Genomic DNA, 57,294 nt, shown 5'->3' with positions numbered 1-57,294 from the left:
GGTTTTCACGCCGACCTTCTGCTGGATGCGCCCGCGATGAATTTCTACCGTGCGGGGGCTGATACCCAAGGCAGTTGCGATCTCCTTGCTCGACGTGCGCGCGGGGTGGGTCAGAATGTGTTGCAGGACCTGCTCCTCGCGGTCGGTCAAAAGTCTGCGCTTATCCGCAAGCATCTGACGTCGCGATTTCTCGGCGCGCAGACGGTCGCCTATTTCAAACGCGGCCTGTATCCGTTCGATCAGCACCTGCAGGTCAAAGGGTTTTTCCAGAAAATCAATTGCACCCGCCTTGGTGGCCCGCACGGATTCCGGAATGCCGCCATGACCCGAGATGAAAATGACCGGTATGGTCGACTCGCGCCGGTTCAGATGTTCCTGCAATTCCAGCCCGTCCATGCCGGGCATGCCATAGTCCAGGATCAGGCAACCTTTTGCGTCCTCATGCACCTGATTCAGAAATGTCTGCGCATCGGCAAAATGCTCGACCCGTAGTCCGCGTTTGCTGAGCGACCGAGATAAGGCGACGCGCACATCTTCATCGTCATCGACGATATAGACGACCAGCGGCTCAAAGGTCATGCGTGATCCTCCTTGGGCTGATCGCGGCGCTGCAGGGTGAAACAGAAGCGCGCCCCGGACGTCTCAGTAGGCTCGTACCAAATGGCTCCGTCATTGGCTTTGACGATGGTCCGACAAATGGACAGGCCCAGCCCCATCCCGTCGGTCTTCTGGGTGTCAAACGAGTTGAACAAGGTGACACCATCGCTAATCCCGGGCCCGTTATCCTCAACCCGCACCTCGACCAGTTCATCGCTGGTCTTTGTAGTGATGGTGATTTTACCCTTGCCATCCGGATCCAGGGCCAAGGCGTCGATCGCGTTGCGCAACAGGTTAACCAGAACCTGAGCGATCTGCGTCCGGTTTCCGATGACAAGAGGAAGGTCGGTTTCTTCATAAAGCAGCTTGATCTCGTGTAACTTCGCCTCGGCGTCCATCAGGCTGACGGTTTGCCGGATCAGCCCGTTCAGTTCAAACGGAGTCTGACGTCCGCGATCCTTACGCACCACATCACGCAGGGCGCGGATGATGTCGCCCGCACGGCGCGACTGGCGGTCGATATCCGAAAGGATTTCTATAACCTCAGGATCGGGATCGCCGATTTCATCCAGCGTGATCTTCGCGGCGTCGACATTATAGGAAATCGCGCTTAGCGGTTGGTTCAGCTCATGCGCCAGCCCCGAGGCCATCTCGCCCATCAGGTTGACCCGTGCCACATGGGACAGATCGCGGCTGAGGCGGCTTACTTCATCCTCGGCCTGCTTTCGATCGCTGACGTTGTCGATAATGGCAACCGCATGATCAGGGGTACCGCTTTCATCGCGGATGAGGATGGCATTGACCCGCAACCAGATGGGGGATCCGTCTTTTCGAATAAACTGGTTCTCGGCGATGAACTCGGAATCCTGCAGAAGGGTTTCGCGAAACTTGACCGCGATCTGCTGTTCATCTTCCGGCAGGATGTCGGCCAGCGTCATCTTCTCCAATTCATCCGGCTGATATCCCATGATATCGCACAGCTGTTCGTTGGTCCGCAGAAACCGCCCCGTTTCGGGCGAGATCTGCGCCATCCCGCGCGAGGCCAGATCGAAGGTGCGGCCATAGGCGGTTTCGAACCGTTGCCGTTGCCGAACTTCCTGAGTCAGAGCCGCACCGGTATCTTCCAGCTCGCGATAGGGGCTGTGCAGGCCTTCTTCGGTGGTGATCTCTCCGCTGCGCAATTGCTGGCTCTGGCTGGCGAAGGTGCGCACAGGGGCATAGATCCGGTCGGCCATGGCCAAACCAATTGCGCCCGTCAGAATGGCAATGGCAAGCGCGATCCAGACGCCTTGCGTCCGGTTCTTCTTGATCTCGCCAATAAAGTTGTCCTCGGCCGCATAAAGCCCGATCAACCAACGCAGCCCCGGCTCGGACACCTCGATCAGCATCGCCACATAGTCCTGACCGTTCAGCTGGAAATCGGTATGAACCGGTCCTTCCGTGTCGCTCAGACCGGTTTGCACGACATCTCCGAACGCCTTTTGCGCGATGGGGTCTGCGATTTGGTCCACACGCGTCAGCTCGGGCGCTTCCATATGTGCTTCCTGCCGGATCAGCACCAGCGTTGGATGCGCCAGCACCGCGCCATTTTCGTTCAGAACCAGCGCGGCACCGCGTCGTTCCGACCAGATGTCCAGCAGGAACCCCGACAGGGCGTCGATCTGGATATCGACACCCAAAATGGCACGGATAGCTCCGGTATCGTCCAATATGGGGACACTATAAGTGATTCCCGGCTGGCGCGTGGTGAAGAAGATATAAGGCTCTGTCCAGATCGGTGCTTTGGCTTCGGTCACCATTCTGAACCAGGGCCGGGTGCGCGCCTCATAGGTGTCAGTCTGGGTAGTGGCCGTTTCCAGCAATGTGAACTGATCGTTGCGCCATTGGAAATCGGCGGGATGTTCCGCGGTGCCGGGCAGGAATGGCGGAACGAACTTGGTGCGATAACGTCCGGGCTCTTCCGCGCGCATGACATAGACAAACCTGCCCGTCGCATCGGCCAGATACATCCCTGCGAGTTGAGGCGCGACCTGTAGCTGCTGAAAAAAATGGCTTTCCAATACGCCAGGATCGCTGATATCCAGTACGTCATTTTCAGCAAGTCGCCGAGTTGCATCCAAGGCCTGCCGGGCGGGGTTCAGAAAACTTTTGACTTGGCCGATGACATTGACACTGACTTCGTTCAGCGATGTTCGGGATTGCCGCAACAGCGCGTTCTCCGAGCTGACAAAGGTCGACAGGATCACCGAAAGGATGGCGATGAACTGCAGCCCGCCCAAACACAGCGCAAGCGTGGCGCGCAGCGATCTTCGCCTGCGGGCTGGCTCAGTGTGGTCCTGGCGTATTTCTTGTTGCCCTGCGTAGTTCAATTCTTGTCCAAACGACCTTCTGCCCGGGTCGGTATCACAGTCACAGAATGTGATCAGTTACCCTCTTTCCCCTATATCTGAATCCAAGCCTATACGTAATCTACCTTATAGACACCTGCTGTTTGGTTTCGCTTTCCTCTTTATCATCGGGGGGCCTGATTCCAGTGCGATTTTTTCTGTTGTGTTCTGAAAGGTTTCAGGCACCCCACAGATCAAAAAAGACTGACAACAGGAGTGTCAAAGTGTTCAAGAAAACCTCAATCACCGCATTTGCCGCGGCGGCCCTGATGGCACCAGCGGCATATGCTGAAGAATTTATCACGATCGGAACTGGCGGCGTTACGGGTGTCTATTACCCGACGGGTGGCGCGATCTGCCGTCTGGTCAACAAGGGCCGGAAAGAGCACGGGGTCCGGTGTTCGGTGGAGTCGACTGGGGGGTCGGTTTACAACATCAACACCATTCGCGAAGGCGAGCTTGAGTTTGGGGTGGCACAGTCGGACTGGCAGTACCACGCATTCAACGGCAGCTCGAAATTCGAAGAAGCCGGCCCGTTTGAGAACCTGCGTGCCGTGTTCTCGGTACACCCAGAGCCGTTCACGGTTGTGGCGCGTGCCGACGCGGGTATCTCGAATTTCGAAGACCTGAAGGGCAAGCGCGTCAATATCGGCAACCCCGGTTCCGGTCAGCGTGGCACCATGGAAGTGCTGCTGGGCGAAATGGGTTGGACCACAGACGATTTCGAACTGGCGACCGAGCTGAAGGCGGCTGAACAGTCGGCTGCCCTGTGCGACAACCAGATCGACGCGATGGTTTACACCGTTGGTCACCCCTCGGGTTCGATCCAGGAAGCCACCACCGCGTGCGACTCGGTTCTGGTGAATGTCAGTGGTGACGCGGTTGACAAGCTGGTGGGCGACAACTCGTTCTACCGTACCGCGACCATCCCCGGTGGCATGTACCGCGGTTCGGATGGTGACACATCGACCTTTGGTGTGGGCGCGACCTTCGTGACTTCGGCAGATGTGTCGGAAGACGCGGTTTATGCGGTTGTCAGCTCGGTCTTCGAGAACTTCGATGACTTCAAAAAGCTGCACCCGGCATTTGCCAACCTGAAACCAGAAGAGATGATTGCGGACGGCCTGTCGGCACCGCTGCATCCGGGCGCTGAGAAGTACTACAAAGAAAAAGGCTGGATTCAGTAACCAGACCTGACACGGGGCGCCTTTCGGGGCGCCCCGATTCATATCCGGGCTAAACCGGAGACAAGACGGCCGCAAAAACCAAGGCCGAAGGACAGGGAGATACCAACATGAGTTCCGACACACAGGGCAATCGCCCTCTTTCCGAAGAAGAGCTTCAGGAACTGGTTGCCTCATCAGACGCAGGCGCGCGTGATCCGGCGGGTAATGTCGGGCTGTTTCTGGCGATCGTTGCGGTCTTGTGGTCGGTGTTTCAGGTCGTTCTGGCCTCTCCCCTATCGAATTATCTGCTGCCGGGCAGTGTAGTGAACAACTCACGCCAGATTCATCTGGCCTTTGCGATGTTCCTGGCCTTTTCGGCCTATCCGGCGCTGAAATCCAGCCCGCGGAACTACATCCCGATTCAGGATTGGATCATGGGGATCGTGGGCGCATTTCTGGCCCTCTATGGTTATTTCTTCTACCAAAAGATCGTCGATGCGGGCGGTCTCGCAGACGATACGGACAAGTGGTTTGCCCTTGTTGGCCTGCTGCTGTTGTTCGAGGCCGCGCGTCGCGCGCTTGGCCCGGCAATGGCGATCATCGCCACGATCTTTCTGGCCTACGTCTTCTTTGGTTCCTCCGAGTGGGTGCCCGAGGTGATCCGCTGGAAAGGTGCCAGCCTGCAAAAGGCGATGAGCCATATGTGGATCACGTCCGAAGGCGTCTTTGGCATCGCGCTGGGCGTTTCAACCAAGTTCGTCTTCCTCTTCGTGCTGTTCGGCGCGCTTTTGGATAAGGCGGGCGCGGGCAATTACTTCATCAAGATGGCCTTTGGCGCGCTGGGGCACCTGCGCGGTGGCCCGGCCAAAGCGGCTGTTGTTGGTTCTGCGGCGACCGGCCTGATCTCGGGCTCGTCCATTGCGAACGTTGTCACGACCGGCACCTTCACTATCCCACTGATGAAGCGTGTGGGCTTTTCCAGCGAACAAGCGGGCTCGGTTGAGGTCGCCTCATCCGTGAACGGCCAGATCATGCCACCGGTGATGGGCGCTGCTGCCTTCCTGATGGTGGAATATGTGGGCATCTCATACGTTGAGGTGATCACCCACGCCTTCCTGCCCGCTGCGATTTCTTACATCGCGCTCGTCTACATTGTACACCTTGAAGCGGTGAAGCGGAACATGCCGACGCTGGGCGACCGCGTCGTTTCGATGGGGCGCACAATCGGTGGAATGGCGCTGTTCTTCGTGGGCTTTGCCGGGCTGTGCTATGGCATCCAGTACCCGATCAAAGCGATTGTCGCGCTCATGCCCGACGCGTCGGGTCTGGTCCTGTCGGCGCTGATCGTTTTGGCCTATCTGATCCTGCTTTGGCTGGCTTCCGGAGTAGAGGACTTGGTGCCTGACGATCCTAATGCCAAAGAGGTTGAACTGCCGGTAATTGCCGAAATCTACAAGGCCGGTCTGCATTACCTGCTACCGATCATCGTGCTGGTCTATTTCCTGATGATCGAACAGAAATCACCGGGCCTATCAGCCTTCTGGGCGACTTCGCTGTTGTTCGTGATCCTGCTGACGCAGAAACCGCTCAAGTCGATCTTCCGGGGTGAAAGTGACACAGCGAATGCCTTCAAGGCCGGTGTTGTTGATCTGTGGAATGGTCTGATCGACGGCGCGCGCAACATGATTGGTATCGCGCTGGCGACCGCCACCGCGGGTGTGATCGTGGGCACAGTAACGCTGACCGGTGTGGGTCAGGTGATGGCTGACCTGGTCGAGTTCCTGTCGGGTGGCAACCTGATCGCCATGCTGGCGCTGGTCGGTCTTCTCAGCCTGATCCTCGGAATGGGCCTGCCGACCACGGCTAACTACATCGTCGTCAGCTCGCTGATGGCGGGTGTGGTTGTCGAACTGGGCGCGCAGGATGGGCTGATCGTGCCGCTGATCGCGGTGCACTTGTTCGTGTTCTACTTCGGCATCATGGCTGATGTGACACCGCCGGTTGGTCTGGCGAGCTTTGCGGCCGCCGCCGTTTCTGGTGGGGATGCGATTAAGACCGGTTTCACCGCCTTCTTCTACAGCTTGCGCACCGTGGCACTGCCTTTCGTGTTCATCTTCAACACCGATCTGTTGCTAATCGATGTGGGCTGGGTACAGGGCATCTTGGTGGCCGTCTCTGCGACCATCGCGATCCTGATCTTCACCGCAGGTACCATGGGCTGGTTCCTGACCAAGAACCGCATCTATGAAAGCGTGGCGCTGATTCTGATCGCCTTTGCGCTGTTCCGTCCGGATTTCTTCATGAACCGCATCGCACCGCCCTTTGCGCAGATCGAACCGGCACAGCTGACACAGGCCGTGGGTGAGGCCGCACCCGGCAGCACCATGCGGATTGAGGTCGCAGGTCCGGACTTTGACACTGGCAATATGACCGAAACCACCGTTGTTCTGGACATTCCGGAAGGAGCCGACGGTACAGCACGCGTTGACGCTTTGGGCCTGATGACGCTGGAAGAGGATGGTCTGGTCAAGCTTGACGAGCCGATGTTCGGAACGCCGGTCGCGGATGAGCTGGATATGTTCGACTATTATGCTGACGATGCCGTTCGCATCACCAGCATTCAGGCCCCGCAAAGCCAGCCCGCGAAAGAGCTGATCTTTATCCCGGCGCTGATCCTGTTGGGTCTTGTCGCCTTCCTCCAGCGCGGCCGTGCCGCAAAACAGGGAGAACCCGCATGACCCAGGCAATTCTGTGCGCCGTGGATATCAGCAATGGCGATCTTGATGTTTCTGTCCTTGAACGCGCCGCAGCGCTGGCCGAAATGGATGGCGCGCGGCTGGATGTCGTGACCGTGACACCCGACTATGGCGAAGGTTTCGTCAGCAGTTTCTTCGAGCCCCACCACCACGAAAAGGTGATTGAAGAGGCTCATGAAAAGCTGGTCGCCCTCTGCGCCGCCACGCTGGGGGAAGAGCGCAACGCCAAGGTCCGTCATGTGGTGGCAACTGGCAGCGCCTATCAGGAGATCCTCAAAACCGCGGAAGGCGCGGGCTCGGACTTGATCGTGATCGGCGCGCATAAGCCTGACTTGAAGGACTATTTGCTCGGTCCGAATGCGGCGCGGGTCGTGAGGCATTCGCACACGTCAGTATATGTTGTGCGGTAAATCGATCGGATTTAAGCTGAGAATCTGCCATTTGAAGTTTGTTACTCAGTAGCCAATCTCGCAGATCCTTACCGGGAGATTTCTATGATGAAGACATTCATGAAAACCGGCGCCGTACTGGCGTTGGGTGTTGTCGCTTGCGCGGCCAATGCGCAGGACCCTGCGCCGGAATATGGCTATGGTTGGGAGGACAAAAACTCGGTGACTGGCACCGAGTTCATGGTCTCGGCCGCCAATCCCATTGCTGCCAAAGCCGGATATGATGTGCTGGCCGCAGGTGGCACAGCGGCAGATGCGATGATTGCCGTGCAGCTGATGCTGAATCTGGTTGAACCGCAATCATCGGGCATCGGCGGTGGTGCGTTCATGCTGTATTGGGACGCGTCGGCCAAGACACTGACCACCTTTGATGCGCGCGAAAAGGCCCCCGCGAAAGCCACGCCTGAACGGTTCCTGTTGCCGGACGGGGAAAAGATGCCGTGGCCCGAAGCTGTTGTAGGCGGACAATCTGTTGGCGTTCCGGGCATTCTGCGCCTGATGGAAGTGACCCATAACCTCTATGGCAAGAAAGACTGGGCCTCGCTGTTCCAGTCTACCATCGATCAGGCCGAGCAGGGGTTTGAGGTTTCGCCCCGTATGGCAAACTCGATCCAAAGCACGATTGAACGTGAACGCTCAGTCGGTGTGTTCCCGGCGGGCAAAGCGTATTTCTTCAACGAAGATGACACGCCGCTGCAGGCTGGAACCTTGCTACGGAACCCCGAGTTTGCCGAAACCCTGCGCATTCTTGCCGATCAGGGTGCAGGCGCCTTCTATAGCGGCCCCATCGCCGAGGATATCGTGGCTGCAGTGGATGCCACATCCAAGGTGGAGAACAACATCACGCTTGAAGATCTGGCCGACTACCGCGTCAAAATCCGCCCTGCCGTCTGCGCCGACTATCGCGGATATGACGTTTGCGGAATGGGCCCGCCCACCTCGGGTGGTCTGACCGTGGGGCAGATTCTGGGGATACTCAGCAACTTCGACCTCGAAGGCACCGGTTGGAATGCCGAGATGGCCCATCTATATGCCGAGGCCGCCAAGCTGGCCTATGCCGACCGCGCGCTTTACATGGCCGACAGTGATTTCATCGATGTGCCGGTCAAGGGCCTGCTGGACAGGGATTACCTAAAACTACGCTCGGAGATGGTCGACCCGGCTGCGGCCAGTGAAAAGCGTCAGGCAGGTGAGCCGCCGCGTGATCACACAGCCCTGTTTGCACCGTCACAAAACCCGGGTCGCCCCGGCACCAGCCATATCGTGATCCGGGATCTGTACGGCAACGCGCTGTCGATGACGACCACCATCGAGACCGCCTTTGGCAGCCGGGTTTTCGTGCGGGGTTTCCTGCTGAACAACGAACTCACCGACTTTGACCGCGCGCCGATGGACGGAGATCGCCTAGTCGCCAACCGTGTCGAAGGCGGCAAACGCCCTCGCAGCTCGATGTCGCCAACCATCGTGATGAAGGATGGCGCGCCCTATCTGCTGATCGGTTCCCCCGGTGGCAGCCGCATCATCAACTATGTGGCCAAAACGATCATCGCGATCGTGGACTGGGAGATGGACCCGCAGGATGCCATCGAAACGGGGCATTTCGTGCACCGCAACGGGTCTTCAATGGATCTGGAGCAGGGAACATCCGCTGCCGAGTTCGCAGATGCTCTGACCGCCAAAGGGCATGAGGTGAAAGAAGTCGATCTCAACAGCGGGTTGCATGCCATCCTGATCAAGGACGGGCAGCTGATCGGCGCCGCTGATCCGCGTCGCGAAGGCGTGGCTTTGGGCCAATAATCATGAACTGGAAAAGGGCTGCTGGACAATTGTACCACGCAGCCCTTTTCCCTTGCTTTATCAGCGTACTCGTCCGATAGGGCGATATGTTCAAAAGCCGCGCCATAACCTTCATTCTGATCACACTGATGATCGATGCCATCGGTATTGGCATCGTGTTCCCGATCATGCCCGATCTGATGGAACGCGTTGGGGCGGGTGATACCGGGCAAGGCGCCTTTTGGGGCGGTCTGCTGATGGCTGCTTATGCCGGGGCGCTGTTCCTGTGCGGGCCTATCGTGGGCAGCATTTCGGATGCGGTTGGCCGCAGACCGATCCTGATCGCGGCGCTGACCATGTTGGCACTGGACTATGTGATCATGGCGCTGGCCGAAACGTTCTGGCTGCTTCTTCTGGGGCGAACGCTCGCGGGGCTTGCGGGGGCGACCTATATCACCGCAACGGCTTACATCGCTGACATATCCTCACCGACTGAGAAGGCGGCGAATTTCGGTCTGATCGGGGCGGCCTTCGGGATCGGCTTTGTCCTTGGCCCGGCCATCGGCGGCATTGCTGCCGGGATCAGCATCACTGCGCCGTTCTGGATTGCCGCGGTTTTGTCCGCCGCCAACGCCCTGTTCGGCGTATTCGTCCTGCCCGAAAGCCTGAAACCAGAAAAGCGCCGCCCCTTTGGCAAGCGTGATCTGAACCCGTTCAAATCGATCTTTGACGCCTTCCGTTTTCCGGGTCTGGCGGTGCCGCTGCTGTGTATTTTCATCTTTGAATTTGCCAACATGGTCTACCCCACCCTCTGGGCCTTCTGGATACGAGAGGTGTTTGGCTGGTCCACGCTCTATATCGGCCTGTCTCTGGCCGCATACGGCGTGCTGTTGGCCTTCGTCCAAGCCGGATTGATGCCGGTCTTCATTCGCTGGATCGGCGATTACCGGACCCTGCTGCTGGGGATGGTATCGGCATTGGTCGGAATGATCGGCTTTGGGTTTACCGTAACGGTTACGGCCCTTGTCATCTTTATTCTGCTGGCCGCGCTGTCCGACCTCGTGCCTGCCTTGATCACGGCTATGGCCTCGAACCAGGCGGACGAAGACCGGCAGGGCGTGGTGCAGGGGGTCATCGCGTCACTGTCTTCTGTCGCTGCGGTTCTGTCGCCTTTGGTGATGACCGGCATCTTTCAGGCGTCGGTCGATGGCGATGGCACTTATCTGCCCGGCGCACCCTTCTTTTTCTCGGCGGCTCTGGTCCTGGTGATGATGCCTTTGGTGTTCCGTCTGCGTGGGCACGCATCGGTCTGAAACGAAAAACGCACCCGCAGCGGACTGCGAGTGCGTTGAATTTTCAAGGCATGAGGCGCTTACTGGATTTCACCCATGCAGAGATATTTGATCTCAAGGAAATCCTCAGTCCCGTATTTCGAACCTTCACGGCCCAGACCGGACTGCTTGACGCCACCGAACGGAGCGACCTCGGTCGAGATCAGGCCGGTATTGACGCCAACCATGCCCGATTCCAGCGCCTCGGCGACACGCCAGACGCGCGCCAGATCACGGCTGTAGAAATACGAGGCCAGGCCGAACTCGCTATCATTGGCCATGGCAACCACGTCGTCTTCCTCTTCGAACTTGAACAGGGGCGCAACAGGGCCAAATGTTTCGTCCTTTGCTACAACCATGTCGCGGGTCACGCCGGTCAGAACGGTGGGTTCAAAGAATGTCCCGCCCAGAGCCGAACGTTTACCGCCCAATGTGACCGTTGCACCTTTGGATACCGCGTCCGAGATGTGTTCCTCGACCTTGGCGACCGCCGCGTCGTTGATCAGCGGGCCTGTGGTGACACCATCGCCAAAACCGTCGCCAATGTTCAGCGTTTTGGTCTTTTCGGCCAGCTTGGCAGCGAATTCATCATAGACGCCCGCCTGAACATAGATGCGGTTAGCGCAGACGCAGGTCTGACCGTTGTTGCGGAACTTGGCGATCATCGCGCCATCTACGGCAGCATCCACATCGGCGTCGTCGAAGACTATGAACGGCGCATTACCACCCAACTCCAACGACATCTTCTTGATGGTACCTGCGGCTTGACGCATCAGGATCTGACCCACCCGAGTCGATCCGGTAAAGGTGATCTTGGCAACCTTGTCGTTGGTGCAAAGCTCATTACCCACGCCCGAGCTATCTGTGCCCGGGATCACGTTGAACACGCCCGCCGGTATACCCGCACGTTCACCCAATACCGCCATCGCCGTCGCCGACAGCGGCGTCAGCGTCGCTGGGCGCGCCACAAAGGTACAGCCCACGGCCAGCGCTGGGCCAACTTTGCGCGCGATCATTGCGTTCGGGAAATTCCAAGGCGTGATTGATCCCACTACGCCCACGGGCTGCTTCAGCACCACGATGCGCTTGTCGCGCTGGTGGCCGGGGATGACGTCGCCGTATACACGCTTGGCCTCTTCCGAGAACCACTCGATAAAGGACGCGCCATATAGGATTTCACCGCGCGCCTCGGGCCAGGGTTTACCCATCTCGGCGGTCAGGATGGTTGCCAGATCGTCTGCGTTTTCGACCATCAGGTCGAACCATTTGCGCAGAATGGCGGCGCGTTCCTTGCCAGTCTGAGCAGCCCATTCCTTCTTCGCAGCGTAAGCTGCATCGATGGTCTGTGTTGTGCCTTCGATGCTGACATCTGTCACATTGGCGATCAGATCACCAGTCGCGGGGTTGTAGACAGGGAACGTTGCCTCACCTTCGACCCATTCACCGTTGATATAGGCGCGGGGTTCCAGAAGGCTGGGATCTTTCAGCTCCAGCTTGGTCACTTTGGTATCCAGCATGTTCAGGCTCCTTTGGCAGCGTCGATCGAGGCTTCGAGGATATCCATGGCCTCGGCGAAGATTTCGTCCTGCACCGTCAACGGCGCGAGGAAACGAATTACGTTCCCATATACGCCACATGTCAGCAGGATCAATCCACGCTTCAATGCCTCGACCCGTATGGCGTTTGCCATATCGGGATTCGGGGCGCTGCCGTCGGTCGTGTTGAACTCGGCCGCAACCATAAGGCCCGGACCACGAATATCTACGATCTCGGGCGTGCGGGAACGGATCGATTCCAGACGCTGTTTCAAGCGCGAGCCCAGCTCATTGGCGCGCGTGCACAGGTCTTCTTCCTCGATCACATCCATCACAGCATGGGCGGCGGCGATCCCCAGCGGGTTGCCGCCATAGGTTCCGCCCAAACCGCCCGGGTGCGCGGCGTCCATCAGCTCGGCACGACCGGTGACGGCGGCCAGCGGCAGACCACCGGCCAGACCTTTGGCCATGGTGGTGATATCAGCAGAGACGTCATAAGCGTCCATCGCGAACAGGTTGCCGGTGCGGGCAAAGCCGGTCTGTACCTCATCGGCAATCAGAACGATGCCATGTTCGTCGCAAAGCGCGCGCAGACCACGCATCAACTCAGCCGGAGCGGGGTAGAAGCCACCTTCGCCCTGAACCGGTTCGATGATGATCGCGGCCACCCGGCCCGGATCAAGGTCGGCCTTGAACAGTTTAGTCAAAGCACCCAGCGAATCTTCGGTCGAGGTGCCATGCAGATCGATCGGGAACGGGACGTGATAGGTATCGGGCATCATCGCGCCGAAGCCCGCTTTATATGGCTGAACCTTGCCGGTCAGTGACATGCCCATGAACGTACGGCCGTGAAAAGCGCCGCCAAAGGCCACTACAGCCGGGCGGCCAGTGGCAGCACGCGCGATCTTGACGGCATTCTCGACCGCCTCGGCACCTGTAGTGACAAAGACGGTTTTCTTAGTGAAGTCGCCGGGCACCTTCTCGTTCAGGCGCTCGGCCAGACGGATGTAATTCTCATAAGGCAGAACCTGATGGCAGGTATGGGTGAAGTTTGCGGCCTGTTTCTGAACAGCCTCCATCACCTTGGGGTGGCAATGCCCGGTGTTCACAACGGCGATGCCTGCGGCGAAATCGATATAGCGTTTGCCTTCGACATCCCAGACTTCGGAATTCACGGCACGGTCCACATAGACTTGCGTTTGCATCCCCACGCCCTGCGCGATCGAGGTATTCCGGCGTTCAGCAATCTGAGCGTTCAGCATCTTGCGTCCTTTCCCGTTTCCGGGCGCGGTGCCCGTATGTTTGACTGCGCGACTGTAGTATCTGCGCCTGCAAGCGAAAGCCTGTTTCTTGTGATTCATAAGCCATTGATTTACCGTCCCGGCAGGATCAAGTGTTGCGGATACTGAACATGAAGAACACCAGCCAAGAGGATTTGACCCTCGGACTGCGCCTGCGAACCTTGCGAGAGCGTGCAGGCTTATCTCAGCGGGCGCTGGCCAAGAAGTCGGATGTGCCGAACTCAACCATCTCGCTGATCGAGTCGGGCAAGATGAATCCATCGGTTGGTGCGTTACGGCGTATTCTGCAAGGCATACCGATTGGCATGTCCGATTTCTTTTCCTTCGAAATCGAACCTGAGCAGACCGTGTTTTATGCCTCAGAAGAACTTACTGAGATCGGAAAGGGTGGGCTGTCTCTGCGGCAGGTAGGATCAAACCTGCATGGTCGCGCGATGATGATCTTGCAGGAAACTTACGAGTTAGGGGCTGACACCGGTCGCGTGATGTACGGGCATGAGGCGGAAGAGGGCGGTATTGTCATCTCGGGTCGGGTGGAGGTGACCGTGGGCGATAAGCGCAAGGTACTGGGACCAGGCGATGCTTATTATTTCGACAGTCGCACCCCGCACCGGTTCAGGCAGGTCGGCCCCGAAGTTTGCCGGGTCATCAGCGCCTGTACTCCGCCTACATTCTAAGCATTACGGCAGAAATTTCAGCACTATGCATCATAGTGTTGCAGTATCTCCTGGTTTGATCCACAGTATGATGCATAGTGCGGGAAAATCCTGCAGATAATCCAGGGTGTCCGCCGCCCAATTCAGAGAGTACCGGAATGAAAAAGAAACCTGCCACTCTGCCACGTGGCTATCGCACCTGCACCGCATCGCTTGCCGTCGCCGACGTCGATGCCGCGCTAACTTTCTACGAAAGTGCCTTTGATGCGAAGATACAGGCCTATGACGCGGATGAGGCCCCCGGCTTTGCCTCGATCAAGATCGGCAACTCGATGCTGTTTGTCACCGCCGGATGGGGTGCGCACGGCCCCGCCATTCCGGGCACAGTCACTCCGATTGGGCATCATATGTATGTCGAAGATGTGGACACTGCCCTTGCAGTCGCGTTGGAAAGCGGTGCCAGCCTGATCGCTGAGGCGGCGGACACCTATTGGGGCGAACGCTGCGCCACGATTGCCGATCCGTTCGGTCATGTCTGGACGTTGGCGACCCGCGTCGAAAACCTGAAGCCAGCGGATATCAGTGAACGGCGCAAAGCGCTGCTGGACGCGGCGCAGATCGAGGCTGCATGAACGACGCCCCCCTTCCCACATTCACAATCCGTCAAAACGATCTGGCCATTCTCGCGGCTGAGGGTCGCATCGGCGACTATCCGGTCGCCGTTCGCACGGCGCGTGAGGTGATCAGCGGTGGCTTTGCCAACCACTCGGCGCATCCCAATACCTGGACTGTATACTTTCTGGTCGATGGCCAATGGGCGCTGGTCGAATCCACGCGCGGACTGCGGCGGGAGTGGTCCAGCCTTGATCGGCTTGAGAAATGGCTGCGCAGTTGCGGATTCCGGTTCTTCTGGGTTCGCAACGACATCGATTTTGTGGAACCGCAGGCAGAAGATACCGCCGAGGAAGCCGCAGTATGAGGGCAGTCGCCTCGGAAAACCATAGCCTGAGGACAGCAGGCTTGCGTGACCACACGGTTTTATGTTCCGATGAAGAACGCCGGATCAAATCGGCGGTCGCAATCGGCAAGAAAATGAGAAGAAACGAAATATGACCCCTTTTGCGATAACCGGAATCCAGATGCATGTCGGTGCGTTGCAGTCGAATGTCGACGCGATGCTGCACCGGATCGACATTATGATGGCGCGGTTCCCTTGGACCCAGATGGCCCTGTTCAGCGAACTGGCGCCTTATGGTCCGCTCGACCGGTTTGCCCAGCCCTTTCCCAATGACGACCTGTCGCGCTTTCAGGATGCCGCTCGGCGTTATGGGATCTGGCTGATCCCCGGTTCGATGTTCGAAAAGCACGAAGATGGACGGATCTTCAACACCTCGGTGGTGATCAATCCCGAAGGTGAGATCGTCTCAAAATACTCCAAGATGTTCCCGTTCAAACCTTATGAACAGAACATCGCATCGGGTACCGAATTCTGCATCTTTGATGTGCCGGATGTGGGCCGGTTTGGCCTGTCGATCTGCTACGACATCTGGTTCCCCGAAACCACCCGCCACCTGACCAGCCAAGGGGTCGAGGTTCTTCTGCACCCGGTTCTGACCGGCACAACCGACCGCGAGGCCGAGCTGTCGATCGCCAAGGCGACCGCTGCGCAGTTCCAATGCTATGTGTTTGACGTGAACGGGCTGGCCGCCGGGGGCGTGGGCCGCTCACTGGTCGTTGATCCCTCGGCCACCGTGCTGCACCAGTCGGCGGGACAGGAGGATATCTTCCCTATCGAGATCGATCTTGATCAGGTCCGTCGCCAACGCGAGGTCGGACTGAAAGGTCTGGGGCAGGTTCTCAAAAGCTTCCGCGACCGCGAGGCGGAGTTCCCGGTCTATGACCGTACCAGCGGGGCGGATGCCTATCTGCACACGCTCGGCCCGCTGCGCATTCCGCAGAAAGGCGACGTTGCGGGCGTCGCTGCATCCGACCCCAGAACGGCGCTGGGATATACTGAAGACGCCGCGACCAAGCCCGACAATCTGTATCTCTACAAAGGGCGCTCTGGCACAGACTGATACCGGCCCAGCTTTTCGGTATCGGCAGAAAGGAAAAATTTCATGCACGGCATTTCCGATAGCGAAAAGCTCCACACCATCTCGGACTACTACAGCGCCTCGCAACTGAGGGCAGACCGATGGAGCGCGCTGCGGGAAACGGCCGAGTCTCTGGATCAGGGCGGTAACGAAAAAGATCGGGACCGGGCACGGCAGTTGCTGCAGGCGCTGGCCCCGATCGAGATGTATTTCGCTTTTCCGGGCGGATCGGCGTTCGACTATCTGCGTCGTTTGCTGGACCATGGAAACTTTGGCGATTTCTCAACCGCCGTGCGCCGGGTGTCGCGGGCGCTGACCTCAGGGGCCTATCGTCGCCGCTCGATCCCGCTGATCGCGGATGAGACCGAGGTTGATGAGTTCGAGGACGAGTCCACCCAAAGCCATGAAGCCCGCGCGCTGGGCCGACCTTATTTCGAAGTGATGATCGTTGACAAGGTCAACGAACATCAGGAACGGTTCCTGCAAACCAGCCTGCAACGGATGCGCCGCAGCGAAGATCCGTTTATTTATGAAACCGTTGTCGTTCCCAGTGTCGAGGATGCGCTGATCGGGGTTCTGTTCAACCAGAATGTACAGGCGGTCATTGTTCGCCCGGGCCTTAGCCTGAAGTCCAAGAACGAAACCAATGTTTTGGGCCGCTATATCAGTCTCTATGGCGAGGGCGCCGATCTTGATGCGCTGTCACCCTCGGAATACGGACCAGAAACCTGCCGCCGGATCGGCATGCTGCGCCCCGAGCTGGACGCTTATCTAATCACCGACCGTTCGGCGGAAGATATTGCCGGTCTCGATCTGGGCCTGTGCCGGCGGGTCTTCTACAATCAGGAAGACTTTCTGGAATTGCACCTGAACATCCTGCGCGGGGTGCAGCGGCGCTATAAGACGCCGTTCTTCACGGCGCTCAAGGAATACTCAAAACAGCCCACGGGCGTGTTCCACGCGATGCCGATCAGCCGGGGTAAATCGATTAGTCGCAGCCACTGGATTCAGGACATGGGGGCGTTCTACGGATCAAATATCTTCATGGCGGAAACTTCGGCCACCTCGGGCGGGCTGGATTCTCTGCTGGAACCCAAAGGTCCGATAAAAGAGGCGCAGGAGGCTGCCGCACGCGCATTCGGCTCTAAACAGACGTTTTTTGCCACGAATGGCACCTCGACCTGCAACAAGATCGTGGTGCAAGCTCTGGTCCGGCCCGGAGATATCGTGCTGATCGACCGCGATTGCCACAAATCGCACCACTACGGCATGGTGCTGGCCGGGGCGAGCGTCGTCTATATGGACAGCTATCCGCTGCACGATTACTCGATGTATGGCGCGGTGCCAATCCGAGAGATCAAGCACAAACTGTTGGCCCTACGCGCTGCTGGGAAGCTTGATCGTGTGCGGATGGTGCTGCTGACCAACTGTACATTCGATGGCATCGTCTACAATGTGCAGCGGGTGATGCAGGAATGTCTCGCGATCAAGAAAGACCTGGTTTTCCTGTGGGATGAGGCGTGGTTCGCCTATGCAAGGTTTGCGCCCAATTCTCGTGTGCGCACGGCAATGCGGTCGGCCAATATCCTGCGCGAACAGTTCCGTTCGACGGAACATGCCGAGGCCTACGAGGCCCAACAGGCGGCTCTCGAAGGTGCAGATGACGAAACATTGCTAAACGCCCGCCTGATCGCGCCGCCTGACGCGCGGGTCCGGGTCTATGCGACGCAATCAACCCACAAGACGCTGACCTCATTGCGGCAGGGTTCGATGATCCATGTCAACGACCAGCAGTTCAAAGGCGCGGTGGAAGAAGCCTTTCACGAGGCCTATATGACCCACACCTCGACCTCGCCCAACTATCAGATCATCGCCTCATTGGATGTGGGCCGCAGGCAGGTCGAGATCGAAGGGTACGAGTTCGTCCAGCGGCAGGTCGAAAGCGCGATGGCGATCCGCCGGGCCGTGACGACCCATCCGCTGCTCAGGAAGTATTTCAAGCTGGTCACAGCGGGTGACATGATCCCCGAGCAATATCGCGAAAGCGGCATGACCAGCTATTTCGATCCCGATCAGGGCTGGGCCGATGTCTGGGATTGCTGGGCGCGGGACGAATTTGTTCTGGATGCCACACGTATCACGCTGCATGTGGGCGCGACCGGTTGGGATGGCGATACCTTCAAGACCAAGATCCTGATGGATAAATACGGCATCCAGATCAACAAAACCTCGCGTAATACCGTGTTGTTCATGACCAATATCGGCACCACGCGCAGTTCGGTCGCCTATCTGATCGAGGTGCTGGTCGAGATCGCCAAGGAACTCGACGATCTGATGGACGATGCGTCCAAGATGGAGAAGCTGGCCTTCGAAAAGCGCGTCAGCAACCTGAGCGAACACGTCCCACCTCTGCCCGATTTTAGTCGGTTCCACGATGCGTTCCGCTGTGAGGCAGGTACCGAAGCCGGTGACATCCGTACGGCGTTTTTCCTGTCCTATGACGAAGACAATTGCGACTATGTCGAACCCGACAAGGAGATGTTGGAACGGCTCGAAGCCGGGGAAGAGATGGTCTCGGCCACCTTCGTGATTCCCTATCCGCCGGGCTTTCCCATTTTGGTACCGGGGCAGGTGATCAGCCCCGAAATCCTCAAATTCATGCAGGAACTGGACGTCTCGGAAATCCACGGATTCCGTGCCGATCTGGGCCTGCGCATTTTTACCGAAGACGCTTTGAAGTCAGTAAAGAACCCCTAAGGGGTCAGGGAGGACAACAATCATGCCAAAGAAGGTGCTGAAAAACATCTCGGAAATCCGCCGGTATTTCCATACCAACAAGGACCCGATCTATTTCGTATCGGCAACCAATTTCAACCTGTTGGGGCTGGATGAATGGGTGATGAACTTCACCTATATCTGCTACATGGATTGCTTTGACGGGCGACATCCGAACGTGTTTGTGCCTTCGGAAATGCCGCATGATGAGTTTCAGTCCATCGAAGACATCAACAATTATCTGCTGCAGCACAAAGAGGTCATCGACCTGGTCAAGCGGCGTGGTGGAAAGCCCAAGTTTGTCTTCCTGATGTTTGACGAGACGACCGAGAAGCTGGTCAAGGAGCTGGGCGGTCAGCTGTGGTTCCCCAAAGCCAAGCTGCGCACCAAATGTGACAACAAGATCGAAACTGTCCGTATCGGCAATAAGGCGGGTGTGCCTTCGGTGCCCAACACGCTGAGCGTTGTCAAAAGCTATGATCACCTGAAAAAGATCTGCGAAAAGGCCGGATTGGGGAATGATCTGGTGCTACAATCCGCCTTCGGCGACAGTGGCCATACGACGTTTTTCATCAAGTCCGAGGCCGATTTCAACAAGCACAAAGACGAGATCATCGGCGAAGGCGAGATCAAGATCATGAAGCGGATCGATTGCCGCGGGGCGGCGATCGAGGCCTGTGCGACCTCAGAAGGCACGATTGTTGGCCCGCTGATGACTGAGCTTGTGGGCTTCAAGGAACTTACCCCCTATCGCGGCGGCTGGTGCGGGAATGAGATTTTCTCGACCGCTTTCCCACCTAAGGCCCGCGAACAGGCCCGGCAGCTGACGTTCCAGTTCGGTGAAGAACTGCGGAAATCCGGCTATCGCGGCTATTTCGAACTCGACTTCCTGATCGATAAGAAAACCGACGAACTGTGGTTGGGCGAATTGAACCCCCGTATCACTGGCGCCAGCTCGATGACCAACCACGCGGCCTTTGCGCACGCTGATGCGCCACTGTTTCTGTTCCATCTACTTGAGTTTTCAAAGAAGCCCTTCGAGCTGGATGTCGAGGAACTGAATGCCCGCTGGGCGGATCCGGACATGATCGACAGCTGGTCGCAAATGGTAATCAAACACACCGATGACAGTGTCGACCGGATCACGCAGGCCCCACAGTCGGGCATCTACAAGATGCTGGAAGATGGCCGCGTCGTGTTCGACCGCTTCGACTATCACCGCCGCGCGGTGGGCGAGAACGAAGCGTTCTTCCTGCGTATCTCGAATGTCGGTGATTACCGCTATGAGGGCGCTGATCTGGGTATCCTCGTGACTCGCGGGCGGTCGATGACCAAGGGCTTCAAACTGACAGACAAATCGAAGAAGTGGATTCATGGGATCACTTCGGCTTATACGGCTGAACCGCTGCCCGCCGCACAACCGATGGAAGACCCCGCCTTCAAAATCATGTAGAAAGCCCCATGGCGCTTGTTTTTCGCTCAATTGACGAAGCGCAGCCCGGTCCCAAGCTGGCCGGGCTGTTTGCCGAATACTGGCCCGCCTACCGCAAATGGTGGGCGCAAGAGGGGTATTCGGCCCGCCCCACCTATCGCGAATGCCTGCGCGCGTTGCAAAAACACATGCCCGAGATCCTGCCGCTTTATGAAGAGATCGTCGAACTGGTCGGCGGCAGCGACAGCCAGGCACGGTTTCTCAGCTTTTACTGCCCGCCGAAATATCTTTCGGGCTGCAGCCAGGCGATTTGGCGTGGCAAGACACCGTTTCTGGTGCGCAATTACGACTACCATCCAAAAACCTTTGACGCCGCTCTGCTGAAAACCCGCTGGGACGGGCGCGGGATCATCGGGATGAGCGACGGCGTTCTGGGTCTGCTTGATGGCATCAACGATGCCGGTCTGACGGTCTCGCTCACCTTTGGCGGGCGGCGCGAGGTCGGCGACGGCTTTGGCGTGCCGCTGATCCTGCGCTATGTCCTTCAAACCTGCGAGACAACGGCCGAGGCGGTCGACTGCCTGTGCCGCATCCCCTGCCACATGAGCTATAACGTCACCGTTCTGGATGCCAAGTATAACCACAGCACGGTTTATCTAGCCCCAGACCGGCACCCGCAAATCTCGGACCAGCCGGTCGCGACCAACCATCAGGGCCATGTCGAATGGTCCACGCATGCGCGCTTTACGGCCACCGTGGAACGCGAAAGGTTCTTGCTCAACCGTCTCAACCAGCACCCGGAAAGCGAGAAGCGGTTTATCGATGCGTTCCTGCGTCCGCCGCTTTATTCAACGGCTTTCAGATCAGGTTTCGGCACGCTCTATACTGCGGTCTATCGGCCTGCGAAGAAGCAGTTGCAACTGCTTTGGCCCGGTGCCAGCTGGGACTTGTCCTTCGATGGCTTCAAAGAGGGTGAGCTGAGCCTGATTTTGCCCGACGAGGCCGAGCCTGCAGTCTGACAAGCGCGGTCGCCTTTCTAAACTTCTTGCTCTTGGACGGGCGACGCAATAATGGGAGCGCGACGCGCGGCAGTTTCAAACAAGGCCCGGCGGGATCAACACCACATATTTCTATGACGCGATAGGACCACGGAAAGCATGACCGGTACCTCCCCAAATTGGCTAAGATTGCTTCCTTACTTCGCCACCGCATTGGTGATGGTCCTGGTCTGGTCCTGGTATCTGACTGATCTGGGTGTTGGGAACATCTATCACTACGATGAATTCTACACTTATGACCGCAGTACAGGCTTTGCGCGCAATGGGGACTGGCTGGCGGTTTATTCCAACAACGAACCCAGCCTGAAAAAACCGCCCATGCAGTATTGGATGTCTGCGCTGCTGATGGAGTTTGGCGTATCTGATATTCTGGCCTTGCGCCTGCCGTCGATGATCTTTGCGCTGGGCGCGCTGATGGCAACGGCCGTACTGGCGCGGGTGATGATCCCGGGCAGCCCCTGGGCCATGCTGCCTTCGGTCCTGCTGGTGGCCACGTCGCTTCAGTTCTGGCAACACGCCACATCCGCGATGCTTGATACCGGTGCGGTTTTCTTTTCGACCCTTGGAATTGCAGCCCTGTTGGCAGCGTTGGAAAAGCCGAAATACTGGCCTTATTTCGGCGCAACTCTGGTGTTGGCCGCCTTGCAGAAAAGCCCAACCCCGCTGGCCTTTCTAGCGCTGGCACTACTGACGCTGAAGTTGACCAACAGATGGCAGACGGAACCGTTCAGCGAGATCTGGCAGAACAGAACGTTTCGCCTAACGCTCAAAATTGCGATCCCGCTGGCCTTCGCCTGGCCGATCCTGCAAGAGCTTCGGTTCCTCTTTGGCGACTCGCTGGATGGCAACATCAAAGGCGAGATGCTGGATCGTTTTCGCCCATCGCTCAGCGATCGCGGCTTCGGGAAACTCTATGATCTGATCATCGCGGGCGAGCCGTGGTTGCGGCTGCTGGGTTTTGTCGGCATCTGCGCTCTGCCATTTCTGCAAAAGCGGCCCAGACTTCTTGCTGCAACAGGGATAGCAGCGTTCTTCGTTATCATGATGTGGGCCGCAGCCGGCAAGGTCTATGCACGCTACACCCTGCTGATCCTGCCGATGCTGATGGTCGCGGCAACCGGTTTGTTGTTTTCGGTCAAGCGCCTGCGCTGGGCCGGGATGGTGGCCGCGCTGGGTCTGGTCTTTGTTGCAGGCGGCCTGTTCTATGACCGCGATGCCACCGATCTGGGCAAGGGCCGCGTGCGCTTGGGCGTGCCCGAGGCCGAGATTTTGACCCCTTTGGGTGCAATGCTGCAGCCGGATGAAACCCTGCTGCTCTGCGCCTATGACCGCAAGTTGCGCGTACCGCCCGGGGCCGCATCGGTCTTTGCTTCCAACGGTAGGCGCTTTGTCTATCTAAGACGGCTGGAGCTGCACAAATACCTCGACAGGTTCGGCTATACCACCGGCCCGCTGCGAGGGCTCTGTTCGGAGGGTGAGTTGTCTGAGCTGGCACCTGACCTAATCGGGCTCGAGACGCAGCCAACTGCGGTTGAGGGTTTGGTCTATTGGTCGGCAACCGGTGTCACGCCCGCCCCTGAATAGGAGACACGGTGCAATCCGCCCCATCGCTGAACAATGCCCCAACAAGTTGCGCAGATGTTGGCCTGCGATGCGGTGGCCACTTGAATTTTCGCCGTTGATCCCGCAAAAGCCCTGAGACTGAAACAAGTAAAGCTATCCACCATGCATGCTGATCATGATGCCAACGCTGACAATCGACCCACTGTGTCGATCGTGATTCCCATGCATAACGAACAGGGGGCTGTTCCTGGTCTTATCCAGGGCATCTGCACTGCTGCGACCGAATTGCCCGCGTTCGAGATTGTCGCGGTTGATGATGGATCGACCGATGGCACTTTTGCGGCGCTGCAACAGATGCAGAAAGACTGTCCGCAACTGCGCATCCTGCAGCACCAAACGGCCGGTGGCCAAAGTGCTGCCGTGCATTCCGGCGTCAAGGAAGCACGCGCGGATATCTGCTGTACGCTGGATGGCGACGGACAGAACCCGCCGGAAGAGCTGCCAAAGATTTGGGCGCCGCTGGTGTCGGGTGGTGATACCTCGATCGGCCTGGTGGCGGGGCAACGGGTTGGCCGACAAGACACTGCGTCAAAGAAGCTTGCCTCGCGCTTTGCCAATGCACTGCGGGGCTGGATGCTGAAAGACGGCACACGTGACACCGGCTGCGGTTTCAAGGCGTTCCGACGGCAGGCTTTCCTCGATCTGCCCTTTTTCAATCATATGCACCGTTATCTGCCCGCCCTGTTTAAGGCCTATGGCTGGAATATCGCGCTGGTGGATGTGGCGCATCAGCAGCGTTTGTCGGGCGAATCCAAATACACCAATTTCGGGCGGGCCATGGTCGGCATCTGGGATCTGTTCGGCGTCGTCTGGCTGACCCGCCGCGCCAAATCCGTTTCCGCGACCGAGGCGTCCCGGTCATGAAAGAAACCATTCTGGAAATCCTGCACGTCGACAGCCCGACCGAGGCGCTCTGGGTCTTTATCGGTCTGGCCGGTCAGCTGATGTTCAGCGCCCGGTTTATCGTGCAATGGATCACGTCAGAGCGCGCCAAGAAATCCGTCATCCCGATGGCGTTCTGGTACCTTTCGATCGGCGGCGGGCTTATCCTGCTGAGCTATGCGATCTATCGCCGTGACCCGGTCTTTATTCTGGGTCAGTCGATGGGCCTGTCCATCTACCTGCGCAACATCTTCCTCATTCGCGCTGAAAACCGCTGATTGATCGTAACGCTTCTTTACGACCTGCCACCCATTACAAGTTTGTCGGTTGCACCCGTTCAGCGGGTAGCGGCCTACGGCTGCGTTGTGTGAACAACCTCTTATTGTTTCTGAAATTTTCGTGCTAGTATCCCGCGAATAGATTTTCAGAATTGTACTCGGAGGATATTTTCTCTTGCCCGATAGCTCACCCCGGTTGTTCAGATTGCGTCCTTTGGAAAAGGCGGATCTGGGAACAGTTGCGCGCTGGTTTCAGGATATCCATGACCTGGCCCTGTTCGACCGTACGTCGCGCATACCGCAGAACCTGGTACAGACCGAGCAATATTGGGAAGACGCGATAAACGCCTCAAAGGACTGCTGCAAATGCTGGTTCGCTATCGAATCTGACAGTGGTGATCTGGTGGGGATGACCGGGCTTGAAGCAATTTCCAGCGTCAACAGGGATGCGGTGGTTCCGGTATTTGTCGACAAATCCATCCGTCGACATGGCGTGGCGGTGCGTTCGGTTGCGCTGATGCTGGATTTCGCATTCCGGCAATTGGGGCTGAACCGTATCACCTCGTATTACCGGGCCGACAATCACAGCAGCCGCGATCTGATCCAGCGAATCGGCTGCGAGATCGAGGGCACGATGCGTCAGGCCTGGTTCGCGGATGGGCAGTTCCATGACATGGTTGTCGTGGGGATGTTGCAGCAGGACTGGCTCGCGCGTCGAGAGGTGCTCGCGCAGGAGTTAGGCGCCCAAACAGTGGTCAGTTTTGATGCCTCTGGGTGGTCTTGGCCCCCCGATTCCGGTGCAGATACCTAAAATGTTACGTATTCTGAGTCATTTTTTGCTAAAACAGTCCTGTCGGATTCGACATGACAACACAATTGAGTATTGCCAGTGAACACGACCGGTTCGGACGCATCAATAAAACAGAAACTAGGCGCGGTGCTTTTTGCCGACGTTGTCGGCTATTCCCGCCTGATGAGCGAGAACGAGATGGATACGTATAACGCGTTGAAGTCTTTGCTTTCGCAGCTTGAATCGGCTTGCTCAAAGTATCAGGGCAAAATCATCGAAGTGCGCGGTGACGGCATCCTTGCCTTATTCGACACGGCGACCAGTGCGGTAGAGTTCAGCATCGAACTGCATCGGATCGCTGCGGAACATAATCAGGCGCGCGATTATGAGCACAACATCAAATTCCGCGCTGGAGTTCACATGGGCGAAGTTCTGATGGACGAACGCGGCATCCATGGTGACAACGTCAATATCGCTGCCCGCCTGCAGGAGATTGCCGAGCCAGAACGGGTTTATGTCAGCGCAGCCGTCTATGAACAGATCCGTAACCGCCTGCGCTATGGCTATGAATTCCTCGGTCCCAAGCAGCTCAAGAACATTATGTCTCCGGTCGCGACCTACTGTGTCCGAACCGAGGTCGAGGGTGCAACAATGGCCGCAACCCTACGTCCTGAGATGCAGCTGGAAGTGCTTGAAAGGCCCGATAACCCGTCGGTTGCGGTGCTGCCCTTTACTAGCCAAGGCGGGGATGAAGATGAAAGCTGGGTCGCCGAAGGGCTGACCGACGACATCATCATGAACCTGTCCAAGTTCCGGAACCTGTTCATCATTGCCCGGAATTCCTCGTTCTTCTTCAAGACCCAGTCGATGTCGCCGCAAGAGGCCGCTCGGCGCCTGAACGTGCGCTACATCGCGCGCGGCAGTGTGCGCCGCTCGTCCAGTCGTATCCGGATCACGGCCGAGCTGATTGACGCCAACACCGAACGCACCATCTGGGGTGAACGGTTCGACCGTAAGCTCGATGATATCTTCGACATCCTGGATGAGGTGACCGAGTGCATCGTTGCCGCCACTGCAGTCATGATCGAGTCGCATGAAAAGCTGCGCATGGTGCAGGCAATCCCGTCAGACCTGCGGGCTTATGGTTCGGTTCTGCAGGGGCAGCACCATATTTTCAAATACACCCGCAACGACAACCGCAAGGCGCAGCATTGCTACGAATCCGCGCTTGAGCGCGACGGCGGCTATGCTCGGGCTGCAGCAGCCCTGTCACGCACGCTCAACATCGATTGGCGCTATTCATGGACCGAAGACCCAAACAGCGCGCTGGACAAGGCGCTGTCGCTGGCTCAGCGTGCGGTGGAGCTTGACCCCACAGACGCGCGCGGGTTTGGAGAGCTGGGCTATGTGCAGCTTTATCGTAAAGAGCATGACTCGGCGATCGAATCCTACAAACGCGCCCTACAGCTTAACCCCAACGATGCGGACATGCATTCGGACTACGCCGATGCGCTGGCCCATTGGGGCGACAACGAAACCGCCATCAAACATCTGCAGCAGGCGATGCGCCTGAACCCCTATTTCCCCGATCAGTACCTGTGGCATCTGGGCGGGGCCTATTACAATCTCAAACGCTATGACGACGTGATCTCATGCGTGAACAAGATGAACAACCCGACCGAGGGGCAGCGCGTGCTGGCCGCCAGCTATGCCCATAAGGGCGAGCTGGAAATGGCCCGCCAGATCGCCGACAAACACCGCGCAGCGCATCCCAATTTCTCATTGTCGCGCTGGGCCAAGGTTCAGCCAGACCGCCTGTCCGACGACACGCAGCATTTTGTCGAGGGGCTCAAAAAGGCCGGGTTCTGAGCTTCTGCCCGATCTCGCCTATAAAAATCAACTCGCCTGTTCGCGGTCGAACTGCATGCGTAGTCGCCTGACTTCATCCATTTGTTCGTGCGACCAGAAGACGAGCGGTTTCAGCATTTCAAGCAAGCTTCTGCCCAAAGGCGTCAATTCATAGGACACTGCCACTGGCGGTCCGGGATCGACGGTGCGGGTCAAATAACCATCACGTTGCAACCCGCGCAGGTTTTCGGTCAACACACTTTGTGTGATGTCTCCGATACAGCGCTTGAGATCGCCAAAGCGTTTCGGCTCATCCTCCAGCGCAAGGATGATGATCATCCGCCATTTGCCCGTCACATTGGACAGTACGGAACGGATTGAGCAGTTGGAAGCTTCTGCCTTGTTGGCAACACCAATTGGTAGCATCTCAGTCTCTGGTATTGTTTCGAAACTTAATCGCACAATAGCGTCACCTTAGCTTCGGTACAACTCCCTGAAAATTCAGGCAGTAGCCTCAAGCATACCAGGTCATTTTAAAGTACGTAATTTAAATGTAGTATGGATTTGCTACCACGTATCCAGTAGATACGAATCACAGGAAATCAACATGTCCCCCAAAGAACTTGTAATCGCACTTTTTACGGCTGCCTTTGCTGAACATGACCCGCAAGCTGCGCTACAGCTCGTTACCCCGGACTATATTCAGCACAACCCGCAAGTCCCGGCCGGAGCCGAAGGCCTGGCCGGCCTGATCCCTTTGGTCGAACAATCCGGGATGACTGCAACTACCCACCGGGTCATCACCGAAGGCGATATGGTTGTATTGCACAGCACGTTCGACAACGCGGACGCTTTTGGTGCACCGACCCTCGCCGCCTTTGACATATTCCGCGTCGAGAATGGCAAAGTTGCTGAACATTGGGACAATTTGCAGCCCGTTCCCGAAACAACAGTGTCGGGCCGTGGCATGACAGATGGGCCGACCGAGATCACCGATCTTGAGAAAACAGAAGAAAACAAGGCGCTGGTTCTGGGGTTTGTGCGTGACGTTCTGGGCGGTGCCGCGCCCGAGAAAGCTCCGATGTATTCCGAGGTCTATATGCAGCACAATCCAATGCTTGCCGATGGGATCGATGGCCTGATCGAGGGCACCAAAGCCTGGGCAGAGCAGGGGAATGTGATCACCAAATTCGAGCCGCAGATTGTGGTGGCCGAAGGCAACTTTGTCTTTGTCGCCTCAGATGCCACCGTCAGCGGGAACCCTTGGGCCTTCTTCGACCTATGGCGCGTCGAAGATGGAAAGATCGTTGAACATTGGGACGTCGTTTCGCCTACGCCAGCCGAAATGGCGCACGAAAACGGCAAGTTCTGATCTTCGAAAGGGATGGCGGGTCAGGCATAAATGGCCCGCCAACCCAAAGCAGACGTTGGAATAAAACCAAACGTCAATCGGTCAGGATCATTTCAGCCTTCCTATTCACCACGTGCCTTTGCGCCGCTGACTTTGGCACCTGACACCTTAGCACCGGACACCTTGGCCCCGCTGACCTTCGCGCCCGAGACCTTGGCCCCGCTCACCTTGGCGCCCGAGACCTTGGCTCCGGACATCATCGGTGCGTCATATTCAAAATAGACGTCCAGCAGCACGTCTTCGATCTGACCGGCTGCGATATCCATGCGGATGGTGTAATCGGCCTGATCGTAGTTCCAGACGCGGATGTCATTGGCCATCTGGTAATCCGCTGCCGCGACGCCCGAAACCGAGGGGTTCATCGGCGCGCGTGCGGCCTGTTGCGTGGTGTCCGGCGCGTTAGCGTCATTGCTGGTCTGCAGCTTGAAGCCATGGGGCAGGTTGCCACCCGTCGCGCTCTCGCCTTCGCCATGCACCAGAAAGATCGTGGGTTCCGGCATCTCGTAATAGGTGCCGTCATAGGCGAAGCCGTAAATCCGGGCCAGCCGTGCATCGCCTCCGAACTGGTCCCCGATGAAATTATTGACGCCACGACCCCTCCGGCGGCCATCCTGTTCGATGAACAGCTGTTCCGAGTGCCGGTTCGCGATCTGCTGCCAGTGGGTATGCTTGAACTGACGTCCGCGGCGTATATAGACAAACGAGTCGTGCGGAACCTTCTTCCGCTTGTCGAACTTGAACTTGTCGCCGTCCTTGATGACCTTGTAGATGCCGGACTTTTCGTTTGCCGCATCCCCGACCTGGACCAGAACACGATCGTCTTCCCGGACATGTACGCCGTCGATTTTGGTGAATTTCTTACTGAAGTCGTAGTCTTCCTCAACCTCTTCGGCCAACCGGACCGAGCGTTGTTTCAGTTTTAAATCACTTAACTCTCGCCCAAACAGTAATACCTCGGAAAAACTGAGTAAGGACTCAGACATATCACTTTCTCCCTATCGGGGGTCGACGCTGCCGATTGCCTCGCCTGTCCCGGTTTGCGCATTCAGTGCGCGTTGAATGTCACTATTATCACCCCGTGCGCGTAACCTGCCACAATAGCGGGGGAAAAACAAAGACTTTAAGGTTCATTCACCTCGGGTGACAGTGTACGAACCGACGCGGCATGGCTCGTCCCGTCGGGCTTGGTCAAACGGGGGCCGGGCGCTGTCAATCCGATGTGGCGCATGCGGAAATTACCTTCGATAATCTGCCGGAATGCGCCGCCGGTGACCTCGTGATCGACCATGACCAAGGCGCGTTCAACGCCGAAGTAGCTCAGCATATCGGGGTCCAATTTCTCCCACGCATCTGCAAGGTAGGAACCCAGCAGGTCCCGCGCTTCGATCAGGGCGACCCGAAAGCCTTCGGGGTCGGCTGCGTAATGTTCGTCGAACAGGTCCTGCATGATCGCATTGTATTCGTCGGTCCCTTCCAACTCGTCCGAGAGCTCCTCCATCTCCGGGTCGATCACGTCATGTGCTACCAGTCGTTCGTGGTAGATATCGACCAGAATATCGAACATCGCCCCGGTCAGTGGTTCCGACAGGGCGTGTTCGCTGGACCATCCATGCGAGAATTCAGAAAGCGTCCGGTCATTGGCGGCGATCCGAATTTGCGAGTTCTGCGACAGCTCGGCAAAGCGGCTCAGCCGGTTATAAGTATAAAGGTTGCCGCGTGTGTTTTTCAGCAATTCATCCACGACCGAGCCGAAATGCAGCGACGCCAACAGCGCCACCATATCGGCCGCCGATTCATGGAACCCATAATATTCGCCGGTCGCATCCTCTTCGGATGGCATGCCGACCACGCTGTAGATGATGGCATGGCCGATCTCATGCGCGACCACATCGAAGTTCAGGCTGTAGGGGCGGTATTCGTCACCGATATCGCGAGTGCCACCGGTTTCCAGAAATCCCCAACCGATATGCGCGTTATCTAGACTTGGCAGCAACGATAGCTCAAGCCGCTCGAAATCACGCGCGAAATGCCAGGGGATCGGGCGATTAAAATAGCCCTCCCACACATCCATGGTGAAATGGGCCGCTCCGAACAGATGGGCGGCTTCAAAGGCCGGGTCCTCGGGATCGATATGGATGAAATTGCCAAACTCATCGGGCTCGGGCGGCGGCAGGATATAGCCGTCCCATGCGGGCAGATACATCTCGGGGCCGTCTTCACCCTCGATCATCGCGCCATAGGGGGTCGTTTTGTCGACCGGGTACATCGCATACATGCGGGGGCCCGATGGGCCTGGGCCTATGGTCCCTTGCGGGGCCGATATTTCGACCAGTTCGGGCTTGGAATTCGGCTCTAAAAAGGGCGATTGCGGATATAGTAAGAACCGCGTGCCGGGGGGGTCATTCTCTGAATAGTCGGGCCAGATTGCCATTTTTCCCTCCCGTTATCCGCCTGCGCGCAGACCTGTTGCCAAGCCTGGCTCTTGATCAACCTGATCGCCGCTGGTGTGGCAAAACAGGAACTCGGCTTCAATCAGATCGACCAAGGCATCGCGCCCCTCAAGGCCAAGCCCGATCGCGTAGGAGTCAAGATCATCCGGCACCCTCTGGTCAAGACGTGTTTCAAAATACCAGACCAAGGCACGCGTTCGAATTGCGGCGTTGCTCGGGTCCAGCGGCAGCGCCGCTTTGCGCTGGGCCCGGTCGCGCAACGCGCTGTAGTCGCCCGAGCGTCGAAGCTCGGCTAGCAAAGCGGCATCCATTGTCTCGGCCAGCGTTTGGATTGCGATATCGACACGGGATTTGTCGGCCAGCATCGCCTCGTACTGCACAAGGGTCAGGTCATTTTCTTCCAGCCATTCAAGCAAATCCGCATGGCGGGGTAGCCGGGCCTCCAGCCGATGTTCGGTCATCTGCTTGACCACGGCGTCTTTATCCGGGTCCAACCCCTGTCGGCGGGTCTCGTACTTAGACAGCAAGCCTAACGCTGCGCGATCACGCAGATGCGCGTAGAGAACCGGATCAAGCCGCAGCTCATCCACTAGCGCCCGCGCCTCGCTATCCTGTTGTGCGGCTTCCCCATCCACACGAGCGCAGAGGTCACGCCAGACCAGCGTCCGTTCGGTGCGATGTGAGTCTGACACATTCGTTCCAGCGTTCAGAAAGCGGGCCATCTCAGCCAGCATCGCGCGGGCGTCATCCCCTTTCGCATCCACCTGCCCCTCGGGCAACCATCGTTGAAAGGGTTGCGGGTCCGAAGCGCCCTCAAGGATGCGATCCCAAACCCGGTCACGGTAGTGCAGGTCTTTCGCCTTTTGCTGCAACGCGTCGCCCGTCTCAGACGACAACACACCCGCTGTCTTGGCTTGCGCAATGGTGGCGCGGATCGAGACCATAGGCTCGCTCAGCGGTGGAAAGCCAAGCTCGGCAGGGCCGTGCAGCACCGCTACCTCGTCATCATCTTCGATGGCACCATTCAGGTAACCCTCAAAAATCTGGCCGATCCCGATCATCCCGAAATCCGCCAGCTCTGCCGCGCGCAGCGCACCCATGCTGGCACTGCCAAAGACCGGTATACCTTGCTCCAAGGCCCACAGGATTTCCTTGTGCCAGACCGAGGGCACCCCGTCGAAATACCCGTCTATAATCCCGATCGCACGCGGCTTTTCCCGCACTGCCCGATACACATCGCCCTGCTGAACCGGGGGTAGAATAGTGGCGTTCAGATGTTCGCGCACGGCTTCGGCCCGTAGCGTCGGCCCGACAAAGACAACCACACTCATGACATCACCGCTCGCGCACGGGGGCCTGCGACAAAGTCGGGATCGTCATGGGGCGCTTCCAAGCCCGGTATCACCGCGCGCACCACTGCGATGTCAATTTCGGGTCGCGACAGATCAACAGTGACCACCTGATCAATGCCTGCCTCGGACAGGCGCGCCAGCAACAAAGACAGGTCATCCGTGAACGATCCGGTCACGTAAGTTGGGCATTCGGTGAAATCACCGATGGGCGCCGAGCCATCGATCAGTTCGCGGATGTATCCGCTGCGCCAGTTCCGGGCAGTGTCTGAGAACTCTTCCGGGTCCAGATCATCCCGCGCCCCTGAGATATAGGTCAACCGTGTTTGCGCCGCTTCGGTCAGCGCCCGCAGTAGGGCAATGGCGCGATCCGGGTGGCAGCCGTCGCCGATGCCGATATGGCCCGTGGTGCCTCCGTCCTCACATATCGCGCAGCGAAAGCTGGCGATGCCTATGTCCGAGGTCGTGTCCCAGATTCCCAAATCAAGCCCCGCCGCAGAAATCTGTTCCATCGCCTCAAGGCAACGCGGGTCGTCCACTGTACGGGGATTAACACGCGGGGTTGCGCCCTGATGGTGCCACAGCGTTGTGGCGTCACGCTCGATCAACTCGCAGATCGCGTGGCAACTGGCTTCGGTCAGGTTGTTGCCGGACGCCAGCCCGTTTGTCGTTCGCGGAAACGCCCGCTGCCCAGCCACGGGCGAGGTGGTATAATCGGTGTCCACCATCTCATACGGCACCCAGCAGGGCTGGCCCGAGGGCAGATCGCGCCCCAGCACCCACAGTATCGCCTGATGAGGGTCGAACTGCCCGCCGGTGACGCTGGGCAGACGGTCGGCATCGACCACATACTCCACCGCCAGATCAGCAAAGCTGGACAGCCGTAGCGGCAGTTCGATCCGCTCTGCGTGCCAGGATTCAATCGCTTCCATCACGCCCGAAGCCCGGGCTGCGTTCAGCGACAGCCCCTTGCCCAGCGACACCGCGACCGAGCGCGAGTTTGGCCGCGTCACCATCACTGTCGGCAATCCAACCCGGTCCAGTCCCGTCAGGTTGGCGATCCGGGTTATGCCCATCTGCTTGAGGAATGGTTTGACGATGGCCAGGGTCTCTTCCGGGTCGCGCAGCCGGTGGGTGTCTAGAACATAAGACTTCTGCGAATTCCCGGACATCCAAATGACCTTGCCAAATATCTGATAAACCACCGTAACCCGCCGGGCGGATCATGTTGGCGTCAGGATGCGGGATGAATGCGTAGTGGTCAACCGCGCAACGGCCCGGCAATCCACGCTTGCATGACCCGCGCGCTGCCGTTAAACGAGCTTCCGCATCGCCTCAATAGCTCAGCTGGTAGAGCAGGTCCTTCGTAAGGACAAGGTCGGGGGTTCGAGTCCCTCTTGAGGCACCATCCCCTTACGACAAGCTTTACCCGCGCTCAGATACTCATCTCGACACGCGCGCCCGGAAAACGCGATATCAGCGCGTTTGCTTTGGCACGCGGGGTCAGGCATAGGGCGGTTGAGAGCCCGTCTGCCAATGCTGCCTGCGAGGCTGAGATTGATACAGCCCGATAGGGCGCACCCAACCCTTTCGGGTTCAGGATATGCCCCTGATCGCCCTGCAGCATGGTGCCTTCGGGGGCCGAGGTTGCGACGGCGCGGTCCTGCAGTGTGATCCGTTTAGCGACAGCACCGTCGGGCTTGGCCAGCCCGACGCGCCACGGCTCGCCATTGCTCCGCTGGCCAAGGGTGGCGACCTCGCCCATATCCACCAGCACATCGCGCAGATCGAAGGATCGCATCAAAGCGGCAATCCGGTCAGTGATCGCACCTTGAGCAATCCCGTTCAGAGTAATCGCCGAGCGTCCGGGATGCGGCAGGCGGATCTCACCGGCGCTTACGTGAACCTTGTCCCAACCAATCGTCTGGCGCGCACGTTCCACTTGCGACCCCGCCGCGCCACTGGCGAGCGCTAGCCACAGGGGCTGGATCGTCGGATCAAACACCCCGCCCGAAGCGTCGTGAAGCGTGGAACACAGGCTCAGCACCTCCAGCAGCTCAGGCGCCGGGGTGACCAGGTGGCCGATCCGGTTAAGCTGACTGATCTGCGAGTGCGTCCGGTAGAGGCTGAATATATCCTCCAGCCGATTCAGCTCTGCCTCGACCGCAGCAAAGATCGGCGCGGCCTGTGCGTCCGTCGAGCCTTCCAGCCTCAGGCTGGCGGGTGCGCCCAGCGCGATACCGCGCCATTGGGCGACGTTGCCAGCAGCGGCGGGTACGGCGGCGCAGGCGGCTGAGATGGCCAGGAAACGGCGGCGGGTCAGAATGGTCATGCGGGGGTCTCCAGCGCGAGGTCCAGATCGACGGGGCCCAGCACTTCGGCATCGGGAATATCAGACAGTGGCAGGGCGGCGCCGCCATATTCGGCAATGAACGCCTCTGCCGCAGCGGGGTCGCCAAAGGGCACGACTTCTCGCGCACCCATGCCACCGGCCACATCGGCGCCGACGACAAAGGTCGCACCATCGGCTGCGATCCAGTTGGAAATCCCCGGTTGCCGCCAGCTGGGCGCGACGCTCATGTCACTGACATAGGCAGCGGTGATCTTGGCGTCACGTTCGGGGCTTTTCAGATAGGCCAGCATGTCGCGCACCTGCGCAAAGAACAAAGGCGCGGGATAGCCTTCCAGATGGATCTGCCCTTTGGGCCCGCCGTGTTCCGCGATGTTCATCTGGCAGAAATAACTCAGCGCATCCGGGGTGAGATCAACCGGGTCGGGAGCCTCGGCCACCTCTTCTTTGCAGGCCGTCAACGCGACCAGAGCGATCAGGGCTAGGTATCTCATGGCTCAACTCTCCGAAATGCGAGACGCGCAAGGGCAAAGCCCAGCACCGGCCAGATCAGCAGCGAGGCGGGCGCGGCCCAGACCGGCAGGGCCTGCGCCGCCCCGGTCATGCCCGAGGCTATCGCGACGCCCTCGGTTGCGGCGATGTTCCACAAACGGAATGCGTCGGCCGGGTTGGCCACCATCACCCATGGAAAGACGGATTGGGTGAAAGCGCCGCCCTTGTCCATGACGACGGCCCCCAACAGGCCCAAATCATAGAGGACGACAAAAACCAGCCAGAGCCCGGCCGACAAACCTGCCGCCGCCGTGGCCCCCTTTGCCAGGGCGGACAGCAAGTATCCAAGCGCCAGAAAGACAGCGCCCAGCAGGATAGATGTGAGGATCAGGCGGACCAGAGCCATCAGGCTTTCCGGACCCGCGCCGCCAAAGAAGGCGGCCACTGCGCCAGCGGTGCCGAAACCGATGGTCATGGCAAAGGCCAGCGCGGCCAGATGGGCGGTGAATTTGCCCAACAGGATTTCTCCGCGCCCCGCCGGGTAGGACAGCAGCAGTGACAGGCTGCCGCGATCCACGTCGCCCGCGATGGCGTCAAAGGCGATCATCAGCGCCAAGAGCGGTGCAAGATAGACCGAAAGCGTGGTCATCGAGGCCACCGAGACGGTCAGCATGTCGACTCCCAACGTGCCGGTTGGTGCGCTGCCCGCAAAGGTCAGCGCCAAAGCGAACAGCACCATGATCAATGTGGCGACCAGCAGCCAGCGGTTGCGGCGCAGGATCAGCATTTCTGTGCGGGTGATGGCGAGGAAGCGGGTCATTGCAAATCCTCCTGTGCGTAGTGGCGATAGAGGTCTTCCAGCTTGGGCGGGGTCATTTCCACATCCGCCACAGCGTCGCCCAATCCGGCGATCCGGCGCAGCGCCTCCATCTTGTCTTCGGGTGCGCAGAGCAATTCAACGGATGCCCCATTGATCCGGTTGCCACCCAGTTCAGCGGCCAGCACATCAGGATTGGCGCTGGCGCGTACTTTCAAGCGGATCGGCAGACCGGCCAGAGCCGACAGATTGTTCAGCGTATCGTCAGCGACCATCCGGCCCTTGCGCATGATGGCGATGCGATCAGTACGGGCCTCGACCTCGGTCAGCGCATGGCTGGCGATTAGAACGGCTGTGCCTTGGGCAGCCAGCTCGTCGATGATGGCATAAAGGTCCTGCCGCGAGATCGGGTCCAGCCCGCTTGTCGGCTCATCCAGCAAAGCCACTTTCGGTTGACCCAACAGCACCTGCGCCAGACCCAGACGTTGCCGCATGCCTTTGGAATAGGTACCGATCCGGCGGTCCAATGCGTCGCTGAGACCAACGCGCTCCAACAGGCCAAGCACGTCGGCCTTTGCGCCTGAAAGCTGCGCAAACAGTGTCAACTGCTCGCGCCCTGTCAAAGCGGGATGAAACGACACCGCTTCGGGCAGATAGGCCGTCTCGCGACGCGCCTGCGCGCTGCCGGGGGTGGCATCTCCGATCCGAATGGCGCCGCCATGGATCGGCGTCAGGCCGAGGATGGATTTGATCAGGGTCGACTTGCCCGCACCGTTATGGCCCAGCAGCGCCACGCGCTGACCGGGGGCAAGAGACAGGGTGATATCGTCAAGAACGCGGGTTTTTCCACGGTCCTTGAGAACATGGTCGATTGACAGGGCCTTATCCGTCATGAGGCACCTTTTTCATAGCTGGGGGTTCAGGGGCTTGCATCAATGGGTTGCTGTCCATCACGCCCCCCGGCAACAGCGCCGGGAAGGCCGATTGCGACCAGCGCACCAGCTGCACGGCAGGGGAGCCGAGCAACAGTTTAGCTGAGGGTTGGGTCCACAGGACATGGTCCATACTGTCATTGGGGCGATAGGGGGCATCGGCAATGCCGTTGCCATCCACATCATAAGCGGCGAAATCGGACCAGTAGTTGCCGCGCCCGTCCTCGGACCACTCGACCCATTTGGTCGAGACGTATTTCACCTGCGTCCGGTTCCCGATGAATGAATTGCCAACGATGCGGTTGCGCTCGCTGCCAGCGGTAAAGTGGATGCCGATGCCGCACCCCTCAAACCAGTTATCAGTGAACTCGTTCTTGTTCGAGTTATAGAGGAAGGTGCATTTCTCTTTCGCACCTTTCACAACGTTTCCGGTGATGGTGCTTTTGTTGGCGTAGTTCAGCATGACGCCATGTTCGCGGTCGCCGATCGAGACGTTATTGGCCACGGTCACATTGGTCGTGAACATCACCGCGTAGCCCAGATCATTGCCGATCGAGACGTTGTCGCTGACCACCGAATTGTCGGCATACATGTAATGCACGGCAAAACGCAGATCGCGAAACAGGTTGCCGGTGAAGGTGTTCTTCTTCGACGAGTTTACAAAGATTCCGTCGCGGCCATAGCGAATATCGTTGTCCTCAACCACCGCACCCGGCGCGTTCCAGACATAGACGCCATTGCCGCGCTCGTTCATGCGTTGGTCTTGCCGTCCTTCGATCCGGTTGCCCCGGACGATACTGTCCTTGGCCCCATGGATGTCGATGCCATAGAGATTGCCCAGCAGCACATTGTCTTCGACCACCGGCGCATGGGCCGTCTTGGTCAGTTGGATGCCGCTGTCGATCCCATCATGGTCCGAGCCCGATCCGATCACCGTCAGACCGCGCACGGTCACACCCGGCCCGGTCACGGTGATGACGCTGCCTTCGCCTTGTCCGTCGATGGTGGCCTGTCCCAGCCCGTCAATCGTGACGGGCCGGTCCAGAACCAGCGTTTCTGTGTAAACGCCGGGGCTCAGGCGGAGGGTGTCCCCATCCGCCGCCTGCGCCAGTATCTCGTTGATGGCCCCTGCCCGGTTGGGCACATCCCAATCCGCCGCCCAAAGGGGCGAGCCGAGCAGGAGCGGTATGAGCAGGGACCAACGCATGGTTATGCGCTCCGCGGCTCAACGAACATCCGGCCGCGCATCTCCATATGCAGCGCGTGGCAGAACCACTGGCAATAGAACCAATGCACGCCCGGACGGTCGGCAATGAAGGTGACCGAGGCGGTGGCCTGCGGCGCAACCTCCATCGCGATGCCGAAGTTCGACAGACACAACCCGTGGGTCACGTCATCCACGTCATCCAGGTTGGTGACATACAACGTGACCTCGTCACCCTGTTTGACGGTGAACTTCTCAAGGCTGAACACCGGCGCGGTCGAGGTCATGTAGACCCGCACCTTGTTGCCATCGCGGATCGGCTCCTCGGCACCCTCTTCCAGATCGACACCATCAGCCTCGGCCTGTTTGCGGGCATCTTCCCACATCGGGTCGTTGCGATCCCAGACATTGACCGGGTTCACCTTGGACCGGTGCACGAGGATCGAGTCATGCGGTTCCGCAAAGGTCGGCCCGTCATGGACCACCTTCATCTTATCACCCGAGATGTCGATCAACTGCTCGTTTTCCGGCTTCAGTGGCCCGACGTTCAGGAAGCGGTCTTTCGAGAACTTGTTCATCGAAATCAGCCACTTGCCATCAGCCTCAGCCGTTTCGCCCATCGAGGTCGAATTGTGGCCCGGCTGATAATGCACATCCACTTTGTCGAGGATTGGATCAACATCCGCACCACCGTAGGCTTCGATGGCCTTGGCGATATCCCACTTCACCACCTGGCTGTCCAGGAACAGGGTGGTGTAGGCGTTGCCTTTGCCATCAAACGCGGTGTGAAGCGGGCCAAGACCCAGCTGCGGTTCCGCCACGATGGCCGAGCGTGGATCGGCATTGTCGGCAAACAGCGCATCGACCTTTTCCACATCGATCACGGATACGGTCGGGGACAGCTTGCCGTTGATCATGATGTGTTTCTTGTCGGGCGCGGCGTTCACACCATGCGGCGAGTTCGGGATCGGGATGTAACGGGTCAGGTTACCGCCCGCCTCTTTGCGCCCGTCCACGACCTTGACGCCGTTCAGCTCCTGATAGTTGCCAGCAGCAATCGCGTCTTCGATGCCTTTCAGGTTGAACACGACCACGTGGTCCAGCTCATTCTCGGTCATCTCGGCCAGGTTCATACCCATTTCCGAGTTATACGAGGTCGAGAATGCGTATTTGCCCTGATAGTCGCAGTCAGTGTTGTCGAGGTTGCCCGACACCATCACCTGCCATGCGATCTCCATCGTGTCACCGTCGATGGCAGTGAAGATGTTCACATATTGCGACGGATCATCGAGGATCTCGCCATCGTTGACCAGCGGTGCCTCGTGTTCGCCATTGGCGAAGATATAGCCGGTACGCGGGTATTTCTGCGGACGCAGACCGTGGATGTCATGCGCGTTCGGGATTTCGATGATCTTGTCGCATTTCATCACGTCGCAGCGGATGCGCGCGACGCGTGTGTTGGCCTTGTCATTCATGAACAAATAGCGGCCATCATAGGTGCCATCGGTGAAGGACATGTGCGGGTGGTGCAGGTCGCCATTGTCATAGGTGACTTTGCCATTGGCGGCCAGGTACTGCTTGGTCTCGGGTAGCAGCCCTTCGGTCAGGATCTTCAGCGACTCGTTGGTTTGGCCCCAGCCGGTGGCCGAGCAGCGGTTGAATACCGGAATGCGCATCAACTCGCGCATCGACGGCACGCCGAGGATACGCACCTCGCCGGTCTGACCCGAGGACCAGAAGCCGTAATATTCGTCCAACTCGCCGGGCTCCAGCGCGGCATTGGCGGCGGCGCTGGCCTCTTTCGCGGTCATCAGGGTGCTGCCCAGACCGGTTCCGGCCAACACGGCGCCGGTTGCAGATGCACCCAGCAGTCCGCGGCGTGTGACGTTCAGTTTCTTATCGTGTTCCGACATGATCGTTCCTCCTTTTTAGGAAACGGTTTGCGGTTTGGCGTTCGGATGGTTCGCCGGTGGTTGTCCGAGGGGGTTTTTCGGTTGAACCGACCCTGTCTTGGCCCGCCGTTTCAACTGGCGGATAACGACGGGACATTTGTCCTCGGACTGGTAGAGCACCTGACAATGCAGGCAGGTGACGCACTCGTTCGGATTGATCTCACCGGTTGGGTGGATCGCCTGAACGGGGCATTCGTTGGCGCAGGTCTGACAGGGGGTGCCGCAATCCTTGTAGCGGCGCAGCCAGTCGAACATGCGGATACGGGCAGGGATCGCCAGCGCACCACCCAAGGGGCAGAGATAGCGGCAATAGAACCGTTCGATGAACAGCCCGATCCCCAGCAGGGTCAGCGCAAAGACCACGAAGGGCCAGTCGCGCATGAATTTCAGAATGATCGCGGTCTTGAACGGCTCGACCTCGGCATAGGTTTCTGCCAGCGGGATCGAGACAAAACTGATCCCGAACAACACGAGGAAGATCATGTATTTCGCGGGCCAGAGCCGCTCATTCAGGCCCCAGGGCAGTGTCCATTGCGGCACCTTGAAGGCCCGCGCGATCTTGTTGGTCAGTTCCTGCAGCGCGCCGAACGGGCACAACCAGCCGCAATAAGCACCCCGACCCCAGAACAGCAGCGCGGCAGCGACAGCGAACCATTGGATGAAGACCAACGGGTCCAGCAAGAAGGCATCCCAAGAGAATCCCGTGCGCAAGCTGCCTGCCAGCGCCATCAGGTTCACCACGCTCAGCTGCGCATTGGCGTACCAGCCGATGAAGAACAGCGTCATGGTCAGGTATCCGATGCGGAACCAATAGAAGACGCGGGCGATCATGGTGGCGTGGAACTGGAAGAAGAATGTCGCTGTCAGCACCAAAAGCATGACGCCCAGCACCCCGATCTCAACCGTGCGATCCTTCCAGATGCGTTTCCAAAGCGCGGCCTTGGCTGCTGCCTCGCCGGTGGCGTCATCGACGACTACAAGGGCCGTAACGGGCAGCAGATACTGCTCGGGCAGTTTGTAGCCCAGATCGAAGGTCAGAAAGGTCTTCTCAACCGCGCCCACAGCCCGCTGCGCCAACAGTTGCAGGCGGAAGGGCTCGGCCGGATCAAACTCGGCCTCAGCGGGGATCTTGAAGATGTCCAATTCCGTGAAACTTGGGGCATCGGGTGCCGCAACCTTGCCCAACCGGCGCTGCTGCTTGTCGAAGAATCGCACCGAATTGTCGCCTTGGATCAACTGAATCCGGTCGAAAATCCCGCCCCGGACATAGCCCGAGCCCTTGAAGCTGTAGGCCCCACGCCCCAGCACCAGAATAGCCTGCTCGCCTTCGTCCAGCCAGTCGACCATGTTTTGATATTCGGCCTCACCCAGCAGCGACTTGCCGATCGACGGCACGGATACCAACGCCATATGCATATCAATATAGGTGTCATCTGGTTCGCCGGGTTCAGGGCGTTTGATGGCGCGCTGATCTCCGGTGGCTTCGAACGCAGCGTTGACCTGCCCGATATCCAGCGTTAGTCGCCGGACCGAGCCGTCGCCGGACAGGGTGGTCCAGTCGTATACCGCATCCTGCGCCAGATCGACTTCGCGTTTCGGCCCATCGGCCTGCAGCGGAGACAAACCGCCCAACCCCAGCGCCCGCGCCACCTTGATGCCGCCGCGCACAAGACTGTCATCAATCACCATGATCGTGACGGTGGCCCCCGAGATGATATCGAGGTCATGCCCCTCACCGCCGGTTTCAGCCTCAACCTTCAAGTCCAGACCGGCATAGCCTTCGGTCAGCTCAACCATGCGCGCGTTGGGGATGCCAATCAGAACGATGGGCTCCGAGTGTTTGACCAGTTGCACACCGGTTAGCACCGCTTGATCATCGATGGCGGCGACCACATGGATCGGTTTGCCGGAATAGCCGGTGGTGCCAACGAAGTCAGAGGTTAGGAAGGCCCAGGCAACGGTCTCGCCGGCCTTCAGAACGGGTGCAACCGGAACGTCATCGCGGACCGGCCCAATGGCATCAGCACCGGGGGCCAGATCGGCGGGTTCAATCTCGGGCAGGAAGCTGGCAAGGCTGTCGGCATGGGCACTGATCGCCGTTAGGCAGGACAGGGCAAGGGCCAGCATTATATGGATTGCGCGACTTACGACCACGGCGCACCTCCGATACTTAGGGTGGACACCATGGTCGCGCGCAGGGCGCGTTCAGCAGTTTCTTGGGTCGGGCGCGGAGGTCCCCGGGTTTCGGGCCACAGCTTATGCGACTTGTACAACATGGAAGATTTGCTGTTCTGAAGCTGTACAACACGGAAGTTTCCGATTTGCGGTATCTGCACCAGCTCGGGTGCGGGCGCTGCACTGGTGACAGCGCACAGCGCGCAATCGGCGCATTTTGGGCAGTACGCGGTCGGGTCTTCGGTGTCCTCCTCAAGATCAACTTCAACCCAGACCGCGCCGCCTTCCGAGCAGATCTCCATCCAGACACTTTCACCGGGACTCGCCAGCACCGGTCCAAAGGCCTGCAACAACAGAAGGAATATGCCTGCCAACCCACATGCCGCGCGAGTTGCGCGTACAGGGAGATTGTGCAGAGGGATCAGGGCAGGCATGGAGTCTCCGACTCGGAAAGCTATGCCTTTGGGGTATTGGATTCTACCGAGTCGCGACTTGACTTAGGTTAGGTGAAGCAAATTTCTGATTTTCTTTTCAAATCAATCGTCTGCCTCATCCATCAGGCCACGCACCCAGCGCCCTGCCAGCCATGAGGCGGGCACGCCCAAGGGGATGGACCATAAGATCGCAGGCACTGGTTCAATGGCACCAAACCCCGCACTGTGCAGGATCAGCCCAGCCAGAAACAGGTTGATGGCCACGGTCAGAGCCGTGGCCGGATAAAGCAGGATGGCCAGCTTCCAGACCGGCCATTTGCCTTCAGTGGCTGGTGCCTTCCGAGAAGGTGATTTTGTTCCAGACATTGTACTTCCCAGACGGTTTGCGCATCGGCAGGCGGCGGACCTCTTCCAGCGTTTGCGCGTCATAGACGATCACCGCGCCGTCATCTTCCCAGATCGAAACCAGCGCGTGACTGCCATCCTTGGTGAATTCTACATGCGCCACGGTTTTGCCCGGCGCGGGGCGCAAAGTTTTCACGATTTCAAGGCTTTGCTTGTCGATCACGTGCATGGCATCCTTGTTTGGGCCAAAGAACACATCGGCCCAGACGTAAGGCGAGTTCTCATGGCTGCGCATGAAAAATCCTGGCCCTTCGGTTTTGATCCGCTTGACGGTTTCCCATGTTCCCATGTCGATCACCGAGACCGTGCCATCGGTCAGATGCGGCGTAGCCATCACGGTGGTGTCGCCCTGCTGCCAGGTGATCCCCGAACCTAAGTGAGGCATCCCCGGCAGGTCCAGATCTGCGATCTTATGACCGATCACCAGATCAATCACCTGCCCGCCCTTGCCATCACGCGAGGCGCCCATAACGTATTCATAACTCTGATCGAAAAAGAAATCGTCCAGGTAATCAGGCGTGGTGATCTTGCGCACGGGGAACGGGTCAGGGTTCTTGAACTGCCCCTCGATGCGGAAATCGTGGCCAATACCGGATTGCGGCGGGTTGGCCCCGTAGAACACCTCCCAAATCTCGGGGACATCCTTCAGCGCCAGAACAAAGCTTTCGCGCGGTGGTGCCTGATAAACGGCGGAAACACGGCTGGGAACGCCCTTTTTGCTTTTGACTTCAATGACTTTCGCGACCGACAAGTCCTCTGTCGACAGCAGGGTCAGCGAGTTCGGTAAATAGTTCGCTACCGCCACCCATTTGCCGTCACCCGACATGGCGATGTTGCGGCTGTTTAACCCCGCGCGCACGCGGCCCACCTGTTTCAGCGCCCAGATATCATATTTCTGCACCCAGCCATCGCGCGACATGATGAAGACATAGCGGCCATCGGGGCTGAACTTCGGCCCACCATGCACGGCGAACGGGGTTTCGAACCGATCCAGAACCTCGAACGTATCGCCGTCCAGCACACTGACATGATGATCGCCTGTTTCCACCACCAGCGTGATGTTCATCGGGTCGCTGTCCCAGACAGGCGCGTCAACCGATACGTACTCATCATCCAGAGTCCGGCTGGCCATGATATCGGCCTCGCCCCATTCGGGATGGGTCTCCAGCGGAGATTTCAACCATCCCGCCAGTTCCTCGATCTGCAACGCGTCCAACTCGTGCGAAAACGCAGGCATCTGGGTGGCCGTACGCCCTTCGGCAATCACCGCCGCCACGCGTGGCCCACGCATCCGTTTCAACGTCTCGGGGATCAGCGCCGGACCGACCCCACCCAGACGGTTTTCGCCATGACATGAGGCACAGAATTCAGCATAATCCGAAGGTGCATCAGCCCAAGCTGCGCCGGTCAGCAGCAGCGAGCAGAATGTGCCGATTTTCAAGGTGTCAAAAGAATTGATGCGCCGGATCATGGCTTTTCCCTCGGAACGGCGTGACCTGCAGACGCTCGCCTGCGCCCTGCACGCCGATTTCTTCGTTTGATAGATAGCAGGCCGGGTCCTCGGCCCACGGGTCGCCGGTCAGTTGCAGAGCACGGATGCGGGTGTTGCCGCCGCAGACATCCTTTAACTGACAGGCCCCGCAACGCCCCTTCAAAGGACGCGGACGGGTACGCAGCATGGCGAGCATCGGGTCATCGCTGGCCCAGAGTTCCGAAAACGATTTGGTCTTCACATTGCCAACAGTGTAATCGGACCAATAGGTATCGGGATGCACGCGGCCGAGGTTGTCGATATTGGCGACGCCCAGCCCGCTCGAGTTCCCACCCCACGCCGCCAGATGCTCGCGCACATGGGCGGCTTTGTCGTCGTCGAAATGCGTCCGGACCCAGTTCAGGAAATACCCGGCATCGGCATCGTTATTGCCAGTCACGATATCCAGCGGACGGCCGCCCGAGACGGCTTCCCACGCACGTTCCAACAACAAATCCAAACCCTTACGGGTGCGCAAATGCTCGGCATCCTCGCCTCGGTTCTTGTCACCGCGCCCGGCATAGACGAGGTGAGACAGGTAGAACTTGTCGACACCCTCATCGTCGCACAGTTGCAGCAGGTCAGGCAGGTGGTGCTGTGTGCCCTCGGTCAGGCAGAACCGCAGCCCCACTTTGATGCCGCGCTTCTTACATTCGCGAACACCGCGCAGGGCGTCGGCAAAGGCGCCTTCGACGCCCCGGAACCAGTCATTTGTGGCCCCGATCCCGTCCAGCGAAATGCCGACATAGTTGAAGCCCACGTCGGCGATCATGTCGGCGGTTTCGTCGTAAATCCGCGTACCGTTGGTCGACAGTGCCAGCATCGGCACCAGATCGCGGGCGCGTTTGGCGATGTCGAAGAAATCGAACCGGTCCAGCGGTTCCCCACCCGAGAGGATCAGGGCCGGGACGCGGAATTGGCCCAGATCCTCAAGGGTTACCATGGCTTGCTCGTGACTGAGCTCACCGGGGAACGCGACATCTGCTGAAACGGTGTAACAGTGGCGGCATTTCAGATTGCAGCGCCGCGTCAGGTTCCAGATCACTACCGGCTTCACCGGGCCGGGACGGCGTTTGCGCACCGGTGTCGGTTCGACGAGCTGCTGCATGTATTCGGTCAGGCGGAACATGTCTCAGCCTTTCTTTTTCAACCGCAGCCCTGTCTTCTTCAGGATGCGCGTGGAATAGAGGATGTCCTTGGCCCGGCAGGCCTCGCCCAGAATGGCGGTGATCTCGGCGCGTTTTTCCTCGACCTCGTCCCGGTCAGAACCGTGGACCATGGCGAACAGGTTATAGGGCCAATCGGGCAGGGCGCGGGGACGTTCGTAACAGTGGGTGACAAAGGGCAGCGCCCCGATCTGTGTGCCCAATTCCGCAATCTGGCTGTCGTCTACATCCCAAACAGTCATCCCGTTTGCCGTCATCCCCAGCTTGTAGTGGTTCGGAGCGGCGGCGATGCGGCGGATAACACCATGGGATTTCAGCTCTGCCAGACGATACAAAAGGGCATCCTCGTCCAACCCAAGTGTTTCGGCAATGGCTGCATAAGGCGCAGGCACAAGCGGCAGACCGCTTTGCAGCGCTTCGATAATCTCTCTGTCCTGAACGTCGATCATGCTGCCACCCGGAAGCCGATGAAAAATTCCTGTAGTTTGGGGAAACGGAGAACTTCGATCCCCGTTTCCCGTTCGATCGCATCAGCGGCGGCCTCGATCCCCTCAGGCGTTTCGGTGGCCAGCACGAACCACATGTTCAGCCGGTGCGTACGCTCATAATTATGGGCAACCTCGGCGTGCGCATTGACTTTGGTCAGGACGGTTTCGAATGCATCCTCTGGCACGGCCATGGCGCACAGGCAGAACGCTCCACCCATTGCAGCGGCGTCGAAAAACGGGCCGAAACGTGTGATGATCCGCTGCTCTTTCATTCGTGCGAGACGGGTTAGGAGTTCGTCTTCGGGAATCCCAAGTTCCTGGGCTACACTGGCAAAGGGATGCGCGGTCAGCGGCAGGTCATCCTGCATCCGGTTCAGGATTACGCGGTCGGTTGCGTCCATAGTCATGCTGCTGCCTCTTTCGGTTGGATCAACGCGCCGGTCTGTTTGAAACAACGGGTCGAGAACAGCACTTTGTTCCGTGCGCCTGCCAGTTCGGGCAGAGCGGCGGCTGCGGCCAGAACCTCCATCGCTTCGGGGCGCGAGCGTGCATGGATCATGGAATAGAGGCGATAGGGCCAGACATCCTTGACCGGGTTGCGCTCATAGCACAGCGTCACGCCGGGATAGGCCGCCAGCGCCGGTCCAGCCGTGTCCACCTGTTCGGGCGGCATGTCCCAAACAACCATCGCATTGGCTGACCAGCCGAGCGCCCGGTGGCGCACGATAACCCCGAGACGAGAGATTATGCCTGCTGTTTGCAGCGCTTCGATACGTCCCATTACGTTGGAATCATCTCTGCCCAGCGTTTGTGCCAATGCGGCATAAGGAATCTCTGTCAGGGTCAGGCCCGAGCTGAGCGCCTGCAGCAACTCGCGATCTCCGGGCTGCATGGCTGAGCGATCCACCTTACGAAGGCCAGGAACATTGCGTGTTTTTCCCGACATACGAAAGCCCAAATCGACGTTGAATGGACGTACGAGGCGCAGGTCCAGAACCCGCAGTCCGGAACGCTGCGATATCCGTGCAAGGGTGTCATCGACATGGGTGCGATCCGGGCCGGTTGCGACGAACCAGAGGTTCCAGTCATCCTCCCGCTGGTAGTTGTGGTTCACGCCCGGTTCGGCGTCGATCAGGGCTGCAATCTCTTCCAACCGATGTTCGGGGGCCGCAACAGCGGCCAAGGTGCTGGCCGAAACCGCGCCCGGAGCGATGGTGGCACCCACGCGTGTAATCCGCCCGGTGGCCTGCATGCGAGTTAGGCGATCAATCACCTCGGCTTCGTCCAGCCCTAGCAAAGAAGCCAACACCAGAAACGGACGCTCTGTTATCGGAAAGTCGCGCTGAAACTCGTCCAGCAAACGGCGGTCGATGGGATCGGTGATGTGTTGCATGTCAAAGCCCCATTCTGTGCGCACGGGCGGTGAAGAAAATGCCGGATGGGCTGTCGGCCTCAATCTCGCGCAGTTTTTCAAACGTTTGCGTGTCGTAGACCATAACCTTGTTGGCGTCGCGCACGCTGATCCAGACCTCATGCCCTCGCGGAGTGAACTCCATATGCAGTACGGCAGGGCCGGGTTTGAATTCGTGAATGATCTCCTTGGTCACAGAATCAATAACCTGAATGGTGTCGTTCAAAGGGTGGGCAAAGTTTACCCAAACCTGCCGCCCGTCAGGACGGGCCATGGCAAAGACCGGCTGACCATGGGTCTGCGTACGTCCGGTCTCGGTCAGAGTGTCGGCGTCGATCCACAGAACCTCGTGATGGCCGACGGCAGGCAGCACAAATTCGCGCCCCGTCAGCGCCCAGCCTTCGAGGTGAGGCATCTTGTAGACCGGCATCTCCTCTTGCCCGCGCCCATAGTTGGGCAGCACGCGGATGGGTTCGGGCGTCTCGGCCCAAAGGTCCAGCGCGGTCAGGCCATCCTCGCCAAACAAGCCGGTGATATAGGTGCGGCCATTTGCGGTGATCAGCGCGTCGTAAGGATTCTTGCCCATGTCGGGGATCTTGGTGATCGCGGGTGCGCCGTTGGAGAAATCAGCAATCCAGGTCTCGCCCGTGTCCCACATGGTAAAAACAAACCGGCGGCCGGGTGCATCGACCAATCCGATGGTTTTGCTGTCGGTAGGAATGTCCGCGACCATCTCTAGCGTGTCCGCATCGAAGACGCGCACACCGCCAGGTTCATAATTCGATACAGCGACCAGCTCGCCGTCATCCGAAATGGCACCGCCAATGGCGTTGCCCGCCTGCACGACCCGGTTCACGATCTGGCGGGTGACGATATCCACCTTAGTCAGGCCGCCGTCTCGTCCAAATACATAGGCAAAGCGTTCATCGGGTGAATAGACCAGCGAGGCATGGGACAGATCGCCCAGACCTTCGATCCGCGCCAGCGCTGCGCGGTCGGATTGGTCCACCAGAAGAACCGAGCCCTTGGCGCGTTCGATCACAAGTCCTAGGTCGCCGGTCGCCGTGGGTTCAGCCTGGGCGGTGGTCATCATAAGGGTGGCGGCGAGGGTAAGGATGAGCTGTTTCATTGTGCCTCCTGTGCCAGCAGGTAACGGGCGATCCATTCGGCCTCTTCTTCGCTGATCAAGGGCCGCCATGGGGGCATCGCGGTGTCGGGGATGCCGTCGAGGATCACGCCGGTCAGTACCTCGGCATCGTAGTGTTCCAGTGTTTTGGACCGCAGATCGGGGCCGAGGCCGCCTTTCAGCGATAACCCATGGCATGAGCCGCAATCCTGATGGACAAGGCGTTTCAGTGCGTTGGGGTCAAGCGTGTCAGCAGCGAAGGCCGTGGTGGCAACAAGCACTGCGGAAGTGAGGACAGCACGTGCTGCCCATCCTTTGCGTCCTCTCACAGCCGGTTGCTGTGCCGGCCTTCCGGAACCGAACTTAGCCATGCGCCTGCTCCAAAAGGTCGGCCACAGGCCGTTCTGCATAAAGTGAAACTACCTTGCCGATGATGAACAGCGTGGGCGCCTTTAGCCCGGCCTTGCGCACATCAGCGGCCAGCCGATCCAGCCGGGATACCATCCGGCGCTCATCAGGTGTGGTCGCTTTGCCTACCGCCAAGACCGGAGTTGAGCCGGGCAGGTTCTCGGTCATCAGTCCCATGGCGATCTGGCCGATATTGGCGACGCCCATATAGACGACTAAGGTCGAGTCCGGGTCGGCCAGACGTTTCCAATCCAGATCCAGCACCTTGTCGGCCTGTCGGTGCCCGGTGACATATTGCACCGATGTCGCCAACCCGCGATGGGTCAGCGGCACGCCTGTCGAACAGGATGCCCCCTGCGCTGCGGTAATGCCTGGCGCGTATTCGACTGGGATGCCGTTTGCCATCAGGTGCGCGGCCTCTTCCGAGCCGCGTCCGAAGATCATCGGGTCACCCCCCTTGAGGCGAGCAACGGTGTGACCGGCGCTGGCTTCCTCGACGAGGATTTCGTTGATGCGATCCTGCGGCACGGTATGACACTTGGGGGCCTTCCCAACCGGGATCAGCCGTGCGCCATCAGCGTGCAGATTGAGGATATCGGCCGAGACCAGACGGTCATAGACCACCACGTCCGCCTCTTGCAGCATCCGCAGCGCGCGCAGGGTCATAAGTTCGGGGTCACCGGGGCCTGCGCCAATCAGAAAAACCTTACCGCTCATGTGCAAACTCGCTTGGTCTGAATGTCTTCGGAGCCCGGAATTCCTGCGCGATCAGGGGACGTTGCTGGGTGAGCCGGGCGTGTCATGCGGGCAGACTGGCGTAATCGGAAAGGAACCTCCTTGACTAAAGTTAAGGAGCGCGGGAATTGCCCCGCGCTCCTTTCGGCTTGCCTGTATGATTGCCTCGGCTCAGGGTTCGACGGTGATCATGCCGATCATGTTCTGTGTCTCCCAATGCGGGCCACACAGATAGTCCTGCGGACCCGGGGTGAGGAAGGTCAGGTCAACCGTCTCCTCAGGAAACAGACGGTCGCTTTCGGGCTCGCTGCCGTCTTTCAGCAGGACCGAGTGACTGGTGCGCTTATCGACATTCACCCAGCGCACGGTTGTGCCCGGTTTCACGGTTAGCTCGGCTGGGCAGAACGTGTATTTGTACATCAGCACCACATCGGCATCCTCAACGGCGGAGGAGGGCTGGTCGAACAGCTCGACATAGCGCTCTTCGGCTTCGGCACACAGCGCGGCGGTGTCCTCTGACCATGCGGGCGCGGCCAGAAGCAGCAGCGCAGGGAGAAGGTGTTTGGGTTTCATTGTCCAAGTCTCCTCTTTTAAGCGGAAGGGGCCGGATCGCCCGGCCCCTCTTCCTTATTGTTTGACGACGTTGATAAAGGCGTTGTCGTCGTCCAATGCCAGGCTGGTATCCAGCGTCACGTGGTGGAACCGTGCGGCGGCAAAGTCATCGTGGATGGCAAAGCCCACCGTATAGGTCTGACCGGCCTCCAGCGGCACGTCACCAGCTGCGCCCGAGTTCAATGGGCGCGTGAAGACCACGGTCCACATACCTGCATCAAGGCTGGCCGAGGCGGCGATCTCACCGTCATTGACCACGCGCTGTTCCAGCAGATAGCCGTTGGTGGCGCTGCCGTCCGCGTAGACGCGCATCAGATCCAGATAGGTGCCATCGGCCAAATACTGCTCGATCTGATCGGCGGCCTGCAGCTTGTCCCAGCCACCCAGCGCCTTACCGCGGCGGCCTTTGATCTCGACCTCGGTGCGGCTTTCGCTGATGTATTTGGTCACAGTGTCCTGCGTGCTCAGCCGACCCGAGACATCGCCATTTGCGGCAATCGCCTCGGCACCCGGGTCAAAGGGCATGTAGCTGTTGTCTGCATGGCACGAGGCCCAGCAGCCGACCTGATCGCCCAGCTCAATCCCAGTGCCGGTGATCATCATGGCCACCTTGATCTGGTTGTCCGGGTCCATCTTGCCGCCATCGACAAAGGGGGCGGGGTTGTGGCCCGCATCCGGCCATTGCAGACGGATATAGAGGGTCTCATCATCATGCGCGGCTTGAACGGTGGCGTCTATCACGCCGCGTTTGCCCGGGATCGGGGTTGGTTCCAGATCCCCACCGGCCACGATCTTGTTGCCGATCGCGTCCAGTTCGGCAGCGTGACAGGTGGTGCACTTGTCTCCGCCCTTGGTCAAAGGACGTGCTCCGCCGTGGGATCTGCCGTTCTGAACCCATTCAAACGAGGCCTGACCAGGATAGAACAGTTTCATATCTGCACCGGGGACAGCGGCCCAATCGATATTTGTGCCAACATCGCTGCCGCCACCTGCCGGGGCTGCGGCATCTTCGCCAGAAGCTTTGGCACGCTCTTCCGCGACGGCTGCGTCAACCGCTGCTGCGATCTGGGCCTGTACGGCCTCTTGCTGGGCTACACGCGCGGCTTTCTCAGCCTCGGCATCGGCAGCTTCCTTGGCTTCGATGCGTTCGAGACTTGCCAGGTATTCGGCCGGGATTTCGCGAATGAAATCTGGGTTCGGCGCTTCAAGCTTTTCCAGATACTCTTCGTCGGCCCGGTCGCGGGCGTCCGAGTGCGCAATCCCCTTGTGGCAGTCAATACAGGTCTGACCGACGGTCATCGCGTTTAGGTGCTGCTGACGGGCGCGGGGTTTCTGGAACTCGGGCATCATCGACTCGAAGTCATGGCAGTTGCGGCACTCGCGCGAGTCCGTGGATTTCATCCGCTCCCATTCATTCATAGCCAGATGCACGCGCTTGGCTTCGAATTTCTCGCGCGTGTTTATGGTGCCGACCACCTTGCCATACAGCTCTTTGGACGCCTTGATCTTGCGGATGATCTTGTGAGTCCAATCCTTGGGCACGTGACAGTCGGAACAGACCGCGCCTACGCCCGAACGGTTCACGTCGTGGATTGTGCCGGTGTATTCTTCGTAAACGAAATCTCGCATCTCGTGGCACGAGACGCAGAATTCCTTGGTGTTGGTAGCTTCCATAGCGGTGTTGAACCCGCCCCAGAAGATGATGCCGGCGGCAAAGGCCGCAGCGATCCCGGCCACGGGCATTCCCCACAGGAAATACCGGCGCCAGATTGGTTTTTTCTTTTCCGGTTCGGAGGTCATATCCGGTCTCCGTTTTGGCTTCTTTTTCTGGCCCTGGATGTCAGGCCTGTGGATTTGGCTGATGAGTCAAACGAGGAAAGGGCGGGCGAGGGGCCCGCCCTTTCCGGTGCTGAGTACAAAACCCGTCAGGTGACGTGGTTCGAACGGTTGTAGACGTTGAACTTGCCGGTGGGTGCAAACAGTCCTTTCACGCGGCCGATCTCTTCCAGCGTCTTGGCGTCGAAGATCACGATCTCACCATTTGGCTCTTTCGAGGTCGAGCGGTTCCACTTGGACACCCAGACCTCGGATCCGTCTTGGTTGAACTCGAAGTGGACGGCGACGTTGCCTTCTTCTTCTGTGATCTGGATCGTTTTCACGATCTCACCGGTTGCCTTGTCGATGACCTGCACCGATTGCTGGATCTCAGGCTCGGGGTGCTTGGTCTGGTCGGCCCAGATGTAGTCCGAGTTCGGATGGGTCCGGATGAACAGACCGGGTCCGTCGGTTTCCACCTCGTAGCAGACTTTCCAGGCATCGTCCGGGCGGCCTTCGGGGTCGTTGCCCCAAACGGTAACCGTGCCTTCGCCCAGGTGGGTCGTACCGGCAACAGGACCGCAATTCGGGTCATCCCAGTTGGCGCCCGGGCCGGGGTGCGGCAGCGGCGCGGTATCGATCATAGCTTCCAGCTTATGAGTCTCGGTATCGACCACGACCATCTTGTTCGACGCGTTTGCGGCGATCTGGAAATAACGGCCGGTCGGATCAAAGAACCCGTCATGCAGGAACTTTGCGCTGTCGATCTTGTCGATACGCAGGTTGTCCAGATCGGAGTAGTCCACCTGCCAAAGCTGACCGAGCTCCTTGACGGCCACGATCCATGTGGGCTCGTTCGGGGTGGTGTAGATGGCGGCCACGCGGGCCTCTTCCACATAATCCCCGTCCACGTTGTAACCCCGGGTCGAGACAACCTTTTTCGGCTCCATGGTTTCGGCGTCGACGATGGCGAAATGAGGGGGCCAGTAGGCGCCACCGATGACGTATTTACCGTCACCCGATACCGCCACGTCGCGCGCGTCATAACCAATGGTAACCTCGGCAACCAGCATGTTCTCGGGGTTCTGCCACAGGTCGATCTTGGTCATCTTCCCGTCGCGGCCCATGGTGTACCAGAAGCGGCCCGGATTTTCGGGTTCTTCCAGTTTATGGTGCTCGGACGCTTTCAGGACGTGCACGGCGTAACCGGTCGGGATATGCGCCAGCACCTCTTTGGTGTCGCCGTCGATCACGGCCACTTTGCCCACGTCACGTTCGATGACGACAAAGAAGTTTTCCCAGTTGCGGCCATGCAGCGGCTCGGTCGGGTAATCTTCGGGTTCGACATAGACCTTGCGGGTCGCCATCATCTGTTCAAGCGACATTTCCGGCGGTTGGGGCGGCTCCATCTGGATGTAGGTCGCCATATCGCGGATTTCTTCTTCGGACATCACGTCCGAGAAGTTGTTCATCCCGCCTTCGGTGCCCCATGCGATGATTTTTTCCAGTCGCTCCTGCCCCAGTTTCAGGGTGCCAGACTCGGTTACGGTACCATCGTCATTCTTCGTTTCAACCAGAGGCTCAAGGCTTTTGCCGGTTGCCCCTTTGCGCAACACACCGTGACAACCGGCGCAGCGCTCAAAGTAAAGTTGTTTTGATGATTCAAAGGCTTCCTTGCTCAGGGTTGGCTCTTCGGCAAAGACTGGCGCAGCGACGCTGCCCAGCAACATTGCCAAACCGACCCCTAAGGCGCGGCCAGTTCTGTTGTAGCTGATTCCAAGTGACATGATCACTCTCCATTTGCTGGTGAGGCAGGTCCTAGGGTGAAACATCGCGCGTTTGTCATCCTTGACGAAAGTCAACGGAACGCGCGCAAATTGGAAATTGACGGGCTATAATGAGCCATAAAACAAAGGGAAAACCTGAGTTTCAGGGACATGTTTTTCGGATGCTTGATTTCGGTTAAGTCCATCACTGGTCGGCCTTGCTAAACCTGTTCCAACAGCCATTGAGGCCGAGGAGAACAGGCATGTCGGCAGTGATCGCGCGCGTATTGGGCGAGGGGTTTCGCATCTTTTTCCTGTCCGCCGGACTTTTTGGTCTGTTCGCGGGAGGCGCGTGGGGTTTTTGGTTGATGACGCAGACCGGGTTGGTCGGATACGAAGACCCAACCTATTCCATGAGTCCCCCAATGTGGCACGCGCATGAGATGATCTTTGGCTATGCCACAGCAGCTCTGGGCGGGTTTTTTCTGACGGCTGTTCCCAACTGGACCGGGACCCCAGAGGCGCGCGCCCGGTTCATCATGCTGGCTGCAGGTCTCTGGTTGGCCGGGCGGGTAGCGATGTGGTTCTCCGGTGCGCTGCCGCCTGTTCTGGTCGCTGTGTTCGATCTGGTCTTTGTTCCAATTCTGGCGGCAAAGATTGCTACTCAGCTGATCCGACGCCCCAAACCGCAGAACATGGTATTCCTTTTGCTGCTCAGTGCGATCTGGATTTCCAACTTGTTAACCCATTTAGAGTGGATCGGTGCGACCAGCGATACGCTGGACATCGGATTGCGGGCGGGGTTGCTGACGCTTTGCAGCCTAATCGCGATACTTGGTGGGCGCATTACGCCAGCTTTCACCCGAAATGCGATGAAACGCGCGGGAGAGCCCGAATCCAACTGGCCTATTTCGGTAGGAGCGTTTGATAAAGCCGCCATGGGGCTTGCACTGTCACTGCCGCTGAGCGTGCTCGTCTTTGGAATCGGACCTGTATCAGGCGCTATCGCGCTGATGCTTGGCGTTGCTCAGATCCTGCGCATGGCACGTTGGCGCGCACGCTGGGCACTGCGGCAGCCGATCCTGATCGCGTTGCATCTGGGGCTGGGCATGCTGGCGCTGGGCCTGATCCTGTGGGGGCTGGCAGTGCTGGGGTTCGGCAGCGAGATCGGGGCGCTGCATATTTTGGGCATTGGTTGCGTCGGCGGCATGACCCTTGCCGTGATGAGTCGGGCCGCCCTCGGCCATAGTGGCCGTGCCCTCGTGGCCTCGCCACCCATGGCGATCGCTTACGGTTTGATGGCGGCAGCCGCAGTTTTGCGCTGGGTCGGGTCGGCGTTTGACCAGGGATATCTGGTTGCGATGCTGGCCTCAGATGGGCTGTGGATCTGCGCCATCGTCTTGTATCTGGTTGCGATGTGGCCCGCGTTGACCGGGCCACGTCTAGCGGCCTGAGCAACGGTTCTTAGATTAAGAAGGTCGGAGCAACGCCCTGTCATTTTTAATATGCCGTTGCAGCAAAGTATGGATTTGTCTTCCGCGTTTTGGAATCTGGCGGGCTGCGATTGGTTGATGGTCTGGCAAAGCTAACTCTGGGAAGAGCGCAACAATTTCGGCCAGCGCCTCGGGCTGTATTCCTTTCAAGGCTTGCTTGCCTGTGAATAGGCTTTCTGACGGCGCGCCTTCCGCAAGCACGATCTCATGCCGGTCGAACAGAATATGGAAATACACCACGCCCTGAGCTGTCTCGTCGACGGTTATGCCATGTATGCCGACCAGCTTATGGGCTGGGACCAGAACCTCCTCGCTGTCGAACATGCGAACGGCGATACTCGAACGGATCAACATGCGATGCTGCGGTGAGACCAACAGATCACGTCGCGGCAGGTTGCTTCCCAGGCTGCCCGCTGCGATTCGGATCGGGCGCAGCTTGGGATTGAGCGCAAATTCAGACCTATCCAGAGCGCGCGCGCCGATCCAGCGAATTGGTTGTGGTCCATGATCCAAGGTGACAACCTTGTCACCAGCGGAAAGCGTTTCTATCGCGACATCACCATCAGGTGTCGCGATAAGCGTTCCGGCGGAGAAACAAGGAACATCAACGATGGAACCGGGGTCAGTCGTGTCCGGTGCGTTGCTCGGTGTAACGTTGACGACGCTCATCGAATACGTCACCCCGGGATCTAGGGGCTCAGAGGTTATGTAGCCAGCGTTGGTTCCTTCAACCTCGACAAGGTACACAGTGATTGTCCCACCGCCGGGATTCGTCAGAATGTAGGATTCTTCCAGATAGATGTCGCCGCTCAGAAACGTTGTCGAACCATCAAGGTTTGTTACCGTTCCGATCTGTGTATCGTCGTCGCCATTTTCGTTGTTGAATCTGTCGCCGTTGAAAACATCCCCGGTATCGGGAACTGGCGGGCCAAACCCATTTCGAATGAAACCACCGGCCTCGTCCTCAACATTGAATACCCTTCGGTCCGTCGCGGGGTCATAGCTTGCGTCCAGGGTGATCGTATCAGGCCCAATTGTATTCACCGTAATGACGCCGGGTGCGTATCCGATGTATGAGTAGTTCGCCATTCTTTAACCACCACGCTTCAGGTGCCATCTACGCACCTCTATTCACCAATATATCGAGAACGCTCGCTTCAACTGTTCGAACGTCCGGAAACATGCTGTTCTAAGTACTGTTTTTCAAGGCAATCTGAGGGCATTTTAGTGATACTGACGCAATTATGACCACAGGTGTCCAATTCCGCGCTTACTTTGGCATGCTTGACTTTCGTTAAGGCAGCCCTGCGACCCACCCGCCATTGTCATCAGACTAGCTAATCTGCGCAAAGGAGAGCGCAATGCGAGAAGTCATGACAAAGAGCATGGCTCGCAACATATTCTATGGCGGGTCACTGTTCTTCATCCTCATCTTCCTGGCCCTGTCGGCCCACTCGCACTGGTACATCGTCAACTCCGAGAATTCGGCGAAGCTTGATGACAGTGTGGTTCGGGGCAAACATGTCTGGGAAAAACATGCCTGCATCAACTGTCACACGATCCTGGGCGAGGGCGCCTACTACGCGCCGGAAGTCGGGAATGTGATGACCCGCTGGGGTGTGCTGGACGACCCGGAATCGGCCTTTGAAGCGCTCAAGGGCTGGATGGAGGCGCAGCCGACCGGCATTCCCGGTCGTCGGCAGATGCCCAATTTCAACCTCAGCGACGAAGAGATCCGCGATCTGACCAACTTCTTGATCTGGACGGACAACATCGATGCGCAGGGCTGGCCGCCCAACGAGGCAGGCTGAGAAAGGGAACGGAGCAATGAAATACGAATCCCAAAAAATCGCCTACGCCTACTTCGCAGTAGCGATGGCCCTGTTCGCGGTACAGGTAATCGGCGGCCTGCTGGCCGGTTTCATCTATGTATTCCCGAACTTCCTGAGTGAGCTTCTGCCGTTCAATATCGTACGGATGCTGCACACCAACTCTCTGATCGTCTGGCTGCTGCTGGGCTTCTTCGGTGCGGCCTA

At 58.7% G+C, this 57,294-nt stretch carries 51 protein-coding genes and 1 tRNA gene (2 of these 52 cut by a window edge); 22 read left to right on the top strand and 30 right to left on the bottom strand.

Annotation, left to right across the window (positions count from 1 at the left end):
* On the bottom strand, positions 1–579 hold the 5' portion of the coding sequence (locus tag ACR0AH_RS17560) for a response regulator transcription factor (protein ID WP_170397932.1). It extends 39 nt beyond the left edge of the window; 579 of the gene's 618 nt are visible here — the first part of the coding sequence; it begins with the start codon at positions 577–579; the stop codon falls past the left edge of the window.
* On the bottom strand, positions 576–2,966 hold the full coding sequence (locus ACR0AH_RS17555; protein WP_170425407.1) for an ATP-binding protein: 2,391 nt from the start codon (positions 2,964–2,966) through the stop codon (positions 576–578). The genes ACR0AH_RS17560 and ACR0AH_RS17555 overlap by 4 nt, the downstream gene beginning before the upstream one ends.
* A 242-nt stretch (positions 2,967–3,208) precedes the next feature.
* Between ACR0AH_RS17555 and ACR0AH_RS17550 the strand changes: the two genes are divergently transcribed.
* The 5 genes from ACR0AH_RS17550 (at position 3,209) to ACR0AH_RS17530 (ending at position 10,444) form a co-directional block, all read left to right on the top strand.
* The gene (locus ACR0AH_RS17550; protein WP_170397937.1) at positions 3,209–4,171 is read left to right on the top strand and encodes a TAXI family TRAP transporter solute-binding subunit; all 963 of its coding nucleotides are present in this window, start codon (positions 3,209–3,211) and stop codon (positions 4,169–4,171) included.
* Positions 4,172–4,278: 107 nt separating this feature from the next.
* Positions 4,279–6,888 carry a TRAP transporter permease gene (locus ACR0AH_RS17545; protein WP_170397940.1) on the top strand — a complete coding sequence of 870 codons (2,610 nt, stop codon included), beginning with the start codon at positions 4,279–4,281 and terminating at the stop codon, positions 6,886–6,888.
* Positions 6,885–7,316 (top strand): universal stress protein, encoded by a 432-nt coding sequence (locus ACR0AH_RS17540; protein WP_170733783.1) that lies wholly within the window; start codon positions 6,885–6,887, stop codon positions 7,314–7,316. Before ACR0AH_RS17545 ends, ACR0AH_RS17540 begins: the two co-directional genes overlap by 4 nt.
* 84 nt (positions 7,317–7,400) lie before the next feature.
* A complete protein-coding gene (gene ggt / locus ACR0AH_RS17535; RefSeq protein WP_480592986.1) occupies positions 7,401–9,152 on the top strand; it encodes a gamma-glutamyltransferase in 1,752 nt (583 codons plus the stop codon).
* Between the two features lie 86 nt (positions 9,153–9,238).
* Entirely contained in the window at positions 9,239–10,444 is a 1,206-nt protein-coding gene (locus ACR0AH_RS17530; RefSeq protein WP_170693245.1) for an MFS transporter, read from the top strand.
* A gap of 59 nt (positions 10,445–10,503) precedes the next feature.
* Here ACR0AH_RS17530 and ACR0AH_RS17525 read toward each other — a convergent pair whose 3' ends face one another.
* Both ACR0AH_RS17525 and ACR0AH_RS17520 read right to left on the bottom strand, forming a co-directional pair.
* Positions 10,504–11,979 carry an NAD-dependent succinate-semialdehyde dehydrogenase gene (locus ACR0AH_RS17525; protein ID WP_480592984.1) on the bottom strand — a complete coding sequence of 492 codons (1,476 nt, stop codon included), beginning with the start codon at positions 11,977–11,979 and terminating at the stop codon, positions 10,504–10,506.
* 2 nt (positions 11,980–11,981) lie between these two features.
* On the bottom strand, positions 11,982–13,259 hold the full coding sequence (locus tag ACR0AH_RS17520; RefSeq protein ID WP_170397954.1) for a 4-aminobutyrate--2-oxoglutarate transaminase: 1,278 nt from the start codon (positions 13,257–13,259) through the stop codon (positions 11,982–11,984).
* Between the two features lie 149 nt (positions 13,260–13,408).
* Here ACR0AH_RS17520 and ACR0AH_RS17515 point away from each other — a divergent pair, with 149 nt between their 5' ends.
* The 12 genes from ACR0AH_RS17515 (at position 13,409) to ACR0AH_RS17460 (ending at position 26,757) form a co-directional block, all read left to right on the top strand.
* Positions 13,409–13,975, top strand: a complete 567-nt coding sequence (locus ACR0AH_RS17515; RefSeq protein ID WP_170425413.1) for a cupin domain-containing protein — start codon at positions 13,409–13,411, stop codon at positions 13,973–13,975.
* 137 nt (positions 13,976–14,112) lie between these two features.
* Positions 14,113–14,586: a VOC family protein gene (locus ACR0AH_RS17510; RefSeq protein WP_170397960.1), complete on the top strand. Its 474-nt coding sequence runs from the start codon at positions 14,113–14,115 to the stop codon at positions 14,584–14,586.
* A complete protein-coding gene (locus ACR0AH_RS17505) occupies positions 14,583–14,933 on the top strand; it encodes a hypothetical protein (protein ID WP_170397963.1) in 351 nt (116 codons plus the stop codon). The genes ACR0AH_RS17510 and ACR0AH_RS17505 overlap by 4 nt, the downstream gene beginning before the upstream one ends.
* 130 nt (positions 14,934–15,063) lie before the next feature.
* Positions 15,064–16,032, top strand: a complete 969-nt coding sequence (locus ACR0AH_RS17500; RefSeq protein WP_170594989.1) for a carbon-nitrogen hydrolase family protein — start codon at positions 15,064–15,066, stop codon at positions 16,030–16,032.
* Between the two features lie 42 nt (positions 16,033–16,074).
* Positions 16,075–18,807, top strand: coding sequence for an aminotransferase class I/II-fold pyridoxal phosphate-dependent enzyme (locus ACR0AH_RS17495; protein WP_480592982.1), 2,733 nt, complete (start codon positions 16,075–16,077; stop codon positions 18,805–18,807).
* A 22-nt stretch (positions 18,808–18,829) separates the two neighbouring features.
* Positions 18,830–20,278: a biotin carboxylase gene (locus ACR0AH_RS17490; protein WP_170407976.1), complete on the top strand. Its 1,449-nt coding sequence runs from the start codon at positions 18,830–18,832 to the stop codon at positions 20,276–20,278.
* Between the two features lie 8 nt (positions 20,279–20,286).
* A complete protein-coding gene (locus tag ACR0AH_RS17485) occupies positions 20,287–21,276 on the top strand; it encodes a C45 family autoproteolytic acyltransferase/hydolase (protein WP_480592980.1) in 990 nt (329 codons plus the stop codon).
* A gap of 138 nt (positions 21,277–21,414) precedes the next feature.
* Positions 21,415–22,899: an ArnT family glycosyltransferase gene (locus tag ACR0AH_RS17480; protein ID WP_480592978.1), complete on the top strand. Its 1,485-nt coding sequence runs from the start codon at positions 21,415–21,417 to the stop codon at positions 22,897–22,899.
* Positions 22,900–23,040: 141 nt separating this feature from the next.
* Complete coding sequence (locus ACR0AH_RS17475) at positions 23,041–23,802, top strand: glycosyltransferase family 2 protein (RefSeq protein WP_480592976.1); 762 nt, start codon at positions 23,041–23,043, stop codon at positions 23,800–23,802.
* Positions 23,799–24,098 (top strand): lipid-A-disaccharide synthase N-terminal domain-containing protein, encoded by a 300-nt coding sequence (locus ACR0AH_RS17470; protein ID WP_039542759.1) that lies wholly within the window; start codon positions 23,799–23,801, stop codon positions 24,096–24,098. Before ACR0AH_RS17475 ends, ACR0AH_RS17470 begins: the two co-directional genes overlap by 4 nt.
* Before the next feature lie 175 nt (positions 24,099–24,273).
* Entirely contained in the window at positions 24,274–24,909 is a 636-nt protein-coding gene (locus ACR0AH_RS17465; protein WP_170648222.1) for a GNAT family N-acetyltransferase, read from the top strand.
* A gap of 78 nt (positions 24,910–24,987) precedes the next feature.
* Complete coding sequence (locus tag ACR0AH_RS17460) at positions 24,988–26,757, top strand: adenylate/guanylate cyclase domain-containing protein (RefSeq protein ID WP_480592974.1); 1,770 nt, start codon at positions 24,988–24,990, stop codon at positions 26,755–26,757.
* Between the two features lie 27 nt (positions 26,758–26,784).
* On the opposite strand, the gene ACR0AH_RS17455 is transcribed toward ACR0AH_RS17460, so the two are convergent.
* Positions 26,785–27,162, bottom strand: a complete 378-nt coding sequence (locus ACR0AH_RS17455; RefSeq protein WP_170397987.1) for a winged helix-turn-helix transcriptional regulator — start codon at positions 27,160–27,162, stop codon at positions 26,785–26,787.
* A 181-nt stretch (positions 27,163–27,343) separates the two neighbouring features.
* Between ACR0AH_RS17455 and ACR0AH_RS17450 the strand changes: the two genes are divergently transcribed.
* Positions 27,344–28,108 (top strand): nuclear transport factor 2 family protein, encoded by a 765-nt coding sequence (locus ACR0AH_RS17450; RefSeq protein ID WP_480592972.1) that lies wholly within the window; start codon positions 27,344–27,346, stop codon positions 28,106–28,108.
* Between the two features lie 101 nt (positions 28,109–28,209).
* Here the strand turns inward: ACR0AH_RS17450 and ACR0AH_RS17445 are convergent, their stop codons facing one another.
* The 4 genes from ACR0AH_RS17445 to ACR0AH_RS17430 all read right to left on the bottom strand — a co-directional run bounded on the left by ACR0AH_RS17445 (position 28,210) and on the right by ACR0AH_RS17430 (position 33,118).
* Entirely contained in the window at positions 28,210–29,130 is a 921-nt protein-coding gene (locus ACR0AH_RS17445) for a pentapeptide repeat-containing protein (RefSeq protein ID WP_170397991.1), read from the bottom strand.
* 137 nt (positions 29,131–29,267) lie between these two features.
* Complete coding sequence (locus ACR0AH_RS17440) at positions 29,268–30,578, bottom strand: gluzincin family metallopeptidase (RefSeq protein WP_170397993.1); 1,311 nt, start codon at positions 30,576–30,578, stop codon at positions 29,268–29,270.
* A 12-nt stretch (positions 30,579–30,590) separates the two neighbouring features.
* Positions 30,591–31,928, bottom strand: coding sequence for a TfuA-like protein (locus ACR0AH_RS17435; RefSeq protein ID WP_480592970.1), 1,338 nt, complete (start codon positions 31,926–31,928; stop codon positions 30,591–30,593).
* Positions 31,925–33,118, bottom strand: coding sequence for a YcaO-like family protein (locus ACR0AH_RS17430; protein WP_480592968.1), 1,194 nt, complete (start codon positions 33,116–33,118; stop codon positions 31,925–31,927). Before ACR0AH_RS17430 ends, ACR0AH_RS17435 begins: the two co-directional genes overlap by 4 nt.
* Positions 33,119–33,278: 160 nt before the next feature.
* On the opposite strand from ACR0AH_RS17430, the gene ACR0AH_RS17425 reads away from it, so the two are divergent.
* Positions 33,279–33,354 (top strand) — tRNA-Thr (locus ACR0AH_RS17425).
* A 27-nt stretch (positions 33,355–33,381) separates the two neighbouring features.
* Here the strand turns inward: ACR0AH_RS17425 and ACR0AH_RS17420 are convergent.
* The 20 genes from ACR0AH_RS17420 to ACR0AH_RS17325 form a co-directional block, all read right to left on the bottom strand.
* Complete coding sequence (locus ACR0AH_RS17420) at positions 33,382–34,278, bottom strand: FAD:protein FMN transferase (RefSeq protein WP_480592966.1); 897 nt, start codon at positions 34,276–34,278, stop codon at positions 33,382–33,384.
* On the bottom strand, positions 34,275–34,790 hold the full coding sequence (locus ACR0AH_RS17415) for a nitrous oxide reductase accessory protein NosL (protein WP_170595018.1): 516 nt from the start codon (positions 34,788–34,790) through the stop codon (positions 34,275–34,277). The genes ACR0AH_RS17420 and ACR0AH_RS17415 overlap by 4 nt, the downstream gene beginning before the upstream one ends.
* On the bottom strand, positions 34,787–35,608 hold the full coding sequence (locus tag ACR0AH_RS17410) for an ABC transporter permease (protein ID WP_170733811.1): 822 nt from the start codon (positions 35,606–35,608) through the stop codon (positions 34,787–34,789). Before ACR0AH_RS17410 ends, ACR0AH_RS17415 begins: the two co-directional genes overlap by 4 nt.
* Complete coding sequence (locus ACR0AH_RS17405; RefSeq protein WP_170398101.1) at positions 35,605–36,498, bottom strand: ABC transporter ATP-binding protein; 894 nt, start codon at positions 36,496–36,498, stop codon at positions 35,605–35,607. Before ACR0AH_RS17405 ends, ACR0AH_RS17410 begins: the two co-directional genes overlap by 4 nt.
* Complete coding sequence (locus ACR0AH_RS17400) at positions 36,488–37,744, bottom strand: nitrous oxide reductase family maturation protein NosD (RefSeq protein WP_480562903.1); 1,257 nt, start codon at positions 37,742–37,744, stop codon at positions 36,488–36,490. Before ACR0AH_RS17400 ends, ACR0AH_RS17405 begins: the two co-directional genes overlap by 11 nt.
* 2 nt (positions 37,745–37,746) lie before the next feature.
* Complete coding sequence (nosZ, locus tag ACR0AH_RS17395) at positions 37,747–39,654, bottom strand: TAT-dependent nitrous-oxide reductase (RefSeq protein WP_170398107.1); 1,908 nt, start codon at positions 39,652–39,654, stop codon at positions 37,747–37,749.
* Between the two features lie 15 nt (positions 39,655–39,669).
* Complete coding sequence (locus ACR0AH_RS17390) at positions 39,670–41,820, bottom strand: 4Fe-4S binding protein (protein WP_480592994.1); 2,151 nt, start codon at positions 41,818–41,820, stop codon at positions 39,670–39,672.
* Positions 41,821–41,837: 17 nt separating this feature from the next.
* The gene (locus ACR0AH_RS17385) at positions 41,838–42,302 is read right to left on the bottom strand and encodes a DUF2946 family protein (RefSeq protein ID WP_170625389.1); all 465 of its coding nucleotides are present in this window, start codon (positions 42,300–42,302) and stop codon (positions 41,838–41,840) included.
* 102 nt (positions 42,303–42,404) lie between these two features.
* Positions 42,405–42,668, bottom strand: a complete 264-nt coding sequence (locus tag ACR0AH_RS17380) for a hypothetical protein (RefSeq protein ID WP_170398115.1) — start codon at positions 42,666–42,668, stop codon at positions 42,405–42,407.
* Complete coding sequence (locus ACR0AH_RS17375; protein WP_170648290.1) at positions 42,625–44,178, bottom strand: nitrite reductase; 1,554 nt, start codon at positions 44,176–44,178, stop codon at positions 42,625–42,627. The genes ACR0AH_RS17380 and ACR0AH_RS17375 overlap by 44 nt, the downstream gene beginning before the upstream one ends.
* Complete coding sequence (gene nirJ / locus ACR0AH_RS17370) at positions 44,153–45,367, bottom strand: heme d1 biosynthesis radical SAM protein NirJ (protein WP_170733816.1); 1,215 nt, start codon at positions 45,365–45,367, stop codon at positions 44,153–44,155. The genes ACR0AH_RS17375 and nirJ overlap by 26 nt, the downstream gene beginning before the upstream one ends.
* 3 nt (positions 45,368–45,370) lie before the next feature.
* Positions 45,371–45,853, bottom strand: a complete 483-nt coding sequence (ahbB, locus tag ACR0AH_RS17365) for a siroheme decarboxylase subunit beta (RefSeq protein WP_480592963.1) — start codon at positions 45,851–45,853, stop codon at positions 45,371–45,373.
* Positions 45,850–46,299, bottom strand: a complete 450-nt coding sequence (locus tag ACR0AH_RS17360) for an AsnC family transcriptional regulator (protein ID WP_170625392.1) — start codon at positions 46,297–46,299, stop codon at positions 45,850–45,852. Before ACR0AH_RS17360 ends, ahbB (ACR0AH_RS17365) begins: the two co-directional genes overlap by 4 nt.
* On the bottom strand, positions 46,296–47,285 hold the full coding sequence (gene ahbB, locus ACR0AH_RS17355; protein ID WP_170733817.1) for a siroheme decarboxylase subunit beta: 990 nt from the start codon (positions 47,283–47,285) through the stop codon (positions 46,296–46,298). The genes ACR0AH_RS17360 and ahbB (ACR0AH_RS17355) overlap by 4 nt, the downstream gene beginning before the upstream one ends.
* Position 47,286: 1 nt before the next feature.
* A complete protein-coding gene (locus tag ACR0AH_RS17350; protein ID WP_170733818.1) occupies positions 47,287–48,432 on the bottom strand; it encodes a cytochrome D1 domain-containing protein in 1,146 nt (381 codons plus the stop codon).
* Positions 48,429–48,710: a c-type cytochrome gene (locus tag ACR0AH_RS17345; RefSeq protein ID WP_170408249.1), complete on the bottom strand. Its 282-nt coding sequence runs from the start codon at positions 48,708–48,710 to the stop codon at positions 48,429–48,431. The genes ACR0AH_RS17350 and ACR0AH_RS17345 overlap by 4 nt, the downstream gene beginning before the upstream one ends.
* A gap of 82 nt (positions 48,711–48,792) precedes the next feature.
* On the bottom strand, positions 48,793–49,554 hold the full coding sequence (gene cobA, locus ACR0AH_RS17340; RefSeq protein ID WP_170408092.1) for a uroporphyrinogen-III C-methyltransferase: 762 nt from the start codon (positions 49,552–49,554) through the stop codon (positions 48,793–48,795).
* 189 nt (positions 49,555–49,743) lie between these two features.
* On the bottom strand, positions 49,744–50,145 hold the full coding sequence (locus ACR0AH_RS17335) for a cupredoxin domain-containing protein (RefSeq protein ID WP_480592960.1): 402 nt from the start codon (positions 50,143–50,145) through the stop codon (positions 49,744–49,746).
* A gap of 54 nt (positions 50,146–50,199) precedes the next feature.
* Positions 50,200–51,984 carry a NapC/NirT family cytochrome c gene (locus tag ACR0AH_RS17330; protein ID WP_170398143.1) on the bottom strand — a complete coding sequence of 595 codons (1,785 nt, stop codon included), beginning with the start codon at positions 51,982–51,984 and terminating at the stop codon, positions 50,200–50,202.
* A gap of 125 nt (positions 51,985–52,109) precedes the next feature.
* On the bottom strand, positions 52,110–53,786 hold the full coding sequence (locus tag ACR0AH_RS17325) for a cytochrome D1 domain-containing protein (RefSeq protein ID WP_170398146.1): 1,677 nt from the start codon (positions 53,784–53,786) through the stop codon (positions 52,110–52,112).
* Between the two features lie 242 nt (positions 53,787–54,028).
* On the opposite strand from ACR0AH_RS17325, the gene ACR0AH_RS17320 reads away from it, so the two are divergent.
* Positions 54,029–55,219, top strand: a complete 1,191-nt coding sequence (locus tag ACR0AH_RS17320) for an NnrS family protein (RefSeq protein ID WP_480592958.1) — start codon at positions 54,029–54,031, stop codon at positions 55,217–55,219.
* A gap of 15 nt (positions 55,220–55,234) precedes the next feature.
* On the opposite strand, the gene ACR0AH_RS17315 is transcribed toward ACR0AH_RS17320, so the two are convergent.
* Entirely contained in the window at positions 55,235–56,347 is a 1,113-nt protein-coding gene (locus ACR0AH_RS17315) for a Hint domain-containing protein (protein ID WP_480592956.1), read from the bottom strand.
* A gap of 272 nt (positions 56,348–56,619) precedes the next feature.
* Between ACR0AH_RS17315 and ACR0AH_RS17310 the strand changes: the two genes are divergently transcribed.
* A complete protein-coding gene (locus ACR0AH_RS17310; RefSeq protein WP_170398152.1) occupies positions 56,620–57,069 on the top strand; it encodes a c-type cytochrome in 450 nt (149 codons plus the stop codon).
* Between the two features lie 16 nt (positions 57,070–57,085).
* Positions 57,086–57,294, top strand: partial view of a cbb3-type cytochrome c oxidase subunit I gene (locus ACR0AH_RS17305; RefSeq protein ID WP_170398155.1) — the 5' portion only. Its footprint extends 1,159 nt past the window's final position; the window shows 209 of its 1,368 coding nt (coding positions 1–209); the start codon lies at positions 57,086–57,088; the stop codon falls past the right edge of the window.

The organism is Ruegeria sp. AM5, from assembly GCF_056540645.1.
Note: the sequence above shows the minus strand (reverse complement) of the source record. Positions and strands in the feature narration are given on the sequence as shown.

What these genes read in the sequence shown, in the direction of transcription:
- ACR0AH_RS17545 (WP_170397940.1), top strand. Translation starts at nt 4,279, where the DNA reads ATGAGTTCCGACACACAGGGCAATCGCCCTCTTTCCGAAGAAGAGCTT.
- ACR0AH_RS17540 (WP_170733783.1), top strand. Translation starts at nt 6,885, where the DNA reads ATGACCCAGGCAATTCTGTGCGCCGTGGATATCAGCAATGGCGATCTT.
- ggt (WP_480592986.1), top strand. Translation starts at nt 7,401, where the DNA reads ATGATGAAGACATTCATGAAAACCGGCGCCGTACTGGCGTTGGGTGTT.
- ACR0AH_RS17530 (WP_170693245.1), top strand. Translation starts at nt 9,239, where the DNA reads ATGTTCAAAAGCCGCGCCATAACCTTCATTCTGATCACACTGATGATC.
- ACR0AH_RS17525 (WP_480592984.1), bottom strand. Translation starts at nt 11,979, where the DNA reads ATGCTGGATACCAAAGTGACCAAGCTGGAGCTGAAAGATCCCAGCCTT.
- ACR0AH_RS17520 (WP_170397954.1), bottom strand. Translation starts at nt 13,259, where the DNA reads ATGCTGAACGCTCAGATTGCTGAACGCCGGAATACCTCGATCGCGCAG.
- ACR0AH_RS17515 (WP_170425413.1), top strand. Translation starts at nt 13,409, where the DNA reads ATGAAGAACACCAGCCAAGAGGATTTGACCCTCGGACTGCGCCTGCGA.
- ACR0AH_RS17510 (WP_170397960.1), top strand. Translation starts at nt 14,113, where the DNA reads ATGAAAAAGAAACCTGCCACTCTGCCACGTGGCTATCGCACCTGCACC.
- ACR0AH_RS17505 (WP_170397963.1), top strand. Translation starts at nt 14,583, where the DNA reads ATGAACGACGCCCCCCTTCCCACATTCACAATCCGTCAAAACGATCTG.
- ACR0AH_RS17500 (WP_170594989.1), top strand. Translation starts at nt 15,064, where the DNA reads ATGACCCCTTTTGCGATAACCGGAATCCAGATGCATGTCGGTGCGTTG.
- ACR0AH_RS17495 (WP_480592982.1), top strand. Translation starts at nt 16,075, where the DNA reads ATGCACGGCATTTCCGATAGCGAAAAGCTCCACACCATCTCGGACTAC.
- ACR0AH_RS17490 (WP_170407976.1), top strand. Translation starts at nt 18,830, where the DNA reads ATGCCAAAGAAGGTGCTGAAAAACATCTCGGAAATCCGCCGGTATTTC.
- ACR0AH_RS17485 (WP_480592980.1), top strand. Translation starts at nt 20,287, where the DNA reads ATGGCGCTTGTTTTTCGCTCAATTGACGAAGCGCAGCCCGGTCCCAAG.
- ACR0AH_RS17480 (WP_480592978.1), top strand. Translation starts at nt 21,415, where the DNA reads ATGACCGGTACCTCCCCAAATTGGCTAAGATTGCTTCCTTACTTCGCC.
- ACR0AH_RS17475 (WP_480592976.1), top strand. Translation starts at nt 23,041, where the DNA reads ATGCATGCTGATCATGATGCCAACGCTGACAATCGACCCACTGTGTCG.
- ACR0AH_RS17470 (WP_039542759.1), top strand. Translation starts at nt 23,799, where the DNA reads ATGAAAGAAACCATTCTGGAAATCCTGCACGTCGACAGCCCGACCGAG.
- ACR0AH_RS17455 (WP_170397987.1), bottom strand. Translation starts at nt 27,162, where the DNA reads ATGCTACCAATTGGTGTTGCCAACAAGGCAGAAGCTTCCAACTGCTCA.
- ACR0AH_RS17450 (WP_480592972.1), top strand. Translation starts at nt 27,344, where the DNA reads ATGTCCCCCAAAGAACTTGTAATCGCACTTTTTACGGCTGCCTTTGCT.
- ACR0AH_RS17445 (WP_170397991.1), bottom strand. Translation starts at nt 29,130, where the DNA reads ATGTCTGAGTCCTTACTCAGTTTTTCCGAGGTATTACTGTTTGGGCGA.
- ACR0AH_RS17440 (WP_170397993.1), bottom strand. Translation starts at nt 30,578, where the DNA reads ATGGCAATCTGGCCCGACTATTCAGAGAATGACCCCCCCGGCACGCGG.
- ACR0AH_RS17435 (WP_480592970.1), bottom strand. Translation starts at nt 31,928, where the DNA reads ATGAGTGTGGTTGTCTTTGTCGGGCCGACGCTACGGGCCGAAGCCGTG.
- ACR0AH_RS17430 (WP_480592968.1), bottom strand. Translation starts at nt 33,118, where the DNA reads ATGTCCGGGAATTCGCAGAAGTCTTATGTTCTAGACACCCACCGGCTG.
- ACR0AH_RS17420 (WP_480592966.1), bottom strand. Translation starts at nt 34,278, where the DNA reads ATGACCATTCTGACCCGCCGCCGTTTCCTGGCCATCTCAGCCGCCTGC.
- ACR0AH_RS17415 (WP_170595018.1), bottom strand. Translation starts at nt 34,790, where the DNA reads ATGAGATACCTAGCCCTGATCGCTCTGGTCGCGTTGACGGCCTGCAAA.
- ACR0AH_RS17410 (WP_170733811.1), bottom strand. Translation starts at nt 35,608, where the DNA reads ATGACCCGCTTCCTCGCCATCACCCGCACAGAAATGCTGATCCTGCGC.
- ACR0AH_RS17405 (WP_170398101.1), bottom strand. Translation starts at nt 36,498, where the DNA reads ATGACGGATAAGGCCCTGTCAATCGACCATGTTCTCAAGGACCGTGGA.
- ACR0AH_RS17400 (WP_480562903.1), bottom strand. Translation starts at nt 37,744, where the DNA reads ATGCGTTGGTCCCTGCTCATACCGCTCCTGCTCGGCTCGCCCCTTTGG.
- nosZ (WP_170398107.1), bottom strand. Translation starts at nt 39,654, where the DNA reads ATGTCGGAACACGATAAGAAACTGAACGTCACACGCCGCGGACTGCTG.
- ACR0AH_RS17390 (WP_480592994.1), bottom strand. Translation starts at nt 41,820, where the DNA reads ATGCTGGCCCTTGCCCTGTCCTGCCTAACGGCGATCAGTGCCCATGCC.
- ACR0AH_RS17385 (WP_170625389.1), bottom strand. Translation starts at nt 42,302, where the DNA reads ATGCCTGCCCTGATCCCTCTGCACAATCTCCCTGTACGCGCAACTCGC.
- ACR0AH_RS17380 (WP_170398115.1), bottom strand. Translation starts at nt 42,668, where the DNA reads ATGTCTGGAACAAAATCACCTTCTCGGAAGGCACCAGCCACTGAAGGC.
- ACR0AH_RS17375 (WP_170648290.1), bottom strand. Translation starts at nt 44,178, where the DNA reads ATGATCCGGCGCATCAATTCTTTTGACACCTTGAAAATCGGCACATTC.
- nirJ (WP_170733816.1), bottom strand. Translation starts at nt 45,367, where the DNA reads ATGTTCCGCCTGACCGAATACATGCAGCAGCTCGTCGAACCGACACCG.
- ahbB (WP_480592963.1), bottom strand. Translation starts at nt 45,853, where the DNA reads ATGATCGACGTTCAGGACAGAGAGATTATCGAAGCGCTGCAAAGCGGT.
- ACR0AH_RS17360 (WP_170625392.1), bottom strand. Translation starts at nt 46,299, where the DNA reads ATGACTATGGACGCAACCGACCGCGTAATCCTGAACCGGATGCAGGAT.
- ahbB (WP_170733817.1), bottom strand. Translation starts at nt 47,285, where the DNA reads ATGCAACACATCACCGATCCCATCGACCGCCGTTTGCTGGACGAGTTT.
- ACR0AH_RS17350 (WP_170733818.1), bottom strand. Translation starts at nt 48,432, where the DNA reads ATGAAACAGCTCATCCTTACCCTCGCCGCCACCCTTATGATGACCACC.
- cobA (WP_170408092.1), bottom strand. Translation starts at nt 49,554, where the DNA reads ATGAGCGGTAAGGTTTTTCTGATTGGCGCAGGCCCCGGTGACCCCGAA.
- ACR0AH_RS17335 (WP_480592960.1), bottom strand. Translation starts at nt 50,145, where the DNA reads ATGAAACCCAAACACCTTCTCCCTGCGCTGCTGCTTCTGGCCGCGCCC.
- ACR0AH_RS17330 (WP_170398143.1), bottom strand. Translation starts at nt 51,984, where the DNA reads ATGACCTCCGAACCGGAAAAGAAAAAACCAATCTGGCGCCGGTATTTC.
- ACR0AH_RS17325 (WP_170398146.1), bottom strand. Translation starts at nt 53,786, where the DNA reads ATGTCACTTGGAATCAGCTACAACAGAACTGGCCGCGCCTTAGGGGTC.
- ACR0AH_RS17320 (WP_480592958.1), top strand. Translation starts at nt 54,029, where the DNA reads ATGTCGGCAGTGATCGCGCGCGTATTGGGCGAGGGGTTTCGCATCTTT.
- ACR0AH_RS17315 (WP_480592956.1), bottom strand. Translation starts at nt 56,347, where the DNA reads ATGGCGAACTACTCATACATCGGATACGCACCCGGCGTCATTACGGTG.
- ACR0AH_RS17310 (WP_170398152.1), top strand. Translation starts at nt 56,620, where the DNA reads ATGCGAGAAGTCATGACAAAGAGCATGGCTCGCAACATATTCTATGGC.